Below are 57,671 nucleotides of genomic sequence, written 5' to 3' on the forward strand. Positions count from 1 at the left end.
CAATGGTTATGGACAATATACTAAAGGATGACTTTTACTGTTTTTCCTTTTGTATCAAAGCGAAAGCCACCACTACTTTGCAACGATTTCAAATTCTGCTCCAGACCATTGGCTCGATCAACGATCCCCGATACCGTCTTGCCCGGAACATAATCATATTGTATATCAACGTTATAATACCTCGCTATGACCCGCATCACTACCTTTAGGTCCTCATTCGTGAACCTATAAACCCCCTTCTTCCACCCCATTACATTATCTACATTACCCGCATCCACCTTCGACACACTGATCCCTCCGGATACTCCCGTTGAAGAATAAGCTATTTCCGCCTGTTGATTCGGTGTTAAAACTTCCCTATTCGTCCTGCTTTTTATCGCTACCGAACCTTCTAACAGCGTCGTCTTACTAACAGCCTCATCTTTGTAGGCACTTACATCGAATCTCGTCCCCAAAACTGCTACTTCAGCATCCTTGATCATCACCCGAAAAGGCTTTTTGGCATCAGGCGCTACTTCGAAATAAGCCTCACCGGACAATTCCACAACCCGCTCACTACCAGTAAAGGCAGCCGGATATTTCAACTCGGAAGCCACATTCAACAAAACCTTGCTCCCATCCGCCAACACCACCTGCTTCACTTCGCCACCCACGGGGCTGACCATCGTCTGGGCCATCACCGGCAACTCCGGCCTGGTCCCAACAGTGTCACCCACAACCGATTTCGTCTCCTTCTTTTGCAGATCCCAGATAACTCCGCCGGCGATCAACACCACCACGGACGCGGCGGCGAACCACGTCCTGCGATGGGCGAACCTACTTCTCGCCATCTCCCTCACCGGAGTCCCTTCTCTCCTCTCAACCACCCCATCCAGCTTGGACTCCAACTCGGCAACCCAATTCTCAGCAGGCAACAACCCGGCCAGATCCCAACTCTCATGCAAAGACTCATGTTCGTCGGCGATCGCATTCAGCTCACTCACCGTCGCCCCCCTCAGCCACTGCAGAAAAGCCGCATATTGCTCCGGATTATAATCTCCCGTTACGAATTGAGCGACAAACTGCTTGGCTTCTTGTAAGTTCATAACATAAGGTGTCTTATCTATAAAGACACTTGCCGGAAGTTCGGGGATACCTCGAAATCCAGGTTTTTTAAAAAATTTTTTCAGATTTGTCTACTTGGTTGAAACTCAACACTCAAAAAGAGAAAGAAAAATAAGCAGCAGGACAGTCATCTCCCCATGCTCATGCAGGTATTGCCGGACAAAAGCAGTGGCGGCATATAATTGCTTCTTCACCCCAGCCCGGGAAATATGTAGCTCCTGAGCTATCTCATCCAGGCTCAACCCGTCATCTATACTCATTTTCAACACTTTACGCCTGCCGGGCGGCAGCTTATCCATGGCTTCCAGCGCAATGCGGTAATATTGCTTGAAAAGCATCTGGTCCTCCAGGTCATCACCGGCCGGGTCCGGCAACCCTTCGAGCTCTTTCACCTTCTGTTGCACCTTCAGACTCCGCAGATAGTTAAACACGATATTCCGGCTTATCAGAAAAAGATAACTCCGCAGCGATTCCACCTTTTCCAAATGCCCCCGCTTCTCCCAGATACGCACAAAAACGTCCTGGGTCAATTCGTCAAGATAATCGCCCGATGACTCGAAAAGCGCAATATAACGCTGGATATACGCGTAATAATGATGGTACAACGCCCTAAATGCATCCCTGTCCCCATGGGATATCTGCCGTAGCAGCTCTGGCTCATTATATATCCCATCAAAAGGCACGGTTTCTCAGTGTTGTTTTGGAGGTATAAGCTATCCTGATCGCCAAAAAAAGGGTTTTGATTGACACCATACTTTAGATAAAGGGGTTCCTAAAAATAATAAGATATTTTCTACCTGCACTGATTTTGCGCCTGATTCAAAGACTTATTTTTCCCGGCACGGTTTAATTCATCCGTTAACCCCGGGGTCCTATTTCCAAATAAGCACCAGCAGCCCCCCAAAGATCAGCGCAGCCGCCGTTAGCACCCGTGGCGTCAACGGCTCCCCCAAAAAGAAGTAAGAAAGGAATATGGTAAAAAGAATACTTCCCTTATCGATGATGCTCACCTCCTGCACCCTACCGATCTGCAACGCCCGATAATAAAAAAGCCACGATAATCCCGTAGCCACCGCCGAAAGCACCAGGAACAGCCAGTTGTTCCGCGACAGCCCCCGCACACCCTCCACCCCACCCCTGAACAGCACAATACCCCAGGTTATCAATAAGATCACCGCCGTCCGGATGGCCGTCGCCAGGTCGGCATTCACATCCTTCAACCCCGCCTTGGCAAAGATCGCCGTCAATGCAGCAAAGATCGCAGAGAGCAACGCATAGATCAACCACAATGGAACACTGGACATATCGTCTATTTTATAATCCTTTTTTGTCCTTTATTTCTTAATACCATAAAGGGAGGCCCTTTCTTAAAATCCACTCCCGACTTCGTTGCGGGCGCAAAAAAGGAAAAATTCCCAAGCACAATATCCGGCCTGCCATCACCGTCCAGGTCACCGGTATCCATAACCAGCCATTTTCCTTGTTGCGTTTCCGGTAGCCCGTAGGGTTGAAAGTCAAACCCTCCCAGATTCTCAAGATAAACAAATCCTTCCTCAGGCTGATTTTTGTAGTCTGCAAAAAAAGAAATGGCGGCGATATCCAGGTCGCCATCCCCATCGAAATCCCTCGCCATAGCCCTATAACAACCGTTGATAGGAAAAAAATAACGCTGTTTGAAATGAAAATGACCGTCATTCAAAAAGATATACAATCCGTGGTACGGTTTCAGCACAGGGGAAAAGTCGGAATTATCCCCGCAAGTATATAAGATATCCGGCTGCCCATCATTGTTAAAGTCGGCAAGCTCGAAATAAGAAGAACCATAAATGGGTGGAAACTGTAGCACCCGCTCCTCGGTAAATACACCCTTACCCTGGTTGGTGAAAAGAAAGATCCCTTCATCCCCTTGCGCAAAAAGCGCCAGAATATCCGGCAACCCGTCATGGTTAAAATCGTCGATATAGGCGCGGATGGCGCCCGGTAAAGCCCTGATGACATGCCGCTCAAATCGCTGATTCCCTTTGTTCTCCAGCCAGGATAAGGCGCCTGTCAGATTGCCGAATTCACAAACCAGGTAATCCTGCAGGCCATCCCCATTCAAATCGCCCGCAGCCAGCTGAACGGGACGGGCCAGATGGTTGAAAATTGCCTGGCTATCCAGCCGCACCTTGCAGCTCGTACCGCTATCGCCCCCGTTGCTAAACCCCAATGACTGCAATTTTCCAAATTTGCCGTTGTTTGGATTTAACATCCCGATATTGCAGGCCGTCCAACCGTTTGTCTCTCTGATCATATCCACGATCGCACCGTCTTCGTGAAAGGAATCGGTGGGATGTAAGGCCGGGGAATAGCGGACCAGGTCCCGGTAACGCACATCATAAACATATAGCCCCCGGCAGGAAGCGGTAGTGTCGATCCGCACCAGCGTGGTGGCAGGCTGGTCGTAATACCTTGGCGGCGTTACCACCTGGAAAAGCGACAACCCGTTCCGGATGGGTCTTGGCCGCGACTGGCCCGGCAGGGAATCCGGTGAGGTAGCACTATAATAATCCAGGATATGTTGCCACTCCTCCGAAGTAAGCAATGGCGCTGAAGGGTAAAAATCCTTTTTCACATTCGAGTCCCGCCGGCTGGAAGGATACTGCTCAAAATTGTGGTTGAAGATCCCCAGCCGGGGCCCCATGGCCGGCAATATACCTTTTTCCCAACTCTTGCTGTCCGCCAGGGAAGGGTCCGGAAAAAGATGACAGGATTGGCAGTACACTTTGGCCAATCTTTCCCCCTCACGGATACTCGCCACCGAAACGGCTGCGTGAGACCGGTTCCGATGGTATTGCTCGCAGGCCGTTAAAAAACCCAGGAAAATAAAAAAAATGACCCATGATCCGACCTTATAATGCATTCCGTATCTCATTTAACTCTTCTCCTGCGTCCCATCCTGTCCTCTATTTGCAAGGAAACAACAGGCCCCGTCAGGTTTAGGAATCTTCCTGATTGTGAAAGGAACGACGATCCATAAGAAAATTCCTCCTTACGGGTCCTTCCATCCCGGTAGCCGATCAAGGCGCTTACATCATCCGGTCGCAGGGGCACACAAAGTACGTTTCTTTTTAATTCCAATACCTTCAACGGCCCCTTATTCTGGCTGGAAACCAGTAAACAATTCCCACGCGCGCCTCGCAGCTTGACCAGGCTCTTTTGATCTCCCGGCAGGTATACTCCACTCTGCAAAATAGACAAAGGAGTAAATCCCCCCTTGCCATCCCCCTTCAGATAAAGGCCGTTAAAAGCATCGTACCTACCCGTACCCGGCTCCGTTCCAAAATCGTTGCCGGCCATCACCAGGTCCAGATTACCATCCCCGTCGAAATCTTCAGCCACCATGCCGTTGATCACCGACAGCTGCGCCTGCACAGGTAAAGGATTCAAACTGAATTTACCGTTTCCCTCGTTCCTCAAAAAGCAGCTCTTGAAATTATTGGCCTTGAGGATAAGGGCCCCTGCCCGCTCCTCAGGACTAAGCACCTGATCCATCGTTGCAGTGGCAAAGGATTTATAATCCGGAAATTTTTTTCGCAGCGTATTCATCTGCCTGATCAGGTCGTCCCGGGTTTGAGCCGGAAACTCCTTTTTGTTTCCTTCCCGGTCAGGCAGATAAAGCGATACAAGCATATCGTAGACCCCATTGCTGTCAAAGTCTTTTCCGTATATCCGTACGGGATAGCGGTCGCTGGCCCTGTAGTAGGAGTTCAAACCAAGGTTGCCGACGACATAATCGATATCGCCGTCATTGTCGAAGTCTCCCGCAACAATACTGTTCCACCACCCTACCTCATTACCCGTTCCTGTCGAAGAAGTGATATTCTTGAATATCCCCTTATCGTTCTTTAGAAACGTCACCGGCATCCATTCACCTGCGAGGATCAGGTCCGGCCACCCATCATTGTCGAAATCGGTCCACTGAGCATCACAGACCATGCCTATATTCACCAGGTCCTTCGCCACAGTTGCCGTAACATCCGTGAAATGAACCTGCCCGCCTTTTGAATCATTCCGGTAAATAAAGCTGGACACCGGCTGAGGATAATGCCAGGGATCCACCCGGCCGGATATGAAAAGGTCGAGATCCCCATCATGATCATAGTCGGCCGCGCGGACACAAAACTTACTGGTAAGATTATGAGGAAGCGCTCCCGGAGCCAAAGTAAAATTGCCCTTGCCGTCATTCAGGTATAGCCGGTCTTCATAGGCTTCATCATTCGGGCTATATTCGTTTCCTCCGCCGGCAATAAAAAGGTCCTGGTCGCCATCACCATCCGCATCAAATAAAAGCACCCCAAGGTCGTCGCCCTTTTTACCGGTCAAAACGCTGTCTGGCAACAGGGCTTTTTGTAGAAAACTTCCGTCCCGGCCCTGAATGAATAATTCAGCGCTATGAAAAGCAGCCCCGCCCACCACCATGTCATCGAGTCCGTCCCCATTGATATCGCCTACTGCTACTGCCGGGCCATATTGGGATAATTTGTGGGGCAACAGCTTCTGTACATTGAAATCGATATAATCCCTTTGCACCTGCGTATAATGAATATTCACCGAATCCGTCACATCCCTGAAAAGGGAAGAGGCAGCTACACTGTCGCGGGAAAAAGAATAGTCCAGCCCGGCATTGCGGATATCCACCTTCAGCACCTGGTCGGCAACTACATGCCTCAATACCTGCATCTTACCGGTCGGCCACTTGACGATAACCGAATCCACTGACTCGACCCCGCCTAAACCGAAATGCACAGCCCCCTGCACGGATGAAAGATAGCCCCGGTAGGCAGTATTTTCACAAACCTGCTGATTCCCGTCATAGTGCAGCTCTATCCAGGCGCCCTGGCCACTCCCATTTTTTTTATCCCCGGCGAGTTGTATCTGCAGATAGTGATGGGCTTTAGAATCGGACTCCCGCAGCGTATTTCGAAACACCATCGCTTCGTCATTTATATTATTGACCACGAGATCCAGGTCCCCGTCGCCATCCAGGTCAGCATAAGCAGCGCCATTCGAAAAGGCGGTGGTCATGAACCCCCAGTCCCGCGAAACGTCCGAAAAATGGAGATCGCCATTATTCCGGAAAGCATATTTGTGCAGCTTCACCTCCGGAATTTGTTTAAGCAATTCCTTTTTGGAGACAAGATTATAAGCCTTATCCCGGAATGCCAGAAAATCGTGATCCGTAACATCCTTGGGAAAGCCGTTCGTGATAATGATATCCCGATACCCGTCATTATCGAAATCAGCCACCAGCGGCGTCCAGCTCCAATCCGTTTCGGCTATGCCCGCATAAAATCCTATTTCGCTGAAGATGGGCGGCCCGATGGAGTCATTCCTCCCTACCCGCGGGCCTTGGTTCAGCTGCAGGGAATTCCTTACATATTGATAATTATATCCGAAATGATCGTTATTCAAATAATTCTGATAGTTGTTGGAACCCATCATCATCTTCTTGCGGAAATTGTCTTCCGGGTTCATATCCAGGGTAACAACATCGGCCAGGCCGTCATTATTGATGTCCGTGATGTCGTTCCCCATCGCGTTCGCAGAGGTATGTTTGAAATAGGTCGAGAGCTGCTCCGAAAAGGTCCCATCATGGTTGTTGATATACAAAAGGTCGTTGGAAAGATAGTCGTTGCTTACATAAATATCCTTCCACCCGTCCTTGTTGATATCGGCAATAGTAACCGCGTGCGCATATCCCTCGACAGTCGTCCCGGCCTGCCGGGTAACATTGACGAAAACCGGGTGCTTCAGAGAATCGTTCCAATCATTTCGGTACAACCTGCCTGTGCTGGGGTGCGATCCGTCCTTCTTGATGGCCCGGTAGTGATTCGGATAGTCACCGTCGATAATTTCATTGTCGGCTATATAAACATCCAGGTCGCCATCATTATCATAGTCGAAAAAAGCAGCCTGCGTAGAATAGCCTGAGTCAGCCAGACCATATTCCCGCGCCATCTCCTTGAAATGGGGCACACCATCACTGTCAACGCCCTGGTTGATATATAAAAGATTCTCCCGCTGCCTGGCATCCGGCTTGATCGTTGCACAGACATAGATATCCAAAAGCCCATCGTTGTTTATATCGACTACGGCCACCCCCCTGCACCACTTGCCGCCGCCATCTACCCCCGCCTTGGCTGTAACGTCCTCAAAGTGAAAATCCCCCTTGTTCAGGTACAATTTATTAGCCACCTGGTTTCCCGTAAAATAGAGGTCCAGCTTCCCGTCATTGTTAAAATCTCCGATCCCCACCCCTCCTCCATTGTATATGTTGGAAACATCCATCACATTGACCGAGTCCGACTCCGTGATCCTGTTGTTGAAGTGAACACCCGAGTAACTCGATGGAACCATCTCGAACAAGGTCTTCTTATTGCCACAGGAAGTGATAAACACTCCGGAGAAGATCAGCAAAAGACACCCAAAATAAAATCGCCTCCTATACACCATGAAAGTCTATTTCACACAATTTAAAAAAAAAGGAGGCAGAGTAATTCAAAACTCTGCCTCCGCTTCAACAAGTTTGTTCATTAATAACCCGGGTTCTGCGTCAACGTCGGTTTACCGCCGATCGTGCTGACATCGATCTCCGATTGGGGGATGGCAAAAACTTCATCCTTACCCTTCTTAAAGCTGGCTCCGGTCAACAGGCTATACCCGGACCCTACTTCATGGGCAACATAAGCATTTAATTCAACATCAGCAGTACCATACCGGACGAGGTCGAAGAACCGGTGTCCCTCCATCGCCAGCTCCAGTTTGCGCTCAAACCGTACAAGGGTGCGGGCAGTAGCCTGACCCTGACCCGAAAAATAGCTGGCCGGATAGGGCTTGATGAAATAGTTGGCTGCCGGTGTAGTGGTGAAACCGCCCTGGGGATTGGTCGGATCCGTATAAGTATGCACGAAACCGGCAGGATTGGCTGCCCTGTTCCGGACCATGTTCACATAGTTCTCGGCATTGTCCAGGCTGCCTACCTCCACCTCTGCTTCGGCCGCCCACAGCAATACATCGGCATAGCGGATCAAGTTGACATTCAATGCAGTATATCCTGCTGTCCAAGAAGATTTGTCGGTTAGCGTCCCGATCTGGCTCGCATAAGGAGCATTTTTGATCGGTGTATACGGCCCGGCACTCGCCTGGTTGCGGACATAAAGGAATCCGGGATTGACCCCCCAGTCGAGGAAGGGAATCCCCCTCCTGCCCACCGTCCAGTCCAGCCGGGGATCCAGCGTAATGACCCCATCCGGTGTGAAGGGGTCGGTCGATTTCAAACCTTCGTCGTTCTTCAGATCCGTATTGTTAAAAGTAGTGGGCATCGGCAACCCCGTAACAGCATCGGTCTTGTACGAATTGGCGAGGCTGTAAGACGGCTGGTAAAATCCGCAGCAGCTCACCGGTGCAGCCGGATCATAAGAGAAATTCAACACGTCCCCTGCATTCGCATTAGCCGCTCCGGATCCATCGTTCACCGAATTCTGAACCGCAAAAACCGACTCCATGTTGTTTTTCGTAGCAGCATTGAAGTTATCGTTGAACTTGGCCATCAGCCCGTATTTCAATCCGTTGGGAGTCTCGCCGTTAGCGATCAGATCATTCAGCAACGGAAGCGCCTGGGCGTATTTATGCTCGAACATGTAGGCCTTGGCAAGGAATGCCTCCGCCGCATATTTGTTGGCGCGGCCGGGCGCCTTTCCGAGAGCCGTCGCCCCCAGGTTGGTGAATGCATACTGAAAATCCGCTTCGATCTTCGGCCATGCATCGACGTTATTTGGCACCCGCCAGTTATTATTCTGGTAGGTAATCGACTCATCCACAAAAGGTATATTACCATAGATCTTCTTCAACTCGAAATGATAGTGCCCCCGAAGAAACCGCGCTTCGCCGGAGATCTGCATAGTATCCGCGGGAGTCAGATCCTTTGCTAGTCTCATGATCCGTATTGCTTCGTTGGCGCGCTGAATGCCGTCGTAACAGGTCTGCCATTTGGCAAGATTGTAACTGTTGGTAGAACTTTCGCTCCAGGTCATTAAGGACACGATATCGGGCTGATCACCAGGGTCAGACCCCTTGTGGGCATCATCTGCACAGACTCCACCCCAAACCCAGTTATCCGCCGCGGCATCCCAGGAACCACCGATACCCCCCTGGCCGTCCAGCAGGGAATAAGCCCCGATCAACAATCCTTCGACCCCCGCCTTGTTGGCCATCGTAACTGGCTGATAAGTACCGATCGGCGGCTTGTTGAGAAATCCCTTCCCGCAGGCATAGAGCACCACAGCCAGGATCAGGCTGGTAAGAATGTATATATTATATTTTACTCGTTTCATACTATTATTATTTTTAGATTTTCCTTAGCTATGGATTGGTTAAAAGGTTAAGCTGACACCGACGAGATATTGTCTCTGATTATTCGGATAGTTGCCGAAATCGATACCGAACGCATTCGTATTGCCGGAAATTTCCGGATCCAGGCCAGTGTATTTCGTGATCGTAAAGATATTGCTTGCCTGTACATAAAACCGAAATCGGTCAACGCTCACCTTCCTAAGGAGGTCAGCCGGCAACGTGTACCCCACGATGAGCGACCGGCATTTAAAGAAGGAAGCGCTTTCCTTATAGAAGGAATTCGGAACGGTATTGGTGCTGAAGGTAGACGCATTTTCCAGTATCGGCGCCTTGGGACTCAGATTAGTGGGAGTCCACGAATTATAGAGAAGGTTCTGGCTCTTGTTTCCCTGGAAGGATGCCCAGAAGTCTGTCCAATACCGGGTATAGTTGATCGCATCGTTGCCGTAGCTGCCGTAAAATACGATCGTCGCATCAAAATTCTTGTACGTCGCATTCAGCGTCAATCCATACGTGAATTTGGGATTGGGATTGCCGAAGAAAGTACGGTCGCTGTCCGTGATCTTACCGTCATGATTCAGGTCGGCGTATTTGAACCGCCCCGGAGCCGCATCCGCCTGGGTCGGTGATTTAGCTACATCATTGGCGTCCTTGAAATAACCGATCACCTGGTAACCATAGAAGGCGCTGATCGGATGACCGACCGCATTCCGCACGAAGTTCCCGATCCGGGTATTACCGGATTCAAAATAGCCGCCTGCACCGGGGATATTCACTACCTCGCTCTTATAGGAAGTAACGATCCCCGTGATGTTGAATTTAAAGTCCCGGTTGACGGTGCCGTGGTAGACGGCCGAAAAGTCCAGTCCATTGTTTTTGACGTCACCGATATTGACATTGGGTACCGTTGCCCCGCCGACCAGGGCCGAGGTCTGATCCTGGAAAAGAAGCCCGTTGATCTTCTTCTGGTAATATTCGATGCTCAGGTCAAGTTTTTTGTTAAGCACAACGGCATCGAGGCCAAAATTGGTGAGCTTATCCTCTTCCCACCCCGTGACAAGACTGCCGATCGAGGAATTGTAAAATCCTTGAGCGGTGCTGTTGCTGGTGCCGTTGATATCATAGTTGGAATTCCCTGGCGTTGAATTGTACTGGGTAAAGGAATTGCTCGGCGGCACGTTTGCATACGATCCCATTTTACCCCAGCTACCGCGCAATTTGAGGTAATTGATAAAGGTCGCATCCTTCATAAAATTCTCCTCCGAGATCACCCAACCGGCTGAAAAGGCTGGGAAGACACCGTATTGCTTATCGGGTCCAAAGGGCGATGCCCCATCCCGCCTGATCGTGGCGCCAAGCAAATACCGGTCGTTATAGGCATAGTCCACCCTGCCGAAATAAGAACTCAGCGTAGCCTGGCGGGCGCCGCTTCCATTGACTTGTCCCGTAGGGGATCCTGCATTCAACACCTGCAGTGAAGGATCATCGGTAAAATAATTGATGCGGGTGCCGAATACGTTCCTTCCGTAATAATTGATGGCTTCAGAACCACCCAGCACCTTCAGACTGTGCATACCCCAGGTATTATTATAGGCCAGCGTATTCGTCCACGTCCACTGGCTGTTGTACCCGCCTCCTTCGAAGAAGCCATTGGAGCCGTTGTTCTCCGCATTCTCATAGGTATGATAAGTATACTGATAGCCATAGAAGTTATCGATCGTGCCTCCAAAGCTGGTCCTGATCGTAAAATGCTTCAGGAAATCCACCTCGCCCCATACATTACCAAAAATGTCCCAGTTATACCCCCTGTTATTGGCGGTTCGCAATTGAACGGCAACCGGGTTGGGCGAATTGCCTAGCTCAGGACCGTTGGAGCCGGCATAATTCCCTTTGATATCGTATACGGGAATGATGGGTTGCTCGCGGTAGTCGTAATTGATGACGTTCTCGCCGAAATAACCGATCTGTGGATTGCTTTTGAAGAAGATGTAGGCATTTTCACCGACCCGGATATTCTTCTTGACATTAAAGATAGTATTGATCTTGACGTCATATCTTTTCAGGTAGGTCTCCAGCAAGGTTCCCTGCTGATTGAAATAGCCGAGCGAAAAATAATAGGTCGACTTTTCAGACCCGCCGCTCATGGCCAGCGTGTGGCTCTGGATGTCCGCAGGACGGAAGAGCTGCTGGAACCAATTGGTACCCTGCTTATTGGCCCTGGTGATCTGGTAAATGGGCCCCTTGCTGTAATCGACATTGTATAAAGCGGGGTTGACAGAGGCATCTCCCTCGTGGGCGCCACCCGGGGTAATATAATCCGGGAGTACGGGGTTAGCTCCCGAACCGTACTGCTGGCTCACCGGAGTCGTGCCGGAATTGATGTCTGCCTTCCACAAGGCGTTTGCCAACTCCTGCGAATTTAACAGGTGGAATGGGTTGCCTCCAAGCGGCCGCTGGGTCCCGTAATAGGCATCATAGCTGACGGTAGATCTGCCGGCCTTCCCTCTTTTGGTTGTGATGACGATAACTCCGTTCGAACCGCGCACCCCATAAATAGAAGCCGCTCCTGCGTCCTTCAACACCTGCAGCGATTCGATATCATTCGCATTAAGATCATGAAGCCCTCCCGGCACACCATCGATGATGTATAACGGATCGGTACTGCCGAAAGAAGTTACCCCCCGGACAAATACATTGCTTGGACCACCAGGCGCACCCGAAGTAATGATGGTCACCCCTGCGGCCTGCCCCTGCAACATCTGCTCCGGGCTGCCCGTCACGATCGCCTTCATATCCTTCACGTTAACGACCGCAACAGAACCGGTAATATCCTTCTTCTTCTGTGCGGAATAACCCGTCACCACGATTTCGTCAAGTGCGGAAGTACTGGTATTCAAGGTGATGTCCCCAAGACTGGATCGACCCGCTACCGGGAGCTCCAGTTTCTCGAATCCAATTCCCGAAATTACGAGAACACTGTTGTCTTTAGGAACGTTGAGGGAGAATTGCCCTTCTGCATCAGTTTGAACGGCTGTCCTGGTGCCTTTCACTGCGACTGTAGCCCCTACCACAGGCTGATTGTCTGTCTTGCCCAGGATTCTTCCGGTAACCGGCTTCTGTGCGAAGACATTGGTGATGCTGAAAAGCAAAAGAAAGGACAAAAGCCACCTTAGTGGATTAGTTTTGAATGGCATAAGCGAGTCGTTTTTCGGTTTTTTGTTAAAATTGAGCCAATATCTAGTGCCCAAATTATTACTAAATGTAATACTATTCCGGTACTATTTTAACAATTCTTTGTAATTTTTCAACCATTTTGCCATTTGTTAAAAATGATTCATATTTAGTGCTAGTTTTCCAGGATGAAATGGCCTAAATATTTGTTGTTGTTGCTGTTACTGCCGGGTTGTGAAAGAAAACCCCGCCCGATCGACGTTCCGCAAAAGCTCAAAACCGCGATGGCGGAATTCCTAAAGAAAAAAGCGGGGCCGGATAGCACCCGCACACAATTTAATGTTGAGGAGGTTGTCTACTTCGAAGACAAAGATTTCTTCGACTGTGAGTTTAAGGTCCGCATGAGGACAAATGAAAAAGATACAACCGGTGAAATGGCCGCGACAATATCGAAAGACTTTTCTCAGGTTACCAGGAAGTGGTGATTAAGAAGTCGCCCACGCCTTATCTCCCTTCTTGTAATCGATACACCCTTCATACTTGCCCGGCACGGCAACATACCGCAGGGCCTTGGTCGCGCCCGGCTCGGACGTAAAATAACCCCAGAGGGTCAACTCCTTCATCATCCGGAAATAATGCGCCGGATCGTCCTTTTTCTTCTTGGCAGTATAGTCCTTCTGCTCCTTGTCCAGGTCGATCAGCAGCTTAGTCCGTTCTTCCGGCGTGCAGTCCATAAAGGACTTGCCATTATTCTTCTGCTTGCAGGCATCATTCAGCTTCTGTATCCCGGCTATAAACACCTTCTGATCTGCCTCAGTATAGCAATCTTTCACAATGATAGCCATAAACTGACCCACCTTCGCATCCTTTGCGCCAGGCGTATCCGTTGCCGGCAGAATGGTCTCCGCCACCTCGTCAAAAAAAGCAATATCGTCAGTGGAGAAATTGGTGCCGGCGCCACCAATCTTTTTTTCCGGCGCGTTGGTACAGCCGGACAGGAAAGCCTCGGCCCCGATAATGGTTCCGCCCAGCAACAAACCAACCCGGGCCAATGCATCTCTTCTGTTCATAATAATGTAATTTAATTAAATATTCCCTTTTTTCAATTCAGTCACGGCAAAATCAGCCGCCCTCGCCGTAAGAGCCATATAGGTAAGAGAAGGGTTTTGACAAGCCGCCGAAGTCATGCAGGCCCCGTCCGTCACAAATACATTCAGCGCATCCCACACCTGGTTATGTTTATTCAACACCGATGTCTTAGGGTCCCGCCCCATCCTCGCCGATCCCATCTCATGAATGCCATCCCCCACAGGATGCCCGTTATCCCAGGAGTGAACTTTTTTTATCCCCGCCGCCTCGAGCATCGCCACGCCCTCCGCTACCATATCCTTCCGCATCTTCTTTTCATTGTTCTTTATCTCCGCATCCATCGAGAGCACCGGCAAACCCCACTTGTCCTTCTTCTCCTTGTCAAGCGTGATCTTGTTATCATGATAAGGCAGCAGTTCGCCAAAACCCGTGATCCCCATCGTCCACTGCCCCGGCTCCGACAATGACTCCTTCAGTCCGACACCAACACTCATCTCCGCTACATCCCGTTGCCAGCCTTCCCGGCTCGCACTGCCCTGGTAGCCAAAACCACGCAGATAGTCGCGCTTGTCCCCAAAAAGGTTCGCAAACCGAACGATATAAATGCCATTCGCCCGGCGACCATAGACATACTTGTCCTCATATCCTTCCATCACACCCGCGGCGCCAAGATTGTAATGATGATCCATGATGTTATGACCCAGCTCCCCGCTGCTGCTGCCAAGCCCGCCGGGCCAGACATCCGTAGCGGAATTCATCAGTATCCAGGCGCTGTTCAACGCGCTCGCATTGACAAAAACGATCTTCGAATAAAAAGTATACGTCTTATTGGTCTCGGCATCCAGCACCTCTACCCCCGTGGCCCGCTTCTTATCCTTATCATAAAGTAACCGCATTACAATGCTATAAGGCCGCACTGTCAGTTTCCCCGTAGCCAGCGCTGCAGGAAGCGTTGAGGACTGGGTACTAAAGTAACCCCCGAACGGACAGCCTTCCCAACAACGATTACGGAATTGACACTGCGTCCTGCCCGGGATAGGCGCCGTAAGATTGGCGCACCGGCCAATGATCATATTCCGCCGCCCCTTGTAATGCTCCTTGATCCGCGCCGCCACATCCTTCTCCACACAATTCATCTCCATCGGCGGCAGGAATTGTCCGTCCGGCAGCTGAGCCAGCCCTTCCTTGCTTCCGCAGACCCCCGCAAACCGCTCTACATGGTCATACCAGGGTTCGATATCCTTATAACGGATAGGCCAATCGATAGCCCACCCGTCTTTTGCATTGGCCTCGAAATCATGATCGCTCCAGCGATAGCTCTGCCTCCCCCACAAGATCGACCGCCCCCCAAGCCGGTAGCTCCGCCACCAGTTGAAAGGCTTCACCTCTGTATACGGGCAATCCACATCCTTCGTCCAGGAATCGATCACGGCCTCCGTGGCGCCCCACGTTCGGGCGATATAGGGCCGGTCTTTCTTCTCCTGCTGCGTCACCTTACCCCGATGGACAAAATCCCATGGATCCAAATTCGCAGTTTTGTAATCCTTGATATGCTCGTAATAAGGTCCGCGTTCCAGCATAAGGGTCGTGAGCCCCTTTTCCGTAAGCTCTTTCGCCGCCCAGCCCCCGCTGATCCCACTGCCGATAACTATTGCGTCATAAGTATTCATAGAATAATTAGATGTTCCCCTTCTTCAGCTCGCTCACCGCATGGTCCGCCGCGCGCGCCGTAAAAGCCATATAAGTCAAGGAAGGATTCACACAATTGGCTGAGGTCATAAAAGAACCATCCGTCACAAATACATTCTTCGCATCCCACACCTGGTTCCAGGAATTCAACACCGAGGTCTTGGGACTCTTGCCCATCCGCGCCGTACCCATCTCATGGATCCCCCGGCCCAGGTAAGGATTGTCACTCCGGCTCTTCACATCCTTCACACCACAAGCCTCCAGCATCTCCACCGCATCGGCCTCCATATCCTTGCGCATCTTCAATTCATTATCCTTCAGCTCGGCGTCGATAGCCAGCACATTCAACCCCCACTTGTCCTTCTTCGTCTTGTCGATCGTCACCTTGTTGTCATGATAGGGCAACGTCTCCCCGAATCCGCCGATATTCATTTTCCAGGGCCCGGGCTCCGTCAACGCCTGCTTGTATTCCTTTCCGATGCTGTATTCGGCAATCTCATGATCATAGCCTTCCCGGCCACCGCCACCCTGGTAACCAAAGCCACGCAGGTATTCGCGCTTGTCGCCGTTGATATTGCGGAACCGCGGAATATAAATGCCATTCGCCCGGCGGCCATAATAATATTTGTCCTCGTATCCTTCCACAATGCCGCTGGCGCCCACTCCAAGGTGATGGTCCATTACGTTATGCCCCAATTCCCCGCTGCTGCTGCCCAACCCGTCAGGCCACACATCGGTCGCGGAGTTCATCAGCACCCACGCACTATTCAACGAAGAAGCATTCAGGAAAATGATCTTTGCCTTGTACTCGTAGGTCTTAAGCGTCTCTCCATCCAGCACCTCTACCCCCGTAGCCTTCTTCGTATCCTTGTCATACAATATCTTGGTGACGATCGACCAGGGCCGCACCGTAAGGTTACCCGTCTTCATCGCCGCCGGCAGCGTGGACGACTGCGTGCTGAAATAGCCGCCAAAGGGACAACCCAGCCAGCATTTGTTGCGGAACTGGCAGCCAACCCTTCCCTCATGCGGAACGGTAATATTAGCCACCCGGCCAATGATCATATGCCGCAAGCCCTTATAATGCTCCTTCAACCGCGCAGAAACGTCCTTCTCCACACAGGTCATATCATAGGGCGGCAGAAAATAGCTGTCGGGCAGATGCGCGATATTTTCTTTCGAGCCGCTGATGCCGGCAAACTTCTCAACATAGGTGTACCACGACTCGATATCCTTATAGCGCACGGGCCAGTCGATAGAGATCCCCTCCCGGGCATTGGCCTCGAAATCAAAATCACTCCACCGGTAGCTCTGACGCCCCCACATCAGCGACCGGCCACCCACATGATAACCGCGGAACCAGTCGAAACGCTTCGTCTCGGTATAAGGGCTCTCACTATCCTTGCACCACCAATCCAGGTTCCATTCATTCAGGGGGTAGTCCCGCTGCAACACTGGATAATCTTTCTTCATCTGCTCGGTGGCCTTCCCGCGATGCGGAAAATCCCAGGCTTCTTTATTCGCACTCACATAATCCTTGATATGCTCGATGTTTTGCCCTCTCTCCAGCATTATCGTTTTCAAACCTTTTTCCGTTAGCTCCTTGGCGGCCCAGCCCCCGCTGATGCCCGACCCGATGACAATCGCATCGTAAGTGTTGTCAGCCATAATCGTTGCCTTATTTTTTTTAGTTAAATATCACAGATGTGCACCCCTTGCTCGAGGGATTTGAGTTTGTCCGGACGGGAAGGGATGAACTCCTGCGCCACATACCCCTTGTAGCCCGTCGCGGCAATACCCCGCATGATCGCCGGGTAAAACAGCTCCTGGGTCTCATCTATCTCATTGCGGCCCGGGACCCCGCCGGTATGATAATGTCCGAAATATTGATGGTTGTCCGTTATCGTCCGGATCACGTCGCCTTCGTCGATTTGCATATGATAAATATCATATAACAATTTGAAATTCTCCGACCCCATCCGCTTCACCAGTTCGATACCCCACTTGGTATTGTCACACATCTGATCCTTGTGATTGATCTTGCTGTTCAGCAATTCCATATGGATGATCACCCCTTGCTTTTCGGCCTGCCCGATTATTTGCTTCAGACCGGTCACACAATTCTTCAGGCCCGTTTCATCATCCATCCCCTCGCGGTTGCCGCTAAAGCAGATCAGGTTCTTATACCCCCCCTTCGCCACCAGGTCGATATGTTCCGTGTAATTCTTTATCAGCGCGGGATGATATTCCGTATGGTTCCAGCCCTTCGTAAGGCCAAGCTCCGCACCATTGCACATGGAAGAATAAATGCCATGTTTCTGCAGGACAGGAAAGTCCTTGGGGCCTACCAGGTCAATGGCGCCGAATCCGATGTTCTTGACGGCTATACAAAGATCATCCAATGAGATGTCACTGTAACACCAGCGGCATACGGAATGATTGATCGTTCCTTTTAGTTTCACCTTATTATTATTTTTTTTGCTTTTTTCCAGCTTCCCGGCTGAAGCCTCCAGTGAAGATAACATTCCCGCCGCGCCGATTGCTGCCGTACCTGCAACGATATTTTTGATAGCGGTACGTCTTGAGGATGGTTTAGACATAATATAGTTCTTTTGATGCATTATACGGCCTGCGCCTGCTGTTTATGAGCAACATACGTTTTACGCCGGACTACATAGATCAACGCAAACACCACGATCAAAATCGCCGGCATGATCGCCACTTTCATAAACGTATTCGAACCCGCAATGGCATCCGCCGACGACCCGGCCCCGGAAGCAACGGCAGCAGCCTTGAAATTCTTATACCAACCACCCATCACCGGAAGGATCAGCGCGGTGGAGAACATCCCCGCCCCACCCATCAGCGAAAGGCCCAGCGCACCAGTCTTCGGCAGGTATTCCGAAACAAAGCCCAGCATCGTAGGCCAGAAAAAGCAGACCCCCATCGCAAATACAAGCGCCGCACCAAATGCCGCATAGCCGCTGGCCCTGCTCAGCAGGATAAGCCCTATCGCCGCTAATATGGCAGAGCAGATCAGCATCCCGTTCGGGTTGAGCCGGTGCACCACCGGTCCCGCAAAGCTCCGCCCCAAGGCCATCACCCCGTTGATGAATACCAACACGAGGATCCCCTCGACACCCGCACCCTGTAGCAAGCCCGGCAGCCACTGGTTCGTGCCCAATTCTGTGGCCGCGGTAAGGAACATGCTCGCCAGCATGATAAGGAACAAGGGGGTCAGACAAGCCAGGAACATTGCCTTCGTACTCACGCCCGATGTCACCCGCTCTGTTTTGGGAAAATCCAGCCGCAAGAACAACAATCCATAGATAATGGCCGGAATGAACAACACCGCGATCAACGCATGCCATCCCAGATGCAGCTTATTCATCATCAGGTAAGCGATAAGGCCGCCGATCACGATCCCGCCGGGAAACCACACATGAAACCGGTTCAGCATCGTTGTCTTATTGTTGGGGTAAAGGGTCACCACCAGCGGATTACAGGCCGCTTCCACCATTCCGTTGCCGATCCCGATACACAGCGTGCCGATAAACAACATCGTCGCATCCTTTGCCGTCAGGTACACCACCACCCCGGCGATATGGCCGACAAAAGCCAGCCCCAGGAGTCTCTTCATCCCCAGCACATCACACAACGGACCGCCAAAGACCATCGCCAACGTGAAACCCCAAAAAGCCGGACTGAAGATCCAGCCGATCTGCACCTCGTCCAAATGAAATTCACTGCCCCACGGTCCCTCCAGGGAAGCCCGGAAGGCAAAGGTCATAGCAGTAAAAATTAGGGCGATGCGACTGGCGAGAAAAAGCTTGTTGGAGTGAATCGTAGTGTTGTTACTCATGGCAAGTGCGGGTTTTACATGTCAACCGGACACAATGTAGCGGAATTTCGTTAAAAAATGAACGAAATAGCATAAAATTGCAATCGATCTTAAATATATCTTACAATCATCTTATATGAATAGAAAATTACGAATGGGGATGATCGGCGGTGGCAAGAACGCCTTCATCGGCGCCGTTCATCGCATTGCTGCCAACATGGACGGACTCATCGAATTGGTTTGCGGAGCCTTTAGCAGCACCCCCGACAATGCACGCGAATCCGGCAAAGCCCTCTTCCTGCCGGACGACCGCATCTATCTTTCCTATGAAGAAATGCTCGACAAGGAGAGCCGCCTTCCCGCAGACAAAAAGATGGACTTCGTCGTCATCGTCACTCCGAACCACCTGCACTTCGCCCCCGCGATGCTCGCATTGGAAAAAGGTTTCCACGTCGTCCTCGACAAACCAATGACGTTCTCTCTCGACGAGGCCAAACAACTACAAAAGAAAGTAGAAGACACCGGCCTCCTGCTTTGTCTCACCCATACCTATTCCGGCTATCCGCTCGTCAAACAGGCCCGCCAAATGATAAAAGATGGCACGTTCGGCAAGATCAGAAAAGTCTATGTCGAATATCCCCAGGGCTGGCTCAGCCGCCTTTCCGAAAAAGACGGTAGCAAACAGGCCGAATGGCGCACCGACCCGAAACGCTCAGGCAAAAGCGGCGCCATGGGCGACATTGGAACACACGCGGCACACCTCGCCGAATACATCAGCGGTCTGAAGATATCGCAGCTCTGTGCCGATCTCAGCATCATGGTCCCCGGCCGCGCCCTCGACGACGACGGCAACGTGCTCCTTCGCTTTGACAACGGCGCCACCGGTGTCCTCTTCGCCTCACAGGTTGCCGCCGGTGAAGAGAATCCCCTGAAGATCCGCATCTATGGCGAACTCGGCGGCATAGAATGGGCACAGCAGGAACCCAATACGCTCTTGGTAAAATGGCTTGATCAACCCACCCAGGTCTACCGCGCCGGGATGGGTTATCTGTCTGCGGTCGCCAAACATAACACCCGCACCCCTGGCGGCCACCCGGAAGGTTACCTGGAAGCCTTTGCCAACCTCTACCGCAACTTCGCCATAACACTTATGGCCCGCATCGACGGTACCACCCCGCCAAAAGAAGCCCTCGACTTCCCCTCTGTCGAAGATGGCATCCGCGGCATGGCCTTTATCGACAACCTCATCCGCAGCAACGAAAGCAAGGAGAAATGGACCACTTTCACCATCTAAAACTCACCATATGCAGACAATAAAAGGACCAGCCATCTTCCTCGCCCAATTCATGGATGATAAGCCACCATTCAATTCCCTCGCTTCCATCTGCAAATGGGCCGCCGGCCTCGGCTACATCGGCGTCCAGATCCCCTCCTGGGACAGCCGCCTCATCGATCTCCAAAAAGCCGCCGAAAGCAAAACCTACGCCGACGAGATAAAAGGCATCGTCCAAAACGCCGGCCTGCAGATCACCGAACTCTCCACCCATCTGCAAGGTCAACTGGTAGCCGTACATCCCGCATATGATGCCCTCTTCGACGGGTTCGCACCGGCAGCAGTACACGGCAATCCCAAAGCCCGCCAGGAATGGGCAGTGCAACAACTAAAATACGCAGCAAAAGCCTCCTTCAACCTCGGACTCAACGCACACGCCACCTTCAGCGGCGCCCTGCTCTGGCCCACTGTCTATCCCTGGCCCCAGCGTCCCGCCGGCCTGGTAGAAACAGGTTTCAAAGAACTCGCCGCCCGCTGGCTGCCTATCCTCAACGCATTCGACGGAGCCGGCGTCGATCTGTGTTATGAGATCCACCCCGGCGAAGACCTCCATGACGGCATCACCTACGAACGCTTCCTGGAGCATACCCACAACCACCCGCGGGCCTGCCTGCTCTACGACCCCTCGCACTTTGTGCTGCAATGCCTCAACTACCTGGAATATATCGATTATTATCACGAACGCATCCGCATGTTCCATGTAAAAGACGCCGAATTCAACCCCACCGGCAAGTCCGGCGTATATGGCGGCTATCAGGGATGGGTCGAACGCCCCGGCCGCTTCCGCTCCCTCGGCGACGGCCAGGTCGACTTCAAAGGCATCTTCAGTAAGCTGACACAGTACAACTATAAAGGCTGGGCCGTACTCGAATGGGAATGCGCCCTCAAACACCCCGAGGACGGAGCCAAAGAAGGGGCGCCCTTCATAAAGAACCATATCATCCGCGTGACGGAAAAAGCCTTCGACGACTTCGCCGGGACAGGCAGCGACGAAAAATTTAACCGCACCGTGCTCGGATTGAAATAACTCTGCATAACTTCACGCACCAAAGAATAAAGACATATGACCAAACAGCTAGTAGCCGCACTCTCCTGCGCCATGCTCATCGCCGCCTGCGGCGGTTCCGGCGACAAAAAAGCACCTGAGAACAAAGATTCTGCCTCCACCACCACGACGGCGCCCGCTAACCCCGCCACCGTCAACCCCACCGCTGACAAGGCCCTCGATCTCATTGGCGCCAGTGATTGCACTACCTGCCACCGGCTTCACAAAGCGCAAGGCGGCTCCACAATCGGCCCCGCATATGACGAAGTCGCCGCTAAATACACAAACGCAGCAGACACGACGGTCGATCGTCTCGTAAAGAAAGTCATCAGCGGCGGCAGCGGCATCTGGGGCACCGTTCCCATGACCCCACATCCGGCCCTGAAACCAGATGACGTCAAGACCATGGTCACCTACGTCCTGTCTTTAAAACAATAATCAACCCGATATGAAAAGATCAGCACTCGCCGGCCGGGGCATCATCCTTTGCCTTATCTTCTGTCTCGCCACGATGAGCTTCACCAACCACTCCTGGCCCGAAAAATTTACAAAACCGACGGTGCTGATCTTTTGTAAAACAAATGGCTACCACCACGCCAGCATCACCACCGGCATCGCAGCCATCAGAAAATTAGGCGAAGCCAACGGCTTCGCAGTAGACACCACCGCGGATTCCACCTGGTTCCGTAAAAAGATCCTGAAAAAATATTCGGCCCTCATCTTCCTCAGCCCCACTGGCAAGGTCTTCGGCCCGAAAGAAGAAGAGGCGCTCAAGGACTACATCCATCGCGGTGGCGGCTTCGTCGGCATCCACGCCGCCGCAGACTGCGAATACAACTGGCAGTGGTACGGCGACCTCGTAGGCGGCTACTTCAAATCACACCCAAAACAACAGGAAGCAAAATTCATCATCGTCGATAAGAACAACCCCGCCACCCAGGGCCTGCCCGATCCGTGGACACACTTCGACGAATTGTATAATTACAAGTACTACGCACCCGATATCAAGGTGCTGATAAAGGTGGATGAAACGTCGTACACCGGCGGAGCCAACGGCGACAATCATCCCATGGCCTGGTACCATGACTTCGAAGGCGGCAGATCCTTCTACACTGCCCTGGGCCACACCGACGCAACCTGGGCCGACCCGCTGTTCCTGCACCACCTGCTCGCCGGGATTCAATATGCTATGGGAAAAAAATAATCCAGCTTTAAAACACTTTCACATACGAGAGCCCGAACGTCCCGCTGTTATAGGTCGGCATCACCACATTCACTGTCTCTGGGTTCGTGTTCTTACCAAAAAGATGCTGCACCTTCGGATACAACCAATAAGCCAGCCGCGTAGACGCAATCCCAAACCCCGCGCCGGCGACTACATCACTAAACCAGTGCGCATCGTTGTACACCCGCAGCAGGCCCGTTGCGGTCGCCATCGCATACCCCGCAACACCATACCATGGGGAGACATCCTTGTACTCCATCCGCATGAACTCCGCACCCACGAAAGCCTCTGCCGTATGCCCTGAGGGAAAAGAGAGATAATCCGAACCGTTGGGCCTCTGCTCGTGCGACCAGCTCTTCACCGTGAAGACCGACCCATTGGCAATGATATTGGCCATCACGAGGATGATCGTTCTGTCCTTGAAATTATGCGCTCCATGGATACCGGCGGCGTTGAGCGCATACACCGACAGGGTCGGCGCGAATTGCAGATAATTGTCGAGGTGAAAAAGGCTGTGCGGATTATCCTGCCATATCTGCTCCTTCACATCCGCGTTGACCTTCTGCAGGGTTCCGTTATGAACGGCAGTAGCCCCATAAGCGATCATCGCCGCAGGCAGAATAAAGGATTGATAGGGAAATGGCTGTTTGTAGGTAAGCCCCTTATGCCAGTCAATGTGCGGCACCGTATCAGGCGTCGATCCCCAAACCGGCCTGAAACTAACCTCCCTGATCGTATCGCCATATCCACTGGTCCTGATACCCTGCGCCTTTCCCATTTGACATATCCAGCCCAGGCATATTACTACGGTTGCGAGTCTCTTCATAGTTAAAAGTAAAGCACCGGGGATGGCTTATTCCCAAAAATTAACCCCTCCCCGGTGCATGGCTAATAATTGGCCTTCGGCCCGCGAACCCGTGGTCCGCGGCTGACAGCAAATTTGAAGAGAAATTTTGAAAAAATCAGGCTATAAGGGGTGTTTGCGACACCAAAACCGCCAAATTAACAGGAAATTGGCACTCTCCATCGCCTCCCCGCGGCCTTTTCCCACCATCATCCCACCCCCACATCTCACCCCCCTCGGACTTCCCTGCGCCTCCCCGCATCCCAGCCGCCCCCTCACCCCGGCGCCCGGGCCGTCCACATCGCCGGCAGCTGATACCCATTATGGTATTCTTTCGTCAGGTATTTTTCATTTACATCCCCATCATTAAATCCGAAGGCCACCTTGTCCCAGGATAACCGCTTCCCGCTGCGCAGGCTGATATTGCCCATCTGCGCAACGATCGCCACATGCGCCCCCGCCTCTATCGGACAACGCAAGTCTTCCATCTTCCGGCTCTTCACCACATCGATAAAATTCGCCATATGATTATCCAACCCGTTGTCAGACACCTTTACAAACGGTTTGCTGACTTTGTTCTTGCTCTGCCGTTCCTCTATCACCTCCCAGCCTCCCCGATTAAGCACAAGCGTACCATTATTGCCTATATAGGCAATACCATGATCGCGGCCATAACTGCCGTTGTCGATACCCATCGCATGATCCCACACCAGGTTGAACCCATCAAACTCATATAAGGCCGTCAGGGTATCCGGCGTCTCTTCATACAGATCGGGATAGGCGAAATTCCCCCCCAGCGCCGCTATCGACTTCGGATATTGCGCCTTCATCCCCAGCAACCCGTAATCCAGCAGGTGAACGCCCCAGTCCGTCATCAGCCCGCCGGCATAATCCCAAAACCACCGGAAATTGAAGTGGAACCGGCTGGAATTAAAAGGTCGAATGGGGGCGGGTCCCAGCCACATCTTATAGTCGACGCCCGGCGGCGGCGCCGAGTCTGCAACTACCGCACCGGGTCTCATCCAACCCTGGTAACACCAGACTTTCACCGTCCGGATATTGCCCAACTGACCTGACTGGACAAAGTCGACGGCATCCTTGAAATGCTGCTGGCTACGCTGCCACTGGCCACTCTGCACCACCCGGTTATATTTCTTCTGGGCAGCCATCATCGCCCGGCACTCCCCGATGGAATTACCCACCGGTTTCTCGACATAAACGTCCTTGCCCGCCATACAGGCATCGATCATGATCAGGGCATGCCAGTGATCGGGCGTACCGATGATCACCACATCGACATCCTTTTGCTCGAGCAGCTTGCGATAATCGCCATAGGTCTTTATCCGGCTCGTGTCGATCTTCTTATCCGCAAGGTCTTTCATGCGCTTATCCAGCACATTCCGATCGACATCACAAAGTGCAACGACATTGACACCCGGCAACTTCATCGCAGCAGAAAGGTCTGCCCAGCCCATGCCGTTCAACCCGATAGCACCCACATTTATCTGATCAGATGGCGATACATTGGAAAAAGAAAAAGGCCGGACCCCAAAAGCCGGCAGAAGGATAGCCCCACCCGCCAGGGTCGAGCTTTGTTGAAGGAAAGTGCGACGGTTACTTTTCATATAGAAGCGGCGTAGCTAAGCCACGCCGTCTCAATTTACAAAAAGTTCTCTTCCCCTCGCGCTATTGGCGCTTCAAATAAATGGTTTCATTCGCATTGATCGTCGTTCCACCCGTGGTTTGCGCAACCACCGCGGAAAGCGTGAGCGAATCTCCCTTCAGCGTATAACGAATGCCCTGTCCGGTGGAAGAAGGCGCCAGCGACGATAAGATACCTCCGTTGGGGAAGTACAGCGAGTCACTGTTGATCATTTGGTACTTTGCCGAAGCCGAAGTAGGTGGTAAAGTGGCGGTCAGCGGAGAGCTGATAGAGTCATAAAGGGAGCCGGCGATATAGAAATAAGTCATAAAGGTCGTATCTACGGTGTAGGTCAGCCCCGAGACGATCATGGAGTCGGAAGTGAAATTCACCGTGCCCGCACTACTCTTGGTCGTATAGTTGGCAATGGATAGCGAACTTATCCCAAGAGTGTCCGTCGTAGTCCTTGATTGAACGGACATATGGAGGAATGCCCAATGCCCGACCAGCCCTTGAGAGGAAGTCGAATTATTGGTTTTGTGACAGGCAGTAAGAATTAGGAAAAAAGCGCAGGAGGTCAGTAGGAGTAGTTTTTTAAGCATGGTCTAGCTTTGTGGTCACTAACGTATTAAAGCCTTATTTAGTATGTTTATCACAAAAAGATAAAATCGGCATTATTAACATCTTAATGTCATTAATCCTTTCTATTTTTATCGAAAACCAGTGCCGGCGCCCAAATCGATCTGTTCTATCCTCATCCCCTGTCTTCTTCTCTTCCTCGACGCCTCTTCCCAGGATTCGACCCATACTCCTCCCCCGGCTCCTTATCACGTTCATTGGTTCACGGGCAAAGATCCCGTCGACCTCCTCGACATCGGGCGCAGCATCATCATGCGCCATCCCACCCCACGTCTCGACACAGCGGTCAAACGACCGGGTCACATTTATGCAGGCTTGCTGCCCTCTGCGGAGTATACGCTGCAAACGTCTTTCGCGCTCGATCTGGTCGGTAACCTCGCTTTCTACACTTCGAACGAACCGCTGGAAAATATTTCCAACATCTATCTCAATGGGGTATATACGCAGAAGAACCAAATACTCGTCCCCCTGCAGGGTAATATCTGGAGCAAGGGTAACAAGTACAATATCATCAACGATTGGCGCTATGAGAAATACCCGCAGGATACCTATGGGCTCGGCAGTAAGACCACCGACAGCAACAGCAATTCCATCGACTTCTCTTACCTCCGTTTTTATACAACCCTGCTCAAGACGATCGCCCCGGATTTCTACCTGGGGCTGGGATATAACGTAGACTATTTTTACAACGTAAGCGAAACAGACCCCAAACCCGGTGTGGTCACCGATCTCGATAAATATGGCTTCAATAAGACATCCGTATCCTCCGGGCCCACCATCAATGTGCTCTATGATGGCCGGCGAAATTCCATTAACCCCGATCCCGGCTATTATGCCAACCTCATCTACCGGCCAAACTTCCGCTTCCTCGGCAGCGCATCCAACTGGCAAAGCCTGCAGCTGGATGCGCGCGCATACCGGCGTTTTCCCGCAGGCTCAAATAACATGCTTGCCTTCTGGACATTCGACTGGTTTACCCTGAGCGGCACGCCACCCTATCTGATGCTCCCCACTACCGCTGGCGACACGTATAGCAATTCGGGCCGTGGCTACATCCAGGGAAGGTTTCGCGGCAGGAACATGCTCTACCTCGAATCCGAATACCGTTTTGGCATCACCTCCAACGGATTCCTTGGTGGGGTAGTCTTCGTCAATGCAGCGTCCTTCAGCGAGCCGGTCACCAATCACTTCGAGACCATCAACCCCGGCTGGGGCGCCGGCATCCGCATCAAGCTCAACAAATTCTCTAAAACGAACATTTGCCTGGACTATGGCTTCGGCCTCAACGGCTCCCGCGGCATCTTCGCCAACCTCGGCGAGGTATTCTAATGCCCCCAAGCCACCTATCCCCCACTGCACACCGCAACCTCATTCCTTTGTCCGCCGCCACCCTCCATCCGCTTCACCGCGCACCCTCCGTCCTTTGCCCGCCGCCGCGGCCTCCCCACAACGCGAAAAACCCGTCGCTGAGCGGCGGGTCATCGCTTTCGGCTGGTTACAATGCTAATGCAAGCTCTTTCCCGTCAGCGTCTGGGAATAATCTTCATAGAAAATATTCGCACCCCCCACCGTATCCGTCTTGTAATCCACTATCCGCACCACCCCAACCCCCGGGCTCAGATACGTGTCTACTTCTTCTAACGTAATAGAATGACAATCGGTGATCACCTCGGCATTCCTATAGCACTGGTAGCCATAAACACTTACAGGGTTGGCATAGCCATACTGAACGGATGTGACCACGCACGTCGGGTTGGAATAATCACTCCCCGTGCCCACCTGTCCATCCTGGCTCACGGTCTGAAAAAAGGTATAAGGAGAAAAAGCTGGGCTATCCACTTCGTAAACAGCCGTATTGGCAGGATCAACGGCTATATAACTTCCTACAAACCAACCATTTGGATTATTCACCCCAAGGAAGATGGTCCCCGTGCTCGGGTCCTGGTAGGTGTTCTTGGTGGCCACCATCGTGTCTTTATAGGCCCCGGCAAAAGCAGTATCGTTAAAGGAGGAATCCGTGTAATACCATGTATCTCCCGCGGTCAGTGGAAAAAGGGAATTTGGTCCGTACCCCGCACTGGGGCCCGAGCTATTCTTGTGACAGGCGACGGCGAGTACGGACACAACTGCAATAAGGATAAAAGTCAACGATCGTTTCATAACGAGTAAATTATTTTTAAACGGTGTTATGCAGTCGGCTGCGCCTCGTGCCATAATGTGTGAATTTCGGCTGCTTGTGACTTCCCGTCAACGCCTGAGTTTATCCAAAAATTGTTAAAGAATCCTTAAGACAATACGATATTTCCCCCCTTCAGGTTGTCCCCTTGCTCTCCCACGAACAAGTTCGTCCCGCCACCGCACAAAAAAGCCCCACAACTGGCGCCGCGGGGCCATGTAGGTCGTATAAGTCAGGAAAGAGTAGCTATTCTTTCGTTTATTGACCCAACAAATTTTCTATCCTGGATATGAGCTTTTCGGCTGGCCCGAGCAACTCCAACACTTTTTCTTCATTAAAATCGATAAAATCATCATAATCCCCTGTCTGCCGAAGATCAAACAATCTTGTAAAAAATCTGCCAAGATCCTGATCGATGATATTTGTTCTTATAAAATTCAGACCAAACATTTGTCTGGCGCCCGAATGACTATTTACTTCAACATTATTCGCAGCTAACAGTGCTATCACCGCATAAAAGCAGGAATAATAGAGCCGGTTAACCGCCGTATTCCAAAGCTTATTTGCAACAAGGATTTGCACCTCATCGTATGTCGCCCTGGCTCTATGTATCCGGTAATTTACCAATTCGGCTTTGTCCTGCTCATTCATAAGACAATGCCTTCTCTGGCTATATTTTTATAAAATGGGGTGATCTTATGTTTGGATTCCCATGCCTTCTTGGAAAGCACTAAAGGACTGATAAGCTTTCCGGTTTCAAATTCGATATCATATAAAGGATTGGTAATACTTCTTTCCTTCGGCCCGGTAATAGTATCATCATCCAGCAGGATCAAAAGATCGACATCCGAGTCCTCACGATTTTCCCCTCGGGCATAAGACCCGTATAACACCAATTTGGCAGTAGGGTCTGAAGCCTTGACGGATTCTTTGATCCGATCTAATATGTATGTAATGGCCTCCATATCAGTATAAATATACGCAATTGTCTTAAATAACGCAAGAAACTGATAAACAACAGATTGATAATCCCGCAGCTATCGCTGCGGGGCCTCGTGGGTCGTACAGGATTACCTCCGCTTCGCTCCGGTGATCCTTTACACTTCGGGCCCTTACCCATGGCCTCCCATCCCGCTATCGCGGGATGCGGCTTTTTTGCTTGTCCGCTTTCGTGAGCAAGCTCACGCCGCTACCAAACAAAAAAGCCGGCCAGACTTGCGTCTGGTCGGCCATGTGGGTCGTACAGGATTCGATAAACCCTAGACAAACCACTGTAAATCAGCCGATTTATTACCGAATTTTGGGGCTGGACAATGCCTGGACAATAGGCCCCAATATCCGAATTGCTTTAGTATAAGTCTCTATTAGAAAAGTGAGTCAATTAAGCCCCACAATTCTAAAAGGCTCTTATTAAGCATAGCCTTCTTTTGATTGTAGAAAGGTACTGCTGCCCGGTATACCGCTGCGTGTCCTCGGAATAGATGATCCAGACACCTTCTTCAAGAAGATGAGAAAGGTTTGTGTTCCCGATTGGTGTCACATAGCAACTGGACGTTCGAACAGAAAAACTATGGAAAGAACTACTATAAATTTAGGCATTTTTAAGACTTAAACAAAAAGAGCTTTGTAATGAAATTTAAGAAATGGCTCTTAGGTCGTCTCCGACAGTTTCGCAATGTTTAAGATTAGATGGTGGATTCTAGGTCAAGATTGTCGGGAGCGGCCATCCCAATTTTTTACCTTTGTGGTTTGCCCAATCATGGATCTCGGGTTTTATTATGAACTTAAAGCTGGCATTTCCAATTTGGCCTGTCGTGAATATTTCTACATCTTTGAGCTCCTTAAATGAAAAAAAATTGAAGAAAGCCATTTCATTTGAACGCTACGATTCGCAGGCTCATAAACTCGTCGACCAACCCATACAGAGGGCTTTGATCGACAAGTGGGCAAAAAAAAATAACGCGGAGATAATCAAGAGATTCGAAACTGTCGCTCCAGCAGATGGCATATTTGAAAGCGAAAGTTGGAAGGAGCTTAAAGCATTTGCCGCCGATCGTACTTTACAGATCAAATCCGTCGTCACCGCTAGGTTCTCTGTCTTGGTACACGAAGATATCTTCTCCACAATGGAGATGGCGGAATACTTCGAAAATAGGGGAATTCGAATGGATTTGGCTTCAAAAGAATAGTTGTTTCAGATTCCTGCTGGGCCCGGGTACGATAAAACCTGTTTAGCAGGTTTGGATTCAATTTGGACACACTGAACTTGGAAATGGCTACGATTACTACGGATCAAAAGGTTTAAAGCTCTTTTCGTACTTTTGTTCTTTACCTGGCTCTGTAGCTCAACTGAATAGAGCACTTGACTACGGATCAAGAGGTTTTAGGTTTGAATCCTAACAGAGTCACTGACTTTCAAAGAGTTAAAAAGGGATCGTTTCAATTTTGAGATGGTCCCCTTTTGCTTTTTAACGGCATCGAGCAATCGATTTTTGAAATCTTTTCGCTCTCCGCAATTCGCCCATTTCCAAAATTCGCAAGAAAATTGCAAGCCGACTGAAAGCAAAGGTTAATTCAGCTAGCTTTAACTAAGTTAATTAAAATTCCTTGAGCGAGGAAACAAAGGCTGTCAAGCTGCGATTGGCTCCTTCGATTTACGGAGAAAATTCATGTCGGTAACCGGCGCTTAACCGGGTTCACAGGCAAACGCCCGTGAAGGACGAAGAGTGTCCATGCCAAAAGTCTACCTTTGCAATCTACTAAATCATGGAATTCGAATTTACTTTTGAACTTAAAGCAACCTGGGGATCTGCAAACTATTGCGTTTCGGGACCTGAAACAAAAGTGGATGCCTTTGTCGAGGCATTTTTACCTGTTTTTGAGGGGTGCGACGGTATATCGAAAAACATCAAAGGTCTTCAAAAAAATACCCCTGAGTTATATGCTCGGATGCAAGCCTTTATTGATGAATATTCAAAGGGCTGGCCGCACTTACAAGGGGTTTTAGCATTCCTTCGAAAGCTGACCGCCAACGAACCTTTCCTCTTCTTACCAAATTTGGCTTTATCGCAACGCGATCGGATGATCCTGCATACATACCTGAGATCGGAAAAAGAGGGGAAACCGTTCCAGCAGCTTTTCGCTGAAACTGATGAACTTTTTGGCGATTTGCTGAAAAGATACCAGTTACGAGTCCTTGGTAAAGAACGATACTTCGTAGGCGAACCGGTTAAGGAAAAAAGGAAATGCCGATTTTGCGGAAAAGGAATACCTGATACCACCTTCGACTCGAGGGCTCATGCTATATCTGAATCTATCGGTAACAAGAATTTGATACTTCACGACGAATGTGACGGTTGTAATGCCAAGTATGGGCAAGGTATAGAACTGGACATTGCTGCATACTTCGCGTTTATCCGAACTTTCTATGGAATTAAAGGAAAAGGAGGTGTAAAGCCACTGACTGGGAAAAACTTCAATCTAACAAATACGGATCAATTGAGGCTGTCGTTTGGTGATGGCTTTGAATTCAAATTTGGAGAATCTGAAACTTCCTTTTCGCTTGACATCCCCTGGGCCTACTCTCCCCAAAATATGTTCAAGGCGCTTTGCAAGTACTTTCTTAGCCTGGTTGCTGAAGAAAGACTGGTCTATTTTTCAAAGACAATCGAGTGGATAAATGGAGATGTCACCACTGAAAAATTGCCGAAAATAGCAGTGTTATTCACCAACATAGGGTTTAAGATGCATCCCGAAATGGCCTTATATGGCCGTCTGGAGGATGACCAGACTCTACCTTATGCTATTGGTGATTTCAGTCTCGCTACTTTTAGGTTCATTTTTATCGTTCCATTTACCGAAAAAGACGACCGTTCTTTTGTGCGAAATGAAGATTTTGATCATTTCTGGAATACGTTTAAGCATTTTAATAAGGCGGAGGGCTGGACGTTTGAAGATTTCTCTGGCAACCCAAAAAAAGATCAAGTTGCCGTTCTGCGGGTTTCAAAAAAAACCAATTAGGTTGGCAGCTCAAGGAATATAGTTGCAATTATACGACGCGATTATCTTACATTTATTCCGAGGGTTCCAAAACCTTATTAACTCGTGATAAATTCAAATTGTATGGAACAGACCTTACACAATCTGCTAAACCCCGATCAAAAGGCCGCTATACTCACGGTCCTCAAATGGGTAGGTTTATGGGTCGCTATGGATGTTTGTGACGGAGCCGAACTAGGATCCAATTCTGCTGCACTGTTAAATAGAACAGCATCGTTTTTGAAATTTGATCCATCTAGTCGGTTGCTGAAAATATATGAGCAGGAAGATGCGGAAGAATTACTTTTCGATACGCTAAATACAATTCCAGATGTTGTGAAACCTTGGTTTGTCGTTGAATCCTATCTAATGTTGTCATCTGAAGGAACAATAACAGAAAGAGCAATGAACATAGCGCTCTCCTATTTTGAAAAATTTGGGATAACACAAGCAAACTATCTTGAAATAGTTCAGGCAGCCTATATAGCAACCGGAGACTCTTGACTGTTCCCAGTATTCAAATTGCGTCTGGCAACGGGGTTATAGTTAACAAATTATCGTTGAGCTATCAGTATTATACTCAAAGATTTTGCTGTTCGTGGCATCAATATTGGTACTCTTCATCCTCACGGGCTGTCAATTTTGTAACTGCCAGACCGGAAGGGTCTGGCCTTCACACGAGTAAACGCCTTTACGGAGGGTCAGTCGCTTCTTACTCGATTGCTAAACCCAAGTAATTCATTCTCAACTATTGTCCCCCCGTTAAAACACCCATTTTTGCTTAAATCAACGACATTAGTGTTTTCATTGTGAGTTTTGTATAAAACTCTTTGTAAATTTCAAAAGAAGTATGAAAAAGGGACTTGACTATCGAGAATTTGCGAAAAACTTATTATTCTTTTAACCTATGTTAAAGAATTATTTTTTGCTTTGTTTGACATTTTGTTTGCCAATCACCATGATGGCGCAACAGGATAGATGGAGAATAGGTTCAGAAATTTATATCAATGTAGATTATCGCGTTGGTAATTATTCATTGGTGTTTCAAGGAGACGGCAACCTTGTGATCGTTCAACACATGCCGGGAAAGGAATGTCCTATTTTTAATACAAGAACTGCTAATCAGGGAGCTACTCGATGCGTATTTCAAGGCGATGGCAATCTTGTCATTGGCACCGCAACACAATTCCTTTGGAACTCGCAAACCAGTGTTTCACCCAATATCGCAAAAAATCGTTTTCTGCAAATAAATGCTGATGGGAATCTCGTTATATACGACTCTTCATCGGGTAAACCCATACCGATTTGGAATATGTTTGAATATGTTGCTAAGGCTGAAAACATGAAATATAAATTGGACTCAAATTCATGCGCGGTCATACAGCCTTTACATTCAGCAACTGGAGATTGTAAAGCCGCGGAAATGGTAACTTGCGCTTGCGAAATCCTTCCAGGGAGAGTCCAAAATGTTCCTAGATGGCAGGTATATAGAGACACCAAAACACATAAGGTTTGCCGTGTTAATGGACTGACTCCTTGCGCCAAACCAGTGGGATCTTGTCTTATGCCTAGATAGGACAGTTGAACCGCCATCTCAGGCCCCCGTGATATTTTGGAAGATGTCGGTTGTCGCAACTTTTTCATCGTGTATTTATCGGTGAATATTGAGGGAGGGATTCGAACCATCTCCAAATGTGTGTACATTAATACCCGTCGGGACAAGAGGTGATAGGTGCAGCGACATTTCGACCTCGAAAATTCTAGTGGCGTTTCAAATCAAAACAAAGCAAAATAATTCAGATAGTGATAGTTACGGTAGAATCGGCAATTGAGGTTGCGTGGAGCAAGTTCAATTGGGAAAATCTGAAATTAGAAGTATTTTAGAAGGCAAAATAGACATATGACAAAGGACAATGAATATTTGGTGGAATACCAAGCCAAAATCAATACAGTGACGTTTAAATATTTGGAATCTTTTAAGGCGGAAGTTTCAAAGGATAAGCGAACCTTCGACACCGCGAGTGAATTCCTAAATAAGCATAACGGGACGTTTCGTAGTGAGGTCGCGGGTGTGGGTGTAGACCTTTTGCATTCACACGGCCTCAATCCTGAAGCTGTCAAGGTTGTGATTGAAAATAACGGTTGGGCAGTTTCGAAGTTGTTCGTCGAAGTGATGAACGAGGGGATGGGCAGGCAGGTTTTTGCAACAAACATCTAATGACATGATACTTCGAAATTACAAAATCGAAATTGACCCCCTTAATGGCTTTGTACTTCCTCAGAATGTTCCTCAAGAATTGGGATGCTCAGTTTCTGAGCCTAGTGCGTTCGTTGAAGCGCCGAGAGGGTTAACCTTCACGAATACAGAGGGCAGTCCAATAGATAATCATCCAGTTTTTATCCACCGAGCTCGTTTTGTCAAGATTTTGCCAGGAACTCCGCCAGAACAAACGGAGATTGATGAAGTAGTTTGGTCCTGCCTCGCCCCTTTTAGGATTGAACCAGCAAATGTAAGTGTGCGGGTCAAGTTTAAAAATACAATGGAAATATAAATGGCTATCTGAGCGCTATTTGTCGTGAGAAGATTGCATATTATGGATAGTTTTGGTCCCAACAGGCTCTTTAAGGTGATCGATACCAGTCACCTTTTTGCTATCGTCTATGAAATTATGGTCAAATAATGCCTCTTGCCATTTCTCGAATTCGGACTCATTGGTTGCCAGCCGATGCCAGGCTTCAGATATCAGATCAACAAAATTAACGGCAGTGGCATCTAAAGGTTTTTGGTCCTTAAAGCAAATCGGGTTTGCTTCCTCTATCATGCAATCCAACGTATCGGTAATAATAGGATCGTAGCTGGCTGCGTAGTATCCGTGATAGATTTGTTGCAATCTCATTGTTGCCGAAAGTTGATTCCATTCGGCCTCAATTTGTTTCGCTTCGTCGGTCAGCCCCAGCTGCTTTGCCCGCACTACCAAGAACTTGATTCTGATTAATGAAACCGGGTGCATACTGTTTTCTAAATCGTTTTCAGTTAGATAGAAGGCTTCTCTGCCGGACATGCGCAAATACAGGGAAAAAGTCTTTAAAAAGGCTCCTCCACCGATAACCAGACCGACTGCGTCACAAAACAACTCCTCTGTCCAGTCAAACCAGGTTTCAATGATCTTCTTGACACGATGCCTTTCGGCAGTAGAACGTCTATCGTTCTGCTGAAATGGTGGCGCTAACAGTTCCTCCAACTTGTCCTGTAATTCCTTGATGAGGTCGATCATTTCATCTCTGTGATACTGAAAAAGGAAATGACCAAATTCGTGGAAAAACAATGCTAGATGCAGTAGGCTCTTTCGACTTGAGGACGGAAGGTAATAAATAACAGGTATCTTTACCGACGGGTAAATCGAAAAATTTCCATCCGACACGGCAAAGGCAATATTTGTAGACTGAGGGTGCTGATCATGCAGCCATTTTATCAAACGAATACAGAGGTAATCAGAAGGATGGTATCTACTGATGGGCGTAATGAACTTATGGCTAATTATTCGGAGGTTTCGGGTGACGGATTGCGTTCGCTCCAACACTTCACTCCAAATGTCCGCTATGTTCATGCCTAAATACCGAAGATTTCCGGCGATTACGCTTTCCTGAATTCTGAGAAAATTCATGATCCAAGCAACATAGGGTCTCAGTTCATCAGGAAAGCTGCTTTCATGGATGATACTTCTTAGCGCAGTGATTTCCCTTTGCAGATCTCTGTTGTTACTCTCTAATATTCGTTTCATTATATGTCCCCCACTATACTCTTGGAATCGTTGGACACCTGTTCTTCGAAAAGCAAGCGCAACTCGGACAATGCATTAATTATCTCTGCCGGATTTGATTTGCTCCCATCCTGCAAAAGGCTACGCAATGTAGACAAATTGGACTCAAAGAGTGAAGAGCTATATCGGCCTTTTTTCCCCTTGGCTTCAACAAAGCTTTTGGCGAAGTTGCGAAGCCTTATGTCCGTGCCAACGAGCGGCTCTTCGTCATGCTGCTCAACCTTTTGTACAAGGGGCGCGAGCCGATCGCCAAAGGCGAGGACAAGTTCTTTCGCGTTGGCCAAAGTATCGAGACTAATTCCGGTATCACTGACTTTGCCCTTCAACTTGTAGTGTAGCAACAGGTTATTGATGGCATCGAGAATTGTCTGATTCTGGTAAAAGCTGGTGATATTTAGTCCTTTGCTTTCCATAACCGTTATTTTAGTCGCTTGATTTCCTGGGCGCGCTTTTGGGTTAGTTGGTCGTCTGCGCGCTTAGCCGGCAGCGGCAGCTTTTGAGCCACCTTAGGGCTAGAAAAATTAAACTGCGCCGAGTACATTATATCGTGCAAAACGTCCTGCATATCTGCTTTGGTGTACTTGTTTACTACAGACAGGGGGTCGGGCATACCCTGCGTTAGTGTGGCGTATCCAGTAGTTGCGAGCACAGATACGTCCTTTCGAAGATGAAGGAAGGACCCCTCTAGTGGATTGCAAACGTCCTCGTCATCATTGTTATCCCAGAACCTTATTTCTTTTCTAGACGTTTTGTGAAGTTCAACAAAGTCATAGCCTATGGAATCCGACAAAATTGTTTTGGCTATCAGCTCCTCAATCGCCACTTTGATCGCGCCAAATTCATCTTTGCAGTCCTTCCCGTCTCTATAAAAAAGTATCTTGCCCACTCCGTGCTTTGCGATCTGCTTTTTGAGCCCCGTAAATAACTTTACAAGCTCATCTTTCAAGATCTCCGAATTAATTGTTTCCAGTCTAATATCCGTTTTCCTAAAGGTATTGCAGGGAAATATAGGAAACGGCATACCATCTTTGAAGTACATCGTTGATATGCAAAAATGAGAATAGTCCTCGCTTACATCGAGGGCCACGTGGATGTTATATGTAAAATGGTCAGCCGGAACAATAAAAGGAACGCAGTTCATTTGCTGCACGATGTCCAAAACGTTCATTTCGATATATGCATCCCAATCCTTGATAGCCTTTTTCAATGAATCACTATTGGGATTCATGCTTGCACGCTGCAAACTTTCATATTTTTTAATCAGTAGTTCAGCTGTAGCACGCTTAATGCCCCAGTCCTTAAGTTCGAAGTCAATGAGCGCATATGTAGCCGGGTCCTCGTCATCAAATACAAATATTACCATACTTGTGTCGAAATCCTTCTTTAACTGCACCGTCGCTTGAAGGTATTTGTCGTAAGGGGGAAGCACCACCACATCAAGTTCCACTTCGTTTCTGGTAATTTTATTAAAATATCGGACAATTTCTTCACGGAATTTATGTTGGACAGTCTCACTTACTGTTTTCGGAAATGCAAAATAGAGTTTCGATCCGGACAAGGTAGGTGGGATATAGTAGCAACCAAATTTATCCAACAATCGCTTTTTGCTGCGGAAATATTCCCTATAAGCAAATTGTGTAAAGTCGGCGGGCGATTCTAGAACTTTGTTCTGACCAAAAATCAGCGGTGGAAGTTTAATGTGTCCTATTTTTTCTAAAGCAGGTCTGAAGAAAGCCTTTTCGAATGTCCCCCCGCATGAACCAAAGGGGGACGGGCCTATTTTTTGCCAGAATTCCTCTAAAAGGGTTTTTTTGTCAGCCGCACTAATTTTGTCTAAATGTGAAAGGTGTTGGGGGATGGCGCTTGTAAAAATTCGTGGAAACACATATTTGGCAGCCACATAAACTTCCTTTTCCATTCCTGGAAAAGATACAATTACAACCTTGTCGTCTGGAGATACGTTATACCGGGGATATTTTTTCTTGTAATAGTCATAAGAATTGAGATATGACGTCTCCTTTTCCTTAAAGGAAGGTGTAGTCGAGAGTGTTTTTTCAGGACAAAACTTGACAAACCAGCATTTCGTTCTGCCATTCGGGCCTTTGTAAAGGAGTGTGCCTTTCTGTTCTTTCTGCCGACTGGTAAGATTGTTGAATAAGTCTATTTGCCCTTTAGCGAGAAAATCAAAAGCCGATCGAGATGAGAAAAAGGAAGTTGTCACACCTACCGAAAACGCAAGCCCTTCTTCTAAAATGACCTCGGATATTTCGAAACGGCGAAATCCAATGAGGCCATGTTTCTCATCCTTAAAAAAGGGCTTCGCCTGGTATTGAATACGGGGACTATCCAGCGTCCAGAAGTCGGACCGGCAGTTTATTTTGCAATGTGATAGTAAGGCTCGCTTGTACAAGTTCGCGATAAGCTGTTTGTCACGACTATTGCCTGAGAATTTAAGATCGAAATAGCTTCCTTCAAATTTCGGGGATATAAGCCAATCATTAACTTGAATTGTGTTGTCCGGAAATAGAGCATTTTCGGGGATCAACATTTCACTTTTGTTGCTCCCTTGAAAGGGGACAGCGGGGATATTATACCGCTTGCTGAATTCGGAGCAAATTAGCTGTACTTCTTCATCCTTCAAAGTTTCCCCATGTAGGACGATCCGTTTTGTTCGCAGACTTAAATTGTTACCGTTTTTGACCAGCTTCATTCCGGTCTCCATGTATGTTCCCATATCAATTCAATTTATAGCAGACTTCTTCAAACGGGCACTGTTCGCAAATTTTACCCCGAACTGGCAATTTTGTAAAAGCCGCCTCGTTGCCGTCGATACCATATTTGTGAAGGTATTTCATTCGCTCGGAGTCCTGAACAACTTTCATTTTGGCACGCATAATGTGGTCATCAGAAAATTCAAGATCCTCTACGGTTCCTTCCTGTAGATACGCCTTGTAAAGTTTGACTCTTGACTTGTCAATTTTTCTGGCTTCAACAGCCCAAAGTGCGTAAATCATCAGCTGGAGGCTTGTTTCCTCGTTTTCCAGATTTCCCGTTTTCCAATCCGATACAATGAAATTCTGGTCATAATCTTCAAAGCAAAGATCCAGCTTGCCTACCACCTTGGCGAAATCTAAAATTGAAAGGCGAACCCAAGATTCCTGCATAGACCCTTTCATCTTACCACCTCTGCGCAAAAATTCAAAGTCTTCTGATGTATAAAAGTTGGTGAGATTAAGTTGAATTTTTTGCTTTATGCCTTCTTTGAACTCAGAAATATTTCCAATTCTGCCATAATAAACTTCTTTGAATAGTTTCTGATCTGGCTTCAGTTCAATCGGCTTTATTGCGGCTTGCATTTTCAATGTCAATGCAAAAGCATCTTCCAACTTGGTGAAAGCGTGGCTCAATAGTTGGTTAAGACTGTGGTTAGATCCGGCCTTATATCTTCGGAAATAATAGTCGATCGTTTCGTGGATGATGGTGCCCATGATTAAGGGGCGATTTCCCATCTTGGCCAGGAACTCAAGGTGAGTTTTATTCTCCAGGTTCCGCGCCGCTCTCTTTTTACTGCCATAGTAAGCATAGAAATATTTTCTCGGACAGGATTCAAGAGCGTTGGCCCGGGAATGCGACCATCCCTGCGTTTCAGGTTCAACATTCATCGGGATTATATTTCCGAATAGGTCGGTTTGCATTACCGAAGCGATTTGAGTTGTTGTTGCAAAGATTGCCATTCTGCGTTTGAAAGATTCATCTGTTTTACTGTGTTCAAAAATCGAATGGCTTCGGGATTGCTAATGACATCCTTTAAGTCATTGCTGACTTTTCCTGAGTTCGCCAAAAGAATCTCTGGCGGGACTTTTAGGCTATCGGCGATCTTGATGATCGTTTCCGCTGCCGGGGGTGGCAATCGGTCGTTTTCTATCTTGCTGATGTAACTGTAGTCCACACCGACGCTCAGTGCTAATTCTCTTTGGCTGATGTTCTTCTCGTGCCTAATTTCCTTTAATAACTTTCCAAAAGTTTCATTCATAGCACTAAAGTAGACAAAATGTTGAGTTTATACTCAACATTTGTTGACTTTTTTATCAACATACTTTAACCATCTGATATACAAATAATTAAAACATTCAGTATTATCTAAATTTATCCCATTACGACAGGAATCACTACATGTGGGTCCTGCTGCGTAAAGGATTTCAGCCTCGCCACCTTTAGGTCTCAAAGGTGCAACATACACTCACCCTAGTGGAAAAAGATTTGGATATAGAATATTCTGGACTCGTGTAATTAATGAGACTGCTTCTCCGGTAGAACTAGCAATTAATTTCCGTGCAGATTCATTCGCAATTTTCCCTAAGCCCGACTCCCTTTTATTAAAATTATTTCTGCTTCCGAACACAATGACACCCGACAAAGAATCATTGTACAACTACGGTGTGGATCTAAAACCTTTTCTGGATACTGCCTTTTATAAACCGACCATGTTGCACAGAACTATTCATTCTAAAGAGGAATATCTTTGCAATATCGCATTGGTCCTTATCGTGCCTAATAATGGCGCCGTAGTAACAGGATTTGTATTAAAAGGACAAGACCTTTTTTATAGTATTAGCATAGGCAAGCAGATTGATTCTGCCTTAATTCCCTGCGGACAGATTGTTTTTAAAAAATGAGTTACTATTACTTTAAAAGTAAAGAGGGTCAGAAACTGATCTCAGACTGACTTCCAAAAATGGCGATGACGAACAGTTGAAGAACTTCCATTGCTTTTTGTAGCAAAAATACGTTGTCAGACAACGCACCAAAAGGTGCACTTGGACGAAGGTTTACGATATCTTCGCAGGTTAACTTATTTCTCATCACCGGCTTTTTTGAAAGTACCAAGCTTGTTCAGCATAGTAATAAATATATTGTCGACAAAATTGATAGCAATGGCATAAATTGCTAGAGAGTAAGCCTCTCTGTAGTTTCCTAAAAAGCACACCAAAAACGCGAGGCCACCCAGGCTATAAAACAATACATAAAAGACCGTTATGATACATAATATCCATGTCGCTTTTTGTGCTGTTGTACTGTGAATCTCGAAAGTATATAGTTCCGAAATTATCCATTGGAATATATCATTTAATACACGCATCATTACGGCCTCGATTGCCAAATCGTACGCCATCTTGAAGTGGCCCAATAGGCCCATAATAAATGCAACGATACTGAGTACTAAAAAGAGCAACTGACAGAGGCTTATTACCCACAACAACTGCGCTCTTTTTTGCTCCGGATCCGCCTTTTTCAACAGATCGCGCCATTTCATATATGCATAGTTTAGTATATAATACTTGTTTATTCGGGGCATGCATTTCTTGCCGATAATACATCTGAATTTCCAAAGCTGCCGCTAAGATGAATTTTAAACAGCAAAGTCATATGTAGATACCCCTCATTTCCAATTGGTAGTTGGTCGTGGCTTACCCCATAGGAATGGAAGCAGGATTTTGAACTGCGAATCTTTCTCAACATATTTTATGGGGAACGGAATCGGGGATACGTAAGGAAATCCTATCCATACCGCTTCTTCTTGATTTTGGAGGTCACGCGTCAATAACTGAGGAATATATTTTCCGGGATGAAATAGGGTGGAGCGAAAGGGACCTATGAGATCGAGCAATGCCTTTACGTTCACGATTACAGCAATGCGCGTCTTTTTCGAATAAGATGTATATCGATTTACTCTGACTGCCTCTAAAAATTGCTCTGGTAGAAGGTCTGCCTTGAATCTATTACAAAGATAGCACGAGAAAACGATGTTTTTTGGATGATCGATCCCCCCAAGGGACAAAGGGATGATATGATCCTTAGTGAACCGAATAAGGTAAGGAACGCTCTTATCACCATATACTAAACTATATTTCTTGATGGCCTTTTCACAATAATAACAGCGGTCCTCAATCATATGTTTATACTGTATGCAATACTGAAGACTGAACTAGTCATCAATTGGAACCTCCCCGGTATGCCTTTAAAAGCTCCACTTTTTTTTGTTTTGTTTGTTCACTATCAAAAAACTGAACGCTAAATGAAGACAGTGTAAAGTCACTCGGAAGGGAACAGGATTTCTTTTGAACATTATCCCAACCTGTGATCACCACAGTGCCAAAAAGTGGTGTGGGGAATACGTTGAGTTGCATGCCAAGATTGTCTTTATTTAGACAAAAGGCATCAGAAACAATTTGGACAGTTTCTGTGGAATCAGTTACACCAAAGCACTTTTCTGTTTTCAAAAGTATTGTTACTTCTTTGTCATAGAAATCAACAATGTCAGATAGATATACGTATGCCTTTGTTCCTTTATCTGGTTCGAGCAATATGGCAGTCATAGAAACTTTCTAACAAAATTATCTATTCCCAGGTCGTCTTAGCAGAAAACCGGACAGAAGCACATTTCAGAATGACCAAACAATGTTTGGGATTAACGGATAGAGCTGTTAATAAGATTGATTGGCGCGACAGCCTGAGATTTGCGATACTGACCGTACCAGTAATGGAAAACGTTATAGGCAATATGATGCTCGATGCACCATACTTTCTGGGACTGCCCTTCCTGCTTCCAGGCTTCTATCTTTTTGAACATCTCCTCTCATACCGACTCGTTATTGGCCATATATTTTTCCGGTAAAAATATGTGGCAGTATCCTAGCTGCAACAGGCACTTCACCGGAGGCTTACGCTATACTTACGGCCCTCAAATGGGTAGGTTTATGGGTCGCGACGAATGTCTCTGACGTTTTCGAAGTGGGTTCGAAGTTTGCTACACTGCAATATGAAACGCCCTGGTTCTTTAATTTTGATCAATCCAGTCGATCGCTGACCATCTATGAGCACGAACATAGTGGCTTTGTGTATTTAATTGTATTGGACAATATTTAGCGTGACAAGTTACATAAAAGAATTAATATCTGACCATACACTCCTTCGTTGTGCCAATCAGTCGACCAGATAAATTATTTCCGATGTATTATTTATGTCTTTTCCAACCAAACTCAAATTATCTTTGCTGTTTAAATATGCCAGGAATACCATCACGAAGGACAAAAATCCTCCAATATCCATTGCATTACTATAATAACCAGTATGCCACACTTGTAATCCTTTCTCAGTTATTACACCTTCCTCAAATCCTAAAAATATATTTTCCATGAATAATGCAGCCGCAATATAACGTCCCTCCGTCTTTTTCAGTTCCTTAGTTTCGTGTTTTCCCAGCAATATGAAGCAATATTGACCGCCATCCCTACAAAGAATAGTGCCAGTTTTCGGTTTGATATAACAGTTTAAAAAAGTAGAGAAGTTGCTATTCCTAAAATGACTATCTCCGTCAATTTTAAAACATAGTTCATCCGGGATAAGATAGTTTAGATGCTTTTCTTCTCTTTTAAATTCCTTCTTTGCTATAGTATACCCAAAAAACTCATGTAACCCAACAGCACCTTTGAGATAATTCTTCGCTTCATTGTTCTCTGCCTGAAATGGAAGTTCCTGGGGAGCATTCTTCATATCGTATGACATGAAAAGTAAAAAGGGAAACTTTTGGTATGTTACGTTATTCAAATGGCATTTTTATTAGAGTTGGCAAATATATTCATTTTTAGAGCTAAAGGACATCGACTGTAAGATGAAATATTTACTCCGCTGACTTTGTTGTACGATCGAATGATACCTATTACAATTTAATCCGTGTCTGTAATAATTGGCTGAAGCCTTATCGTTTCTAGGACAGGCCGGATTTAGACTTTTGATTCACGTTCAGCTCCAATGGTACTAGCTCCTTTTCTGGTGTTTTACCTAATCTAAATTCTGTTTCTTGGTCGTAATCAGTGACAGAATATAATCATAGACCTTCCTATCAAAGTCAAATTTGCTCTTCCGATCCGCCTCTGTCTTTTCATCTTCCGAAGAGCTCACATTATGTGCGAAATCGAGTAATGCTTTATGTAGATCCATAGATTCACCGGGTTGCGGTAGGCTTTGAATATGCAGCGCTAAATTGACGATCACATTAGATAGTAGGATACTATCAAGCGCCTTCTCGGTGGCCAATATTACGAACCGAAAACTAGCTTCATCATTAATAAGAATGACCGTGACAGTCGTTTTAATTGTGTTTGACTCTTCAGCTGGGGTCAGGAGGTATTCGATAAAACAGCCCTTAATGAGAATATCTATTGTATAAACATAATGGAGTGGTCTTCCATCAACATCTTTGTAGGTTGTTGATTGGAGGTTATTGGCAAATAAAATTGGTTCAAGGTTCATTACAGTAGAATTCAAATTTAGATCGGAGTGGACTTTATTTTCCTACACCCATGCTTAAAATTGGAGACTTAGCGCGCCCTTTATTGGGATTAGTGTTCTTGCCATAGCGAAAACCATCTAGTCTCTTTGCCTTTTACTAACCGGCATTCGTATAGTTTTTCTGTGTGGCCTTCGGCTACGGTGCAAACTTCTTCCACTGATGCATAACGAATCTGCAAGGTGCCACTTGCGAAAGTGAAAAAGAGAGTTGTATCTGTTATTTCGCTGCCTATAATCTTATATCGATTGTCCAATACCTGCACTGAAGGAGGAGAGATTATTATTCTTCCTTCGGTAACATGACAATGACTATTAGCTGAATCACATTGCCGGACAATCGTAAACCTCTTTGGCATGGAATGTTGCGCCGCAAAAGCCAAAAAGCATAGAAAATATATTGTTTGCATACATGGGCTGATTACATAAACGCGTATGTCTATTGTTAAAAAGTAACATGCTCTTCGTAGGGTTGTAGTTTACTTTCAAAAAGTGCGCTAGTCGCGCAATTTGGATAAAAGTCAATTTCGATGTTTAGAGTACCAGGCAAATTTCAATGCAATGACTCCACCTATAAGTACCCGAATAGCCCGTAAAAGTCCTGCTTTTTTCTGGGGGGAGTTTAGTTGGATATTGTGACACACTATATTTTCAATACGAAAAATGTCAATCATCAACTACCATTCACAAAATAGGGCGTTGATTATTTGCTGTCATTGGAAAAATGTAGATTGCATTAACACTGACGGGTTTTGTCCCCATATAATGCCAGTTTATCCAGCAACAGCCTTTGCTGAAGATAATTTCAAAAATGAAAAAGCGCACCAGAAGTGATGCGCTTAAATTTGAAAGCAAATCACAAATGTGATAATTGCTGATAAAATAAAGGTATTAATATTTCGTGAATTCAGAAAGAAAATCTATACCGCGCTGCAAGACAACCTATTCACATGTCAATCCCATTAACAATTCTTATTGCTTTCTGGCGCTCAGTCATTGGTTCTGAATTGGATAGTGCTGTAATATAGGTAATCTACAATTCTTTGTTCTTCAGGATCCTTATCAGTTCCGATATCGTCACATCCTGAACCAGCTCCGATTAATTTGGAAAATTTGCGGCGAAGGAGTACAACCTTATACTTGGATTTCAGGAAGTATTTCATAGGCTACAAGACGATTCCACAGCTATAGGTCCTATTCTAATTTTGCACTAGGGCTGGACATGGGTCCGGAACGGTGTCTCCTAACACTTTTACAAGGCCCTGAACACACGCACCGTTGATGCAAACCTGAAGCTCTCGATTCGTCTTCTATGGATAAAATGTCCATTAGGCTAAAATTCAGACTCCACAAACAGCACCAGCCAGTCTCCTTTATCATCTAGTATACCAATCTGATAAGGTGCGGTGCTCGTCTTGTCAATATATCCGAGAAGTTTTCCACCATGTAAGTCCGACATATACTTATACTTGAAGTCAAGCACGACATTGCCTTTGTTATCAACTAGGCCATATTTGAGCATGTCCAATAGAAATATGCCTTTGCCTTCGTCCACCAGCTCACGCAAGGTTTCAGAGATATAAAAAGGGTCTTCCAACTGATCTCCCCCGGAAATTCCGGTTCCTGGCTTCGAATCATCAATATAGTAGGTATTTTTGAGAAAAGTAGTCACGACAGCGCCGTTCGAATCGATTAGAATCGGCTGGGTGGTATATCCCTCCTTTGCCAGGGCATAGCCCTTATAAAATGTGGTCGCATAGGCGAACCGGGGAGTTATTACCACCTGATCGTTTTTGTTAATATACCCATATTTGCCTTCTCGATTTTGTACTTTCGCCAGTCCCGAAGCAAACCTGCCGGGAGAATAAGTATAGTGGCACGGTATTATCAACTTTCCTTTTGTGTCGATAAACCCCCAAAGCCCATCGGTATTCTGGACGGCGGCTAACCCCTCAGAAAATGTACATGCGGATTTGAAGGTGACAGGTATCGGCAGTTGCATAGCCCTATTAATATACCCATACTTTCCCGTGACTTGGGACTTGATCGGGGTCAATCCGTCGCTGAAAGGCTGGAATTGATTTAAGGTTACAAGCGTTGTTCCCTTGAGTTTGCTTGCAGGATCGGCGAGCGCTAGGTATTTCATCACGTCAAACCGGACAATTTCCTTCCCGGTTGTATCTACATATGCCACAATCCAGGTACTTGGCTGCCCTTGTGCCCTCACCGCTGTATTTCCGGTTACGAACGGTGACACGTCGGAATATATACCGGTCCCCAAGGTTTGGCCGGCGATGTTCTTTAGAACAATAGCGTTTCCATTACTTGCAAAGAATACCCCCTTGTACAACTGGATCCTCAAGTTGCGAAATATGCCGGTCGAGGGAGGCTTTAGCCCACTAGTCAGCATTTTGCCGGTAAGATCAATTATGGCGATCCCGTCTTTCCTTTGCATAGTAAAGTATTTACCATCGAACTGCGGGACAAATTCGCCGGTCTCAATGCCATAGCCCCCAACCTTTATTGGCTGCGCATGTGCATGAAATCCAATCATGAAAAGCAACGCTAGTTGCGCCGGGGCAAACCAGAAAGAAATAATGGAATTCATAAATTTAAGGTTAATGATAGTCATTTGCTAATTTAACTAAACCGAGCAATTTCAAAAAAAGTTAGTTTTTTCAAATCCAATGTCAAAAATGCTATTGTTGTTCCCAATGTAGGGAAGAAGTAATTGTTGACATCTATGGTCACCCACCATCAATACGTGGACGTGTATTTTAGCCCTCCCGACGGTCTCGCGATAATTATTTTAACCTATATTTATAGAATTAATGCTGTATGAAAATAATTTACACCTTCTTCATGTTCGCTCTTTCCACCTATGCGAAGGGGCAAAATGTGGATACATCAAGACAATTTAGTCCATGTGGTAGGACAGTCGTATATGCAGTGGACGACATGAATTTAAAATCCCTGGTCGGAGAAAATCTCGCGAAGCCAGATATTAACCCCTTTTTTTATGGAGGAATTGATCAGCTGAAAAAGTACTTTATAGATCATCCAGTTACCGACGGCAGAGCCAAAGACATCGTGTTTAGAGTTCATATAGGGTTTATTGTTAACTGTGACGGAATGGCCGGAAGTTTTCAACTTCTACATAAAAGCAGCAAAAGCTTACTGGAGAATCTATCCCTGGAGGTCTTGACAATAGTTAAAGATATGCCTCAAAAGTGGCAGTCAGCAACTGCTGACAATAAACCAGTTGACAGTTACCAAATACTTTCATTTACGGTTGTTGGCGGGGAATTGGACAAGGTTTCTTATAGGTAAAAAGGCTTTCGAAAACTAAATATGAGGATTACAACTATTATAATATGTTTGTTGACTGGAGAATTCCTGTTTGCGCAGGACAAACCTTTGGTCTACCGTGCCAATTTTCGGAGTTATGTTACAATACCAGGTGTCAAAGACACTATCTTTGCAGATAAAATAAATGAGATCACAATACGATCAGATTCGACTTTTGAGTTTTGGAGCAGACCCGCGACAAGCTGTTTCACCTGGCATCATTATGCGGGAAGATGGAAAAAGTTGAAAGACACGTTGTTTTTTGCGGACCAATATGAAGTTAGAGAGAATGACACAAGGGTAATTTACGAGCGAGACTCCAACCAGGAGTTTCTTATAAGTTTCAAAACGGACAGAAATTCTGAGTTGAATGAAAGAAGCGTAAAGGTTCGATACGTTTATGACTTTAATTCCCGCTTAGAAGACTCTGAAAAGATATTCACCTTAAGATCAGACAACACACTCGCTATTAATTTTAGAGAAATACCAAACCTTTCTCAGCTTGCTTCAATTAAAGTAGAGTATTCGTTAAATCCCAATGAAAAAAGGTATGTATATTTAACAGAAAACAAAATCGCTAATATAAGGGAAGGTGCCATTCCAAATATCATTGGCATTGAATTTATCGAAGTTCAAAGAAAAGAAATTGTTTATCGGACGATCAAGGGCGTCCTTCAAAATAACTTACTCGTGATTGTCTCAGCCAGTAAAACTAAAGCCACTTTGCCGGATTACTTTCGCGAAATTGAGTTCGAAAATGGGTACGTACTGCAGAAATGACTACTGCCCAACCTTTTTCCGTATGCCTGATAATAGCAGGCCTCTAGCACGAACACAATAAAAAACGCACCGTATTCCTTAGCTGACCGTAAAATGTGACAAAGGCCGAGTCAAATATTCGGCGTTTACAGCTTATGAAGCCTGGAAACACTCTTCATCATCCAATCAAAAAGGATCACTTCGACATCGCGAAGGTTGTCTGCAAAAGGGTTTGCGTTTTCAATGATACATTGATATAAGATTTGTCCATTGTCGTTGAACTCCTCTATCCAATAGCAGTTTCCATAGGTATGCAAGGCGATGATATGATCAGTATCATAGTTTTTGTCGATAAACTTTTTTACAAATGCTTTGATTGCTTTTTTCTTCTTGAGTTTTTTATACTTTTTCAGAAATTTGGGGAATTTGAAAGATATTAATGCAAGATCGTATATATCCTTGTCGTTTCTATCACACCATATAATGCAATCTTCCATTACTTTATCATAGGCTATACTTTCTTCTGGCGTGAAACTTGGCCTTCCGGTTCGATACATTATATAGTCATCAAAACGCTCGTCCGGATTAAAGTTGACCCGAAGGTCACAACGCAAATGAACAAAAAAGGATAGAACGTCAAGGTGGTTTTCGATTTTTTTACCGAAAATAGACATAGATAGTTATTTTTATGGGGGCGTGGAGAAGAACCACCTCCCGATGAATTTCAATTGAAAACTTCTATTAAATGCTGATAGGGAAAATGGAAGGCGATATTACCGCCTTGCTTGTTTCAACCAAGAAATGGAGAATAACGGCCAAAAAACAGATCGGGTTTCCGGCACTTAGCAACATTCTGAGTTTTAAATCCTATTTATAACGTCTATGAAATTTGTTTGGCTTCAAATTGTTTTGATCATTCTGCTGGTGCTCCTTTTTTTGTTGGCAAGGCGGCAAGAAAAAAAACGCAGCTATGGCAGTGCTTTTTTTGCGTATATCGCTATGGTTGTTATTTGCTGCCTAGCACTCTTGGCGAAGTGCCGGCAGTAGGTTTTTCTTATCTTATTCGCTTTGGCAATTCTAAAACATGGAAGATTGCTCGATCATCGGTTTCCGTTTATGGGTATAAACTCCCTTTGCGATACGCTGGAATTCTTCCTGCAGGGTTCGTCGGATTGTCTCTTTCCAATGATTGTTATTGGCGCATTTATCTGGGGCGGTCAGTTGGGCGATGTCGTACACTTGCTGGAGGGCGGCCTCACCCTTCAACCGGTCTATCACGATGGAGACAACGGATTTCCAGGTCGGGCTTATTCCTACTACGATCACGCGGGCGGCATTTACCAATTGATGATGGCCTTTAATACCTGAGTCTCCTAAAGATTCCACGTTTTCCCGGCCATACGCTATTAGGATCGATGGTGCTCCTCCATTTGCGGGTGCTCGAATACCCTCCTCGGTATAGAAATGCAAGCGTCCTTTTATGAACAATATACTGCTCGCATATGGCCACACATAATTCTGAAAGAAGCTGGTTTCTGTCCGGGCGAATATGAGTGATATACCGTTGCCGTGCAGTGCCATTTTGGCCATCCAACGGCCAATCAGGTTGCCATAAGGTGGATTTAGCCATACCCTTCCAAACCAGGGAAGCAACAATCCGTTCTGGGGTAGGCAATAGTGCACTTTGGCCATATCCCAGGGTCGGTGCGCCGGGGCACAAGGATCTAAATCAAATACTCCGTTGGCATGGATAATCTTTGGGTCCGTAAGCCAGATATCGGTTTCCATGTGAGCTGATTGATGCGATCCCATACCCTTCTTCTTTTTCTTTTTCAACGACTTTATTTGTCGATTATCCTCGAAGAGCAAAGCTTCTGCACTCGTTGATTCTTTCATAGCCTACATTCGATTTGTCTTATACTAAAAAAGAGGGCGACCCAATCTAGGCCGCCCTCGAGTCGTACTATTCAGTTAGGAGTGTGTAGGCTGCAACGATCTTTCGGGTCATCGTGGTAGCCTCCTCCAACCGATCGGGGTTTTTGTCGGGATGCCATATATGCAACAGATTATGGTAAGCCGTCTTTATCTGTTTGGTCGTAGCATCTTTGGAAACCCCTAAAATTTCGTGGGGAGTTTTCTCTCCACTCGACAATATTCCTTTGGCTTCGTCCACAGACATGCGCTGTTGAAAGGCCTTTTTCCATTCTGAGGGATTGCCATAGCCGTCTTTGGTGTTGTAAGTCTTGTAACCGGTTAAAAATCGATTTGCCATTTTATTCTCCTATTACTTTTGTTTCAAAAGGTTTATTGTCTCCGGGTAATCCCATCGCTTTCAGATGTTTGCAGTGCCGATGTGCTTTCCATCCGGGGCAGCTACATCCCCAAAACCGCCCCTTTTTATTCTGAGAGACGACGTACATCTTGTCGGATGATTCGCTTTTGATCTCGAATCGAAAATGCCATTGATCATTGTCAGGAAGTATGGCGTTCTCAGCGACCCGGATTGTCGGTAAACCGTTCATATTAGTATTTTTTAAAGAATAGGCATAGTAGATTGCCCATGCCCTGGAAATGGTTGTGATTCGTATTCTTCTGTAGGAAGAAAAAATTAGAAGCCCTTATTGCCATTCAGTGAACAGGAGCTTAATGGCTAACTGCATAGGTTCAGAACAGGTTGCGGTCGAGGCGTAGGTCTTCAAATGGTGGGTTGAGAAAAAGGCGCACGAATTACAGAACAGCAGCTCTGAAAATACCTTGGGTTGTAGCGTAATTTCCTTTATTTTCCGAGTGATCTCGTTGTAAAGATGTTGGGCGATCTGTACCCATTCTCCAAAAGAGAGCACATAGTTTTCCTTCCAAATTTGGCGGGCTAGCTCTTGGTTGGTTATTAACTCTTCTGCCTCCTGCTTTAAGTGGGTTAGAAACCCTTCGATTTGGTCGGGTAACAGTGAAGCCAGTAATTTGGATCGTTGTACATTGTCAATGTTTCCTAGCGATTTCATGCATGTGTTTTTTGAAGTGAATGTGTAAATGCGGGATGTCGAAGTAGCCCTTTAAGCGCGTTTGGCTTTTACGATGCCTTTTTCGATGATCTGCTGACGAGCTAATTCATCCCAACGGTCGTCTCCGGCTTCGGCCTTGAGGGCGTAGTCGAGTGCTTGCTCGTTTTCCGGATCGTAGCAGACGGCGGCCTCGTAGTAGGTTCCGAAATCGTGGTAATTCTTTAACAGGAAGAAATTGCATCCGTCGGGAGGATTTCCAAGGCGCCTCAGCAATTGATCCATGTAGATCTTGCATTCGGCTATACTTAGACTGATATCCTCGCCGATTTGAACACAGGGCTCACTCGCCGGAGTCGGCCCGAGAGACATATAGTCGTTCTTGGAAAGGTTGAAACTTTCAACGGTTCTTGTTGGATAATACATATTCATTCTATTTTTGGTTACAAATGAGGATGGACAGAAAAAGGGTGTTTCGACGGAGGTGGTTGCTCTAGTAGTTTGCTTTTGAAACTCCCTTTTTACCTTTGGGAGAAGAGGATTCTTTTTTGGGCTCGTAGAGGGGAAAACCCTTTAGGCGGGCAATACGCTTGTTGAATTCGACCCAGATATTTTCATCTTTAAATTCGAAATGCATGGACCCCTTTTTATAGGCTTTCACCCGGAAATAGGCCCATTCGAACCATTCCCCGTAGATCGGTTGATGATTCAGAGTTGTAAAGGCGATACCTGCCTCATACAATTGCTTTTCCCGGGCCAGTTGCCCGTTGAAAGATTCTCTGCTGGTGTGGAAGTATACCTGGTCAGTGGTGATAGTCTTGTAAGGATGGCTGATCCACGACCGGAGTGTCCCAAATTTTTCGTATTCATCTCCGCTGATATAGCAAAGGGCTTTTACCAAATCTTCGATAAAATCCCAATTCCCTGTGTAGTTGATTTCTATGGCGTCTGTATTCCTGGCATAACGAATGTCCTGTTTGCAGAGGTAGGGAAGAATAAATTTTTTGTTAACGAGGTAATGGCTGTTGGTGTGCCACCCTTCCACGCCGTATCGGTTTTCCGCATGGTGTCGGGTTATTTTGTCGAAGACTTCCAACAAAGCTTTATCCATTCGTTGGGTGGTGGTGCCGGCGACAATTTGCAGCATACGGTAAATGTTGCGCATGGTAAAAGGTATATGCGCCTGGTGCTCGATGAATTTGTAGATATCCTCCTTCAGGCCCTTGGTCGCGATCTTTTCCAAGTCCAACTTCTGGAAAATGAAAGCCCACGCGGATTTTTGGAGATCCTTTTTAAACTCAGCCCGTTTGGAAGGATACCCTACCGCCTGAACACGAATCGCGTGTTTGGTTTCGAAAAAGCCGGCTATCGTTTCTTCTAATCGAAGTCCTGCTTCGAGCTGTTGATCATAGATTTGGATAGCCTTGACATACCGGTTTACCAAATCACGGACGAGATTATAGGGGAGGATGCCGTTCTCCTGCCTTTCTTCCTCCTCGAATAGAAAGAACCCCTCAAATTCAGTTTCATAGCCGGCGCCGGGTTTTCGCAATTTCACCAGGCCTATTTCCTGCCGCAAGGCCCTGTTGGAATCCCGTATTCCTTCTCCCAGGTGTTCGAGGCTGCCATAGTCATGTATCAATTCCTGGGCATTGTCATTGTATCTTCTTTTGTCTTCTTTAAAGGCGTTGTAATCGCACAACGATATAATCAGACAGCCCGGCGGGGCTATCGAAAAAGCATGACTGATGTATTTGCCTTCCCAGTGAATGGGTGGATTCATCACAATTAGGTCTATGTTTAGGACCTCATCAGCTTGTAAGTACAGGAGGTCGTGGTGAATTATTTTGCATTTAGCGGCCAACTGCTCTCTGCACCGCTGATTGACTTCGACCGAAAAGATGGAGCCGGCGTTTCTGTTTAATAGACTGTCAATAATTTCGCCTTTGCCAGGAGCTGGCTGAAGAACTCTTTTTCCTTGAATAATTTGACCGTCCAGCATGGATTCGATAAGATCCAGCGGGGTCGAGTTGGAGACATAATTGCTTAACATATAAAAGTATTTGGAAAATAAAAAAGCGCCCCTGCCAGCCGGAGTGCTAGTCCGGTGTACAGATGGTGCTGGTTGTTGGGGAGGCGATATGTTAAAATAGAAAATCCCCATATCGGGGATCGCAGCTACAGATCGAATCGAGAGTAGCGTTATAGAGAATTATTTGGGCATTGATGATTGTCATTCCTTCGGGAAGGGAATTAGCGACGCCATAGTTCGTAAAAAAGATTCGGACAGATAGCTCGCATGGTTTCGGGTTCTTCATAACTCCAGGTAAAAACTATGTTGGTTCGCTTGTTGTGTTTCCTGTCGTCTTGAATATAATCGCACAAATTCCCTCCAGTCTTTTCTGTAAAGACCTTGTAGGCCATATAACCAAAGGTTTCAAATCGATAATATTGCTTGTTCGGAATGATTTCCTCTATGAGCGAATCCGGGTTTTTAAGGGCGTCGTGGTAAACTTTGTTTCCCCTGGATATCAACCAGTACCGGAAATAATCGAATGCGTCGTCGGAGCAACCGTCGTTTAACAAGGAAGCCGCACACCACAACTGGTTGGTGCGGGAATTGTGCATCAATTCGTCTGTTCTTAATTCGAATTTAACTATCTCTACTATTGATAGTTTTCGGAGCTTGTGTATCAAGTACTGTTCCTGGTAGGACTGATAAGGTCCCTCTTTGAGCGATTGATCGATTATCTGCCAATATTTTTCTTCGTCCATGGGTTCAAAACTGTTCTTTTCATTTGTCATGCTGTGTGTCATTTTACAATTGTTAAGGATGTTTATTTTTGTAACCGTTGCACGTCACGCCGCTTCCGTTTCGGGCGATGCTGGTACGGGGGGTAAAGCAGTAATGGGGGTAGATTCTGATGGAATTTCTACCACAAAAGGCTTGTCACCTGTAGGTAGCATTTTCAGGCGTTCTACTTCCGCTGCTGGCATCGTATTGCCGGACCACTTCCGCAAGCTTTCTCCAGTCTCGTGGATGTGCGGGCAATTCCAAAAGCTGCCGCTCGGAACGAGGTTTCCACGTACCTACCTTGTCTCCCCATCGTTCCCCTGCGCTTATGTAAAAGGAGGGTATCCTGGTAAGCTTTTCGTGGACATCAAAAGGGATTCCGTCGTACTTGCAATGGGTTACTTGCCCGACTATTCGCCCTAAGGCGAGATCCGTCTTGTGGTGGGTCCATGACCATATTTCCAGTACTATCAGCCGGCCCTCGTGGTAGTAGGGCGATTCGCGCTTGGGCTTTTTGTCATGAAGCGGTTAGTTGTATTCCATGCTGTTGTGTGCGTTCCTTCTTATTTAAACTCTTCGGGCTGGCCAAATCCGTCTCTTTCAAGTGCTGCCAACCAGACTTCCGCCATGCTGCAATGTGTTCTGTTTAATTCCGGATTTATGGAAATGTTCCGGTCAGCCGTTAGTGAAGCGCTGAATTCTTTGCCGGCCGTATTTTCATCCCACACCCATTCAGGGAGGACTTGAATATTTTGATGGTCAGTTGTTCCTGATGCCTGGTTGTCCAGCAACAGGAAGCCTATTTCGGGGATGAAGGGGCTGTCCGTTTGGTAGTTGGACAAGGTATATTTCTTTAGCCGTCCGTTGGGCGTATTCGGGATATCCACTACCAATTCGACAACCAGGGATATCTTACCACGGATTTGTATTTCGGCTGTTTCCGTCAAGGTGGCATTGCTGATTAGTTTCAAAAACAGCGAAAGATTTTTTTCGGAAAGTGTTTGCATGTGCGGATCGATTTTAAACGTTGGATTTAAGAATTTTTTTTACATTGACCCTAATAAGGCCTTTTTTCAATTTTAGCTGTTCCTTTTTCCCATCGATTTTGTAGTCTTTTCCGTGACTGGCTTTCATAAGGGAATGAAGCAATGCTTGCCCTTGCAGGCTGGTGATAAATTCAGGGCCGTTTGCCTGCAACAGGTCTGTAAGGGCAAGAGACAGCTTTAAGGGGGATGCGGGTTGGGCTGCGTCAAAAGACAGCACTTCCGCGTCGAAAGAGACATTTTTGAGTGAGGTAGTCATATGTATGTTTTTTTTATGATTCTGGAAAGGATTGGGCGGGATTGGTGTTTGTCGTTTTCAGGCTAAGCACGATGAACGTCTGTTGTGGTTCGAGTCCGGCAAACTGTTTGGGTACTACTGCAATGTTCTTTGCATAGGCCCCTAAAAACGGACTGGTTGTATAGTCCGTCGTATACCAACGATCGCCGTTGCTGTAGCGAACCGGTTTGATCTTTAGTTGTATATAGAGGATTCCATCGATCTCTTTTACGACATCGAAACCCCAAGAATGGAAGCCATGGTATGTGTAGGTGATCGGCACGACGGTACAGCCCTTTGACAGAGCAAAGGCGGAAAGTTTTTTGGATAGTCTCATTTCGCTGTGTGTTGAGTGAAATAAAAAAAGGGACAAACCTATGTCCCCTGTCCGTTAGAAAAGAATATGTCGGCTACGTAGTTTGGGATTCGTTCGATTGGAAAGGGATGTTTTCCGTTAATTTGAGTGTTGCCGAATGGGACAGGCGTTGTGAAGCTTCTAGCTGCGCTTGGAAGGCTAGATATTTCTCTATGTCCATTCCCCCTAGTCCATTGATGAACATATCAATGTCTTTGACGTAATGCGAGGGATTTCCTACATACCATTCGACAAACTGAAGGGCGTGTTCAAAGGAGTGAAAGATGAGACCGGCATACCCTCCTTGTCCCAACCGGCCCTTTTCGCAAGACCAAATCATGCTTTTATCCGGGTTTTCCCAAATATCGAAGATGGTATTACAGCTTGGGGATTCATATTCTCCTACCCATGTCAACTTCCATTTCTTGATAAATCGAGTCGGAAAGAAAGTAGGGTATTTCATGCCAACCTCACACCATTGGTCACCGTTCACCCATTTAGCACCGAGCAAAATGCAATGGCGAATACAGGCCGTATCGTACAATTCTCCGAATCCACAGATATCGCTTAGTTCGTGCTCGCATTCTTTTTGGCTAAGGGGTCCGTAGATGGCGGTTAATGCATACCCAATGGGAAGATCGGCGGCGCACAGGATCCTGTAGCCGATCTCGATGCCGTTGTGACGAGGTAACTGGCAATTGGTTTCTAAGACATCGGGAGTAATGCCCGCATTTAGAAGAATCTGTTTTACCTCTTGCTTAAATTGATCGATTGACATTTTTATTGTGTTTAGATGATGAAAAAAGCGATAGGCTAATATTTCGATTGGACGCAGTGACCGTGGCTCATTTTGTATTCCCAGAGTTGTTTTTTGGTTAAGCTGCCGTGTTTTTTGAGTGCCATCCGCAGGGCTTCCGGCAACAGCAATTTTCCGTGAACACCTAGGTTGCTTTTGTCCGGGATGCCCAAGGACCGGCTTTTTTTGATTTTTGCCCTTTCCATATCTACCCATTCCCAAAAAGCTCGGGGATGGGTCCGGTAAAGCCATACCAGTTCGATCTCATTCATGAAGGGACAGCGCATGCAATTGGAAGGGGGAGGCAATGGGAGGCCGGCGAGTTTTATCCAATCCTGGCAATCTTGCCGGGTCATTCCGGTTTCCACCAACGGATATACCCGGATCAAACTCTTACGCATCCAGGATTGGGTAAATTCGCCTGCGATTCTTCCTTTTTCTTCAGCGGAGATGCCGATGAGTACCCGAATCTTTCCGTGTTGCTTGGCGTAGCATTTCAGAAAGCCTTTCTTGCTTTTCGAAAAAGGAATGTGCCGGCCGTATATGTTTCTTCCGACGTATTCGTCCAAAAAATTGTAAATGGGCTTTATCTTCAGGTTGTCAGTGCATGTCTTGGGAAATGCTTTCGACATGATACACTTATTCTTCTTAAGCCAGGGGATGAGGCCGTTGCAACCGTTGGGATGATATCCTCCCTTCGGGCGAAGAAAGTAGAACTCGATGTGGTGCCTCTTGCAAAATTTCTCGATGTACGATACGTGCCGATACGTATAATCGTGCTCGTCTCCGGTGTCGCTCATAATGACCACCAGTTTTCCTTTTACATAGGCCTTCCGAAAAACAGGATCTCGCACTATGCGGTAAAGAATGGTGGTACTGTCTTGCCCTGCTCCGAATGAG

At 47.1% G+C, this 57,671-nt stretch carries 55 protein-coding genes and 1 tRNA gene (1 of these 56 cut by a window edge); 14 read left to right on the top strand and 42 right to left on the bottom strand.

Annotated elements, in window-relative coordinates; translation table 11 throughout:
• Positions 1 to 20 precede the first annotated feature (20 nt).
• From IEY39_RS07365 to IEY39_RS07395, 7 genes are all read right to left on the bottom strand, one after another.
• Entirely contained in the window at positions 21 to 1,085 is a 1,065-nt protein-coding gene (locus IEY39_RS07365) for a FecR domain-containing protein (protein ID WP_188929984.1), read from the bottom strand.
• A gap of 105 nt (positions 1,086 to 1,190) precedes the next feature.
• Positions 1,191 to 1,787, bottom strand: coding sequence for an RNA polymerase sigma factor (locus tag IEY39_RS07370; RefSeq protein WP_188929986.1), 597 nt, complete (start codon positions 1,785 to 1,787; stop codon positions 1,191 to 1,193).
• 189 nt (positions 1,788 to 1,976) lie between these two features.
• Positions 1,977 to 2,408, bottom strand: a complete 432-nt coding sequence (locus tag IEY39_RS07375; RefSeq protein WP_229688810.1) for an EamA family transporter — start codon at positions 2,406 to 2,408, stop codon at positions 1,977 to 1,979.
• Between the two features lie 5 nt (positions 2,409 to 2,413).
• Entirely contained in the window at positions 2,414 to 4,006 is a 1,593-nt protein-coding gene (locus IEY39_RS07380) for an FG-GAP repeat domain-containing protein (protein ID WP_188929988.1), read from the bottom strand.
• A gap of 8 nt (positions 4,007 to 4,014) precedes the next feature.
• On the bottom strand, positions 4,015 to 7,563 hold the full coding sequence (locus tag IEY39_RS07385; RefSeq protein ID WP_229688811.1) for a VCBS repeat-containing protein: 3,549 nt from the start codon (positions 7,561 to 7,563) through the stop codon (positions 4,015 to 4,017).
• Between the two features lie 116 nt (positions 7,564 to 7,679).
• Complete coding sequence (locus tag IEY39_RS07390) at positions 7,680 to 9,479, bottom strand: RagB/SusD family nutrient uptake outer membrane protein (protein ID WP_188929992.1); 1,800 nt, start codon at positions 9,477 to 9,479, stop codon at positions 7,680 to 7,682.
• A gap of 39 nt (positions 9,480 to 9,518) precedes the next feature.
• Positions 9,519 to 12,692 (bottom strand): SusC/RagA family TonB-linked outer membrane protein, encoded by a 3,174-nt coding sequence (locus IEY39_RS07395; protein ID WP_188929995.1) that lies wholly within the window; start codon positions 12,690 to 12,692, stop codon positions 9,519 to 9,521.
• 165 nt (positions 12,693 to 12,857) lie between these two features.
• Between IEY39_RS07395 and IEY39_RS07400 the strand changes: the two genes are divergently transcribed.
• Positions 12,858 to 13,154, top strand: a complete 297-nt coding sequence (locus tag IEY39_RS07400) for a hypothetical protein (RefSeq protein ID WP_188929997.1) — start codon at positions 12,858 to 12,860, stop codon at positions 13,152 to 13,154.
• Here IEY39_RS07400 and IEY39_RS07405 read toward each other — a convergent pair whose 3' ends face one another.
• The 5 genes from IEY39_RS07405 to IEY39_RS07425 are packed head-to-tail and all read right to left on the bottom strand — an operon-like array spanning position 13,155 to position 19,309.
• Positions 13,155 to 13,739, bottom strand: coding sequence for a gluconate 2-dehydrogenase subunit 3 family protein (locus tag IEY39_RS07405; RefSeq protein WP_188929999.1), 585 nt, complete (start codon positions 13,737 to 13,739; stop codon positions 13,155 to 13,157).
• Positions 13,740 to 13,754: 15 nt separating this feature from the next.
• Positions 13,755 to 15,428 carry a GMC oxidoreductase gene (locus IEY39_RS07410; protein WP_188930000.1) on the bottom strand — a complete coding sequence of 558 codons (1,674 nt, stop codon included), beginning with the start codon at positions 15,426 to 15,428 and terminating at the stop codon, positions 13,755 to 13,757.
• A 7-nt stretch (positions 15,429 to 15,435) separates the two neighbouring features.
• Entirely contained in the window at positions 15,436 to 17,115 is a 1,680-nt protein-coding gene (locus tag IEY39_RS07415) for a GMC oxidoreductase (RefSeq protein WP_188930003.1), read from the bottom strand.
• Positions 17,116 to 17,138: 23 nt separating this feature from the next.
• Complete coding sequence (locus tag IEY39_RS07420) at positions 17,139 to 18,047, bottom strand: hydroxypyruvate isomerase family protein (RefSeq protein WP_188930005.1); 909 nt, start codon at positions 18,045 to 18,047, stop codon at positions 17,139 to 17,141.
• A 20-nt stretch (positions 18,048 to 18,067) separates the two neighbouring features.
• Entirely contained in the window at positions 18,068 to 19,309 is a 1,242-nt protein-coding gene (locus tag IEY39_RS07425) for an MFS transporter (RefSeq protein WP_188930006.1), read from the bottom strand.
• Between the two features lie 115 nt (positions 19,310 to 19,424).
• Here IEY39_RS07425 and IEY39_RS07430 point away from each other — a divergent pair, with 115 nt between their 5' ends.
• Genes IEY39_RS07430 through IEY39_RS07445 form a run of 4 tightly spaced genes read left to right on the top strand, consistent with a single transcriptional unit; the run spans position 19,425 to position 22,870 of the window.
• Positions 19,425 to 20,582, top strand: coding sequence for a Gfo/Idh/MocA family protein (locus IEY39_RS07430; protein ID WP_188930008.1), 1,158 nt, complete (start codon positions 19,425 to 19,427; stop codon positions 20,580 to 20,582).
• 10 nt (positions 20,583 to 20,592) lie between these two features.
• Positions 20,593 to 21,648 carry a sugar phosphate isomerase/epimerase family protein gene (locus IEY39_RS07435; protein WP_188930011.1) on the top strand — a complete coding sequence of 352 codons (1,056 nt, stop codon included), beginning with the start codon at positions 20,593 to 20,595 and terminating at the stop codon, positions 21,646 to 21,648.
• A 36-nt stretch (positions 21,649 to 21,684) separates the two neighbouring features.
• Positions 21,685 to 22,104 (top strand): c-type cytochrome, encoded by a 420-nt coding sequence (locus IEY39_RS07440; RefSeq protein WP_188930013.1) that lies wholly within the window; start codon positions 21,685 to 21,687, stop codon positions 22,102 to 22,104.
• Positions 22,105 to 22,114: 10 nt separating this feature from the next.
• The gene (locus tag IEY39_RS07445; RefSeq protein ID WP_229688812.1) at positions 22,115 to 22,870 is read left to right on the top strand and encodes a ThuA domain-containing protein; all 756 of its coding nucleotides are present in this window, start codon (positions 22,115 to 22,117) and stop codon (positions 22,868 to 22,870) included.
• Between the two features lie 7 nt (positions 22,871 to 22,877).
• On the opposite strand, the gene IEY39_RS07450 is transcribed toward IEY39_RS07445, so the two are convergent.
• From IEY39_RS07450 to IEY39_RS07460, 3 genes are all read right to left on the bottom strand, one after another.
• Complete coding sequence (locus tag IEY39_RS07450; RefSeq protein WP_188930015.1) at positions 22,878 to 23,717, bottom strand: phosphatase PAP2 family protein; 840 nt, start codon at positions 23,715 to 23,717, stop codon at positions 22,878 to 22,880.
• 293 nt (positions 23,718 to 24,010) lie between these two features.
• Positions 24,011 to 25,360 (bottom strand): Gfo/Idh/MocA family protein, encoded by a 1,350-nt coding sequence (locus tag IEY39_RS07455; protein ID WP_188930017.1) that lies wholly within the window; start codon positions 25,358 to 25,360, stop codon positions 24,011 to 24,013.
• 61 nt (positions 25,361 to 25,421) lie between these two features.
• On the bottom strand, positions 25,422 to 25,859 hold the full coding sequence (locus tag IEY39_RS07460; RefSeq protein ID WP_188930019.1) for a hypothetical protein: 438 nt from the start codon (positions 25,857 to 25,859) through the stop codon (positions 25,422 to 25,424).
• A 241-nt stretch (positions 25,860 to 26,100) separates the two neighbouring features.
• Here IEY39_RS07460 and IEY39_RS07465 point away from each other — a divergent pair, with 241 nt between their 5' ends.
• Positions 26,101 to 27,345, top strand: coding sequence for a BamA/TamA family outer membrane protein (locus tag IEY39_RS07465; RefSeq protein WP_188930021.1), 1,245 nt, complete (start codon positions 26,101 to 26,103; stop codon positions 27,343 to 27,345).
• 174 nt (positions 27,346 to 27,519) lie between these two features.
• On the opposite strand, the gene IEY39_RS07470 is transcribed toward IEY39_RS07465, so the two are convergent.
• The 3 genes from IEY39_RS07470 to IEY39_RS07480 form a co-directional block, all read right to left on the bottom strand.
• Positions 27,520 to 28,176, bottom strand: coding sequence for a hypothetical protein (locus IEY39_RS07470; RefSeq protein WP_188930023.1), 657 nt, complete (start codon positions 28,174 to 28,176; stop codon positions 27,520 to 27,522).
• 274 nt (positions 28,177 to 28,450) lie between these two features.
• The gene (locus IEY39_RS07475; RefSeq protein WP_188930025.1) at positions 28,451 to 28,843 is read right to left on the bottom strand and encodes a HEPN domain-containing protein; all 393 of its coding nucleotides are present in this window, start codon (positions 28,841 to 28,843) and stop codon (positions 28,451 to 28,453) included.
• Positions 28,840 to 29,157 (bottom strand): nucleotidyltransferase domain-containing protein, encoded by a 318-nt coding sequence (locus tag IEY39_RS07480; protein WP_188930027.1) that lies wholly within the window; start codon positions 29,155 to 29,157, stop codon positions 28,840 to 28,842. Before IEY39_RS07480 ends, IEY39_RS07475 begins: the two co-directional genes overlap by 4 nt.
• Positions 29,158 to 29,970: 813 nt before the next feature.
• Between IEY39_RS07480 and IEY39_RS07485 the strand changes: the two genes are divergently transcribed.
• From IEY39_RS07485 to IEY39_RS07510, 6 genes are all read left to right on the top strand, one after another.
• Complete coding sequence (locus IEY39_RS07485; protein ID WP_188930029.1) at positions 29,971 to 30,381, top strand: hypothetical protein; 411 nt, start codon at positions 29,971 to 29,973, stop codon at positions 30,379 to 30,381.
• A gap of 145 nt (positions 30,382 to 30,526) precedes the next feature.
• Positions 30,527 to 30,600 (top strand) — tRNA-Arg (locus IEY39_RS07490).
• A gap of 358 nt (positions 30,601 to 30,958) precedes the next feature.
• Positions 30,959 to 32,212 (top strand): HNH endonuclease, encoded by a 1,254-nt coding sequence (locus tag IEY39_RS07495; protein WP_188930031.1) that lies wholly within the window; start codon positions 30,959 to 30,961, stop codon positions 32,210 to 32,212.
• 102 nt (positions 32,213 to 32,314) lie between these two features.
• Positions 32,315 to 32,734: a hypothetical protein gene (locus IEY39_RS07500; RefSeq protein WP_188930033.1), complete on the top strand. Its 420-nt coding sequence runs from the start codon at positions 32,315 to 32,317 to the stop codon at positions 32,732 to 32,734.
• 403 nt (positions 32,735 to 33,137) lie between these two features.
• The gene (locus IEY39_RS07505) at positions 33,138 to 33,806 is read left to right on the top strand and encodes a hypothetical protein (protein WP_188930035.1); all 669 of its coding nucleotides are present in this window, start codon (positions 33,138 to 33,140) and stop codon (positions 33,804 to 33,806) included.
• A gap of 324 nt (positions 33,807 to 34,130) precedes the next feature.
• Positions 34,131 to 34,448: a hypothetical protein gene (locus tag IEY39_RS07510; RefSeq protein ID WP_188930037.1), complete on the top strand. Its 318-nt coding sequence runs from the start codon at positions 34,131 to 34,133 to the stop codon at positions 34,446 to 34,448.
• Between the two features lie 349 nt (positions 34,449 to 34,797).
• Here the strand turns inward: IEY39_RS07510 and IEY39_RS07515 are convergent, their stop codons facing one another.
• The 12 genes from IEY39_RS07515 to IEY39_RS07570 all read right to left on the bottom strand — a co-directional run bounded on the left by IEY39_RS07515 (position 34,798) and on the right by IEY39_RS07570 (position 47,008).
• Positions 34,798 to 36,012 (bottom strand): hypothetical protein, encoded by a 1,215-nt coding sequence (locus tag IEY39_RS07515; protein ID WP_188930039.1) that lies wholly within the window; start codon positions 36,010 to 36,012, stop codon positions 34,798 to 34,800.
• A complete protein-coding gene (locus tag IEY39_RS07520) occupies positions 36,012 to 36,464 on the bottom strand; it encodes a hypothetical protein (RefSeq protein WP_188930041.1) in 453 nt (150 codons plus the stop codon). The genes IEY39_RS07515 and IEY39_RS07520 overlap by 1 nt, the downstream gene beginning before the upstream one ends.
• A gap of 5 nt (positions 36,465 to 36,469) precedes the next feature.
• Positions 36,470 to 38,785 carry an argonaute/piwi family protein gene (locus tag IEY39_RS07525; protein WP_188930043.1) on the bottom strand — a complete coding sequence of 772 codons (2,316 nt, stop codon included), beginning with the start codon at positions 38,783 to 38,785 and terminating at the stop codon, positions 36,470 to 36,472.
• A gap of 1 nt (position 38,786) precedes the next feature.
• Positions 38,787 to 39,746, bottom strand: coding sequence for a PD-(D/E)XK nuclease family protein (locus tag IEY39_RS07530; protein WP_229688813.1), 960 nt, complete (start codon positions 39,744 to 39,746; stop codon positions 38,787 to 38,789).
• Positions 39,746 to 40,084, bottom strand: coding sequence for a helix-turn-helix domain-containing protein (locus IEY39_RS07535; protein WP_188930047.1), 339 nt, complete (start codon positions 40,082 to 40,084; stop codon positions 39,746 to 39,748). Before IEY39_RS07535 ends, IEY39_RS07530 begins: the two co-directional genes overlap by 1 nt.
• A gap of 819 nt (positions 40,085 to 40,903) precedes the next feature.
• Positions 40,904 to 41,365 carry a hypothetical protein gene (locus tag IEY39_RS07545; RefSeq protein WP_188930051.1) on the bottom strand — a complete coding sequence of 154 codons (462 nt, stop codon included), beginning with the start codon at positions 41,363 to 41,365 and terminating at the stop codon, positions 40,904 to 40,906.
• Between the two features lie 126 nt (positions 41,366 to 41,491).
• Complete coding sequence (locus IEY39_RS30205; RefSeq protein ID WP_188930053.1) at positions 41,492 to 42,004, bottom strand: HNH endonuclease; 513 nt, start codon at positions 42,002 to 42,004, stop codon at positions 41,492 to 41,494.
• A 40-nt stretch (positions 42,005 to 42,044) separates the two neighbouring features.
• Positions 42,045 to 42,428, bottom strand: coding sequence for a hypothetical protein (locus IEY39_RS07555; RefSeq protein ID WP_188930055.1), 384 nt, complete (start codon positions 42,426 to 42,428; stop codon positions 42,045 to 42,047).
• Positions 42,429 to 42,520: 92 nt separating this feature from the next.
• Complete coding sequence (gene tnpA, locus IEY39_RS30310) at positions 42,521 to 42,682, bottom strand: IS66 family insertion sequence element accessory protein TnpA (protein ID WP_444544440.1); 162 nt, start codon at positions 42,680 to 42,682, stop codon at positions 42,521 to 42,523.
• Between the two features lie 353 nt (positions 42,683 to 43,035).
• A complete protein-coding gene (locus tag IEY39_RS07560; RefSeq protein ID WP_188930057.1) occupies positions 43,036 to 43,605 on the bottom strand; it encodes a hypothetical protein in 570 nt (189 codons plus the stop codon).
• 288 nt (positions 43,606 to 43,893) lie between these two features.
• The gene (locus IEY39_RS07565) at positions 43,894 to 44,364 is read right to left on the bottom strand and encodes a hypothetical protein (RefSeq protein WP_188930059.1); all 471 of its coding nucleotides are present in this window, start codon (positions 44,362 to 44,364) and stop codon (positions 43,894 to 43,896) included.
• Between the two features lie 1,369 nt (positions 44,365 to 45,733).
• The gene (locus IEY39_RS07570) at positions 45,734 to 47,008 is read right to left on the bottom strand and encodes a WG repeat-containing protein (protein ID WP_188930061.1); all 1,275 of its coding nucleotides are present in this window, start codon (positions 47,006 to 47,008) and stop codon (positions 45,734 to 45,736) included.
• A gap of 230 nt (positions 47,009 to 47,238) precedes the next feature.
• Between IEY39_RS07570 and IEY39_RS07575 the strand changes: the two genes are divergently transcribed.
• Positions 47,239 to 47,730 carry a hypothetical protein gene (locus IEY39_RS07575; RefSeq protein WP_188930062.1) on the top strand — a complete coding sequence of 164 codons (492 nt, stop codon included), beginning with the start codon at positions 47,239 to 47,241 and terminating at the stop codon, positions 47,728 to 47,730.
• 21 nt (positions 47,731 to 47,751) lie between these two features.
• Positions 47,752 to 48,528 (top strand): hypothetical protein, encoded by a 777-nt coding sequence (locus tag IEY39_RS07580; RefSeq protein WP_188930063.1) that lies wholly within the window; start codon positions 47,752 to 47,754, stop codon positions 48,526 to 48,528.
• Between the two features lie 125 nt (positions 48,529 to 48,653).
• Here IEY39_RS07580 and IEY39_RS07585 read toward each other — a convergent pair whose 3' ends face one another.
• The 12 genes from IEY39_RS07585 to IEY39_RS07640 form a co-directional block, all read right to left on the bottom strand.
• Positions 48,654 to 49,181: a hypothetical protein gene (locus IEY39_RS07585; RefSeq protein WP_188930064.1), complete on the bottom strand. Its 528-nt coding sequence runs from the start codon at positions 49,179 to 49,181 to the stop codon at positions 48,654 to 48,656.
• 403 nt (positions 49,182 to 49,584) lie between these two features.
• The gene (locus tag IEY39_RS07590) at positions 49,585 to 50,403 is read right to left on the bottom strand and encodes a DNA N-6-adenine-methyltransferase (protein ID WP_229688814.1); all 819 of its coding nucleotides are present in this window, start codon (positions 50,401 to 50,403) and stop codon (positions 49,585 to 49,587) included.
• A 67-nt stretch (positions 50,404 to 50,470) separates the two neighbouring features.
• Complete coding sequence (locus tag IEY39_RS07595) at positions 50,471 to 50,779, bottom strand: J domain-containing protein (protein ID WP_188930065.1); 309 nt, start codon at positions 50,777 to 50,779, stop codon at positions 50,471 to 50,473.
• Positions 50,780 to 51,125: 346 nt separating this feature from the next.
• On the bottom strand, positions 51,126 to 51,509 hold the full coding sequence (locus tag IEY39_RS07600; protein WP_188930066.1) for a hypothetical protein: 384 nt from the start codon (positions 51,507 to 51,509) through the stop codon (positions 51,126 to 51,128).
• A gap of 51 nt (positions 51,510 to 51,560) precedes the next feature.
• Positions 51,561 to 51,932 (bottom strand): hypothetical protein, encoded by a 372-nt coding sequence (locus IEY39_RS07605; protein WP_188930067.1) that lies wholly within the window; start codon positions 51,930 to 51,932, stop codon positions 51,561 to 51,563.
• A gap of 67 nt (positions 51,933 to 51,999) precedes the next feature.
• On the bottom strand, positions 52,000 to 53,289 hold the full coding sequence (locus IEY39_RS07610; protein WP_188930068.1) for a DUF4942 domain-containing protein: 1,290 nt from the start codon (positions 53,287 to 53,289) through the stop codon (positions 52,000 to 52,002).
• A gap of 470 nt (positions 53,290 to 53,759) precedes the next feature.
• Entirely contained in the window at positions 53,760 to 54,311 is a 552-nt protein-coding gene (locus IEY39_RS07615) for a DUF4240 domain-containing protein (RefSeq protein ID WP_188930070.1), read from the bottom strand.
• A 552-nt stretch (positions 54,312 to 54,863) separates the two neighbouring features.
• Positions 54,864 to 55,307 (bottom strand): hypothetical protein, encoded by a 444-nt coding sequence (locus IEY39_RS07620; protein ID WP_188930072.1) that lies wholly within the window; start codon positions 55,305 to 55,307, stop codon positions 54,864 to 54,866.
• Between the two features lie 13 nt (positions 55,308 to 55,320).
• Positions 55,321 to 55,602 (bottom strand): hypothetical protein, encoded by a 282-nt coding sequence (locus IEY39_RS07625; protein WP_188930074.1) that lies wholly within the window; start codon positions 55,600 to 55,602, stop codon positions 55,321 to 55,323.
• 13 nt (positions 55,603 to 55,615) lie between these two features.
• Positions 55,616 to 55,957, bottom strand: coding sequence for a hypothetical protein (locus IEY39_RS07630; protein WP_188930076.1), 342 nt, complete (start codon positions 55,955 to 55,957; stop codon positions 55,616 to 55,618).
• Positions 55,958 to 56,030: 73 nt separating this feature from the next.
• Positions 56,031 to 56,753 carry a hypothetical protein gene (locus tag IEY39_RS07635; protein ID WP_188930078.1) on the bottom strand — a complete coding sequence of 241 codons (723 nt, stop codon included), beginning with the start codon at positions 56,751 to 56,753 and terminating at the stop codon, positions 56,031 to 56,033.
• 35 nt (positions 56,754 to 56,788) lie between these two features.
• Positions 56,789 to 57,671 carry the 3' portion of an adenine nucleotide alpha hydrolase family protein gene (locus tag IEY39_RS07640; protein ID WP_188930080.1) on the bottom strand. 14 nt of this gene lie beyond the right edge of the window, so only the last 883 of its 897 coding nucleotides appear in the window; its start codon lies off the right edge, out of view; the stop codon is at positions 56,789 to 56,791.

The organism is Puia dinghuensis, assembly GCF_014642875.1.
Taxonomy (GTDB): Bacteria; Bacteroidota; Bacteroidia; order Chitinophagales; family Chitinophagaceae; genus Puia; species Puia dinghuensis.

Excerpts from the sequence above, each read along its gene's own strand:
- IEY39_RS07365 (WP_188929984.1), bottom strand. The coding sequence starts at position 1,085 with ATGAACTTACAAGAAGCCAAGCAGTTTGTCGCTCAATTCGTAACGGGA.
- IEY39_RS07375 (WP_229688810.1), bottom strand. The coding sequence starts at position 2,408 with ATGTCCAGTGTTCCATTGTGGTTGATCTATGCGTTGCTCTCTGCGATC.
- IEY39_RS07380 (WP_188929988.1), bottom strand. The coding sequence starts at position 4,006 with ATGCATTATAAGGTCGGATCATGGGTCATTTTTTTTATTTTCCTGGGT.
- IEY39_RS07390 (WP_188929992.1), bottom strand. The coding sequence starts at position 9,479 with ATGAAACGAGTAAAATATAATATATACATTCTTACCAGCCTGATCCTG.
- IEY39_RS07395 (WP_188929995.1), bottom strand. The coding sequence starts at position 12,692 with ATGCCATTCAAAACTAATCCACTAAGGTGGCTTTTGTCCTTTCTTTTG.
- IEY39_RS07400 (WP_188929997.1), top strand. The coding sequence starts at position 12,858 with ATGAAATGGCCTAAATATTTGTTGTTGTTGCTGTTACTGCCGGGTTGT.
- IEY39_RS07405 (WP_188929999.1), bottom strand. The coding sequence starts at position 13,739 with ATGAACAGAAGAGATGCATTGGCCCGGGTTGGTTTGTTGCTGGGCGGA.
- IEY39_RS07410 (WP_188930000.1), bottom strand. The coding sequence starts at position 15,428 with ATGAATACTTATGACGCAATAGTTATCGGCAGTGGGATCAGCGGGGGC.
- IEY39_RS07415 (WP_188930003.1), bottom strand. The coding sequence starts at position 17,115 with ATGGCTGACAACACTTACGATGCGATTGTCATCGGGTCGGGCATCAGC.
- IEY39_RS07420 (WP_188930005.1), bottom strand. The coding sequence starts at position 18,047 with ATGTCTAAACCATCCTCAAGACGTACCGCTATCAAAAATATCGTTGCA.
- IEY39_RS07425 (WP_188930006.1), bottom strand. The coding sequence starts at position 19,309 with ATGAGTAACAACACTACGATTCACTCCAACAAGCTTTTTCTCGCCAGT.
- IEY39_RS07430 (WP_188930008.1), top strand. The coding sequence starts at position 19,425 with ATGAATAGAAAATTACGAATGGGGATGATCGGCGGTGGCAAGAACGCC.
- IEY39_RS07435 (WP_188930011.1), top strand. The coding sequence starts at position 20,593 with ATGCAGACAATAAAAGGACCAGCCATCTTCCTCGCCCAATTCATGGAT.
- IEY39_RS07440 (WP_188930013.1), top strand. The coding sequence starts at position 21,685 with ATGACCAAACAGCTAGTAGCCGCACTCTCCTGCGCCATGCTCATCGCC.
- IEY39_RS07445 (WP_229688812.1), top strand. The coding sequence starts at position 22,115 with ATGAAAAGATCAGCACTCGCCGGCCGGGGCATCATCCTTTGCCTTATC.
- IEY39_RS07450 (WP_188930015.1), bottom strand. The coding sequence starts at position 23,717 with ATGAAGAGACTCGCAACCGTAGTAATATGCCTGGGCTGGATATGTCAA.
- IEY39_RS07455 (WP_188930017.1), bottom strand. The coding sequence starts at position 25,360 with ATGAAAAGTAACCGTCGCACTTTCCTTCAACAAAGCTCGACCCTGGCG.
- IEY39_RS07460 (WP_188930019.1), bottom strand. The coding sequence starts at position 25,859 with ATGTCCGTTCAATCAAGGACTACGACGGACACTCTTGGGATAAGTTCG.
- IEY39_RS07470 (WP_188930023.1), bottom strand. The coding sequence starts at position 28,176 with ATGAAACGATCGTTGACTTTTATCCTTATTGCAGTTGTGTCCGTACTC.
- IEY39_RS07475 (WP_188930025.1), bottom strand. The coding sequence starts at position 28,843 with ATGAATGAGCAGGACAAAGCCGAATTGGTAAATTACCGGATACATAGA.
- IEY39_RS07480 (WP_188930027.1), bottom strand. The coding sequence starts at position 29,157 with ATGGAGGCCATTACATACATATTAGATCGGATCAAAGAATCCGTCAAG.
- IEY39_RS07485 (WP_188930029.1), top strand. The coding sequence starts at position 29,971 with ATGAACTTAAAGCTGGCATTTCCAATTTGGCCTGTCGTGAATATTTCT.
- IEY39_RS07495 (WP_188930031.1), top strand. The coding sequence starts at position 30,959 with ATGGAATTCGAATTTACTTTTGAACTTAAAGCAACCTGGGGATCTGCA.
- IEY39_RS07500 (WP_188930033.1), top strand. The coding sequence starts at position 32,315 with ATGGAACAGACCTTACACAATCTGCTAAACCCCGATCAAAAGGCCGCT.
- IEY39_RS07505 (WP_188930035.1), top strand. The coding sequence starts at position 33,138 with ATGTTAAAGAATTATTTTTTGCTTTGTTTGACATTTTGTTTGCCAATC.
- IEY39_RS07510 (WP_188930037.1), top strand. The coding sequence starts at position 34,131 with ATGACAAAGGACAATGAATATTTGGTGGAATACCAAGCCAAAATCAAT.
- IEY39_RS07515 (WP_188930039.1), bottom strand. The coding sequence starts at position 36,012 with ATGAAACGAATATTAGAGAGTAACAACAGAGATCTGCAAAGGGAAATC.
- IEY39_RS07520 (WP_188930041.1), bottom strand. The coding sequence starts at position 36,464 with ATGGAAAGCAAAGGACTAAATATCACCAGCTTTTACCAGAATCAGACA.
- IEY39_RS07525 (WP_188930043.1), bottom strand. The coding sequence starts at position 38,785 with ATGGGAACATACATGGAGACCGGAATGAAGCTGGTCAAAAACGGTAAC.
- IEY39_RS07530 (WP_229688813.1), bottom strand. The coding sequence starts at position 39,746 with ATGCAAACCGACCTATTCGGAAATATAATCCCGATGAATGTTGAACCT.
- IEY39_RS07535 (WP_188930047.1), bottom strand. The coding sequence starts at position 40,084 with ATGAATGAAACTTTTGGAAAGTTATTAAAGGAAATTAGGCACGAGAAG.
- IEY39_RS07545 (WP_188930051.1), bottom strand. The coding sequence starts at position 41,365 with ATGAAATGGCGCGATCTGTTGAAAAAGGCGGATCCGGAGCAAAAAAGA.
- IEY39_RS30205 (WP_188930053.1), bottom strand. The coding sequence starts at position 42,004 with ATGATTGAGGACCGCTGTTATTATTGTGAAAAGGCCATCAAGAAATAT.
- IEY39_RS07555 (WP_188930055.1), bottom strand. The coding sequence starts at position 42,428 with ATGACTGCCATATTGCTCGAACCAGATAAAGGAACAAAGGCATACGTA.
- tnpA (WP_444544440.1), bottom strand. The coding sequence starts at position 42,682 with ATGTTCAAAAAGATAGAAGCCTGGAAGCAGGAAGGGCAGTCCCAGAAA.
- IEY39_RS07560 (WP_188930057.1), bottom strand. The coding sequence starts at position 43,605 with ATGAAGAATGCTCCCCAGGAACTTCCATTTCAGGCAGAGAACAATGAA.
- IEY39_RS07565 (WP_188930059.1), bottom strand. The coding sequence starts at position 44,364 with ATGAACCTTGAACCAATTTTATTTGCCAATAACCTCCAATCAACAACC.
- IEY39_RS07570 (WP_188930061.1), bottom strand. The coding sequence starts at position 47,008 with ATGAATTCCATTATTTCTTTCTGGTTTGCCCCGGCGCAACTAGCGTTG.
- IEY39_RS07575 (WP_188930062.1), top strand. The coding sequence starts at position 47,239 with ATGAAAATAATTTACACCTTCTTCATGTTCGCTCTTTCCACCTATGCG.
- IEY39_RS07580 (WP_188930063.1), top strand. The coding sequence starts at position 47,752 with ATGAGGATTACAACTATTATAATATGTTTGTTGACTGGAGAATTCCTG.
- IEY39_RS07585 (WP_188930064.1), bottom strand. The coding sequence starts at position 49,181 with ATGTCTATTTTCGGTAAAAAAATCGAAAACCACCTTGACGTTCTATCC.
- IEY39_RS07590 (WP_229688814.1), bottom strand. The coding sequence starts at position 50,403 with ATGAAAGAATCAACGAGTGCAGAAGCTTTGCTCTTCGAGGATAATCGA.
- IEY39_RS07595 (WP_188930065.1), bottom strand. The coding sequence starts at position 50,779 with ATGGCAAATCGATTTTTAACCGGTTACAAGACTTACAACACCAAAGAC.
- IEY39_RS07600 (WP_188930066.1), bottom strand. The coding sequence starts at position 51,509 with ATGAAATCGCTAGGAAACATTGACAATGTACAACGATCCAAATTACTG.
- IEY39_RS07605 (WP_188930067.1), bottom strand. The coding sequence starts at position 51,932 with ATGTATTATCCAACAAGAACCGTTGAAAGTTTCAACCTTTCCAAGAAC.
- IEY39_RS07610 (WP_188930068.1), bottom strand. The coding sequence starts at position 53,289 with ATGAATCCACCCATTCACTGGGAAGGCAAATACATCAGTCATGCTTTT.
- IEY39_RS07615 (WP_188930070.1), bottom strand. The coding sequence starts at position 54,311 with ATGACAAATGAAAAGAACAGTTTTGAACCCATGGACGAAGAAAAATAT.
- IEY39_RS07620 (WP_188930072.1), bottom strand. The coding sequence starts at position 55,307 with ATGCAAACACTTTCCGAAAAAAATCTTTCGCTGTTTTTGAAACTAATC.
- IEY39_RS07625 (WP_188930074.1), bottom strand. The coding sequence starts at position 55,602 with ATGACTACCTCACTCAAAAATGTCTCTTTCGACGCGGAAGTGCTGTCT.
- IEY39_RS07630 (WP_188930076.1), bottom strand. The coding sequence starts at position 55,957 with ATGAGACTATCCAAAAAACTTTCCGCCTTTGCTCTGTCAAAGGGCTGT.
- IEY39_RS07635 (WP_188930078.1), bottom strand. The coding sequence starts at position 56,753 with ATGTCAATCGATCAATTTAAGCAAGAGGTAAAACAGATTCTTCTAAAT.